General features: G+C 70.5%; 42 protein-coding genes, 7 tRNA genes and 1 pseudogene. 25 read left to right on the plus strand and 25 right to left on the minus strand.

Going from position 1 to position 47184, the window contains the following annotated elements; genetic code table 11:
- The 18 genes from KAK06_RS20930 to KAK06_RS21015 form a co-directional block, all read left to right on the plus strand.
- The coding region (locus KAK06_RS20930) for a motility hub landmark protein FimV (RefSeq protein ID WP_310741134.1) at positions 1–1372 on the plus strand (1372 nt) is incomplete at its 5' end.
- Entirely contained in the window at positions 1362–2201 is an 840-nt protein-coding gene (gene truA, locus KAK06_RS20935) for a tRNA pseudouridine(38-40) synthase TruA (protein WP_210804116.1), read from the plus strand. The genes KAK06_RS20930 and truA, both read left to right, overlap by 11 nt.
- On the plus strand, positions 2198–2863 hold the full coding sequence (locus KAK06_RS20940; protein ID WP_210804117.1) for a phosphoribosylanthranilate isomerase: 666 nt from the start codon (positions 2198–2200) through the stop codon (positions 2861–2863). Before truA ends, KAK06_RS20940 begins: the two co-directional genes overlap by 4 nt.
- A 26-nt stretch (positions 2864–2889) precedes the next feature.
- A complete protein-coding gene (trpB, locus tag KAK06_RS20945; protein WP_210804118.1) occupies positions 2890–4101 on the plus strand; it encodes a tryptophan synthase subunit beta in 1212 nt (403 codons plus the stop codon).
- Entirely contained in the window at positions 4098–4910 is an 813-nt protein-coding gene (trpA, locus tag KAK06_RS20950; RefSeq protein ID WP_210804119.1) for a tryptophan synthase subunit alpha, read from the plus strand. Before trpB ends, trpA begins: the two co-directional genes overlap by 4 nt.
- Before the next feature lie 48 nt (positions 4911–4958).
- Complete coding sequence (gene accD / locus KAK06_RS20955; RefSeq protein WP_210804120.1) at positions 4959–5831, plus strand: acetyl-CoA carboxylase, carboxyltransferase subunit beta; 873 nt, start codon at positions 4959–4961, stop codon at positions 5829–5831.
- 58 nt (positions 5832–5889) lie between these two features.
- A complete protein-coding gene (folC, locus tag KAK06_RS20960; protein WP_210804121.1) occupies positions 5890–7182 on the plus strand; it encodes a bifunctional tetrahydrofolate synthase/dihydrofolate synthase in 1293 nt (430 codons plus the stop codon).
- Positions 7183–7252: 70 nt separating this feature from the next.
- Positions 7253–8068 carry an SPOR domain-containing protein gene (locus tag KAK06_RS20965; RefSeq protein WP_210804122.1) on the plus strand — a complete coding sequence of 272 codons (816 nt, stop codon included), beginning with the start codon at positions 7253–7255 and terminating at the stop codon, positions 8066–8068.
- Between the two features lie 11 nt (positions 8069–8079).
- The gene (locus tag KAK06_RS20970) at positions 8080–8592 is read left to right on the plus strand and encodes a CvpA family protein (protein ID WP_210804123.1); all 513 of its coding nucleotides are present in this window, start codon (positions 8080–8082) and stop codon (positions 8590–8592) included.
- Between the two features lie 40 nt (positions 8593–8632).
- Positions 8633–10150, plus strand: a complete 1518-nt coding sequence (gene purF, locus KAK06_RS20975; RefSeq protein ID WP_210804124.1) for an amidophosphoribosyltransferase — start codon at positions 8633–8635, stop codon at positions 10148–10150.
- A 2-nt stretch (positions 10151–10152) separates the two neighbouring features.
- The gene (locus KAK06_RS20980; protein WP_375140907.1) at positions 10153–11394 is read left to right on the plus strand and encodes an O-succinylhomoserine sulfhydrylase; all 1242 of its coding nucleotides are present in this window, start codon (positions 10153–10155) and stop codon (positions 11392–11394) included.
- The gene (gltX, locus tag KAK06_RS20985) at positions 11391–12782 is read left to right on the plus strand and encodes a glutamate--tRNA ligase (protein ID WP_210804126.1); all 1392 of its coding nucleotides are present in this window, start codon (positions 11391–11393) and stop codon (positions 12780–12782) included. The genes KAK06_RS20980 and gltX overlap by 4 nt, the downstream gene beginning before the upstream one ends.
- A 57-nt stretch (positions 12783–12839) precedes the next feature.
- Positions 12840–12915: transfer RNA gene (locus KAK06_RS20990), tRNA-Ala, on the plus strand.
- A gap of 37 nt (positions 12916–12952) precedes the next feature.
- Positions 12953–13028, plus strand: a tRNA-Glu gene (locus KAK06_RS20995).
- A gap of 82 nt (positions 13029–13110) precedes the next feature.
- Positions 13111–13187, plus strand: a tRNA-Asp gene (locus KAK06_RS21000).
- Positions 13188–13272: 85 nt separating this feature from the next.
- Positions 13273–13348: transfer RNA gene (locus KAK06_RS21005), tRNA-Ala, on the plus strand.
- Between the two features lie 43 nt (positions 13349–13391).
- A tRNA-Glu gene (locus KAK06_RS21010) sits at positions 13392–13467 on the plus strand.
- Between the two features lie 88 nt (positions 13468–13555).
- A tRNA-Asp gene (locus KAK06_RS21015) sits at positions 13556–13632 on the plus strand.
- Between the two features lie 58 nt (positions 13633–13690).
- Here KAK06_RS21015 and KAK06_RS21020 read toward each other — a convergent pair.
- Genes KAK06_RS21020 through KAK06_RS21045 form a run of 6 tightly spaced genes read right to left on the minus strand, consistent with a single transcriptional unit; the run spans position 13691 to position 19119 of the window.
- Positions 13691–14275: an NnrU family protein gene (locus KAK06_RS21020; protein WP_210804127.1), complete on the minus strand. Its 585-nt coding sequence runs from the start codon at positions 14273–14275 to the stop codon at positions 13691–13693.
- A gap of 39 nt (positions 14276–14314) precedes the next feature.
- Entirely contained in the window at positions 14315–15208 is an 894-nt protein-coding gene (locus tag KAK06_RS21025) for a DMT family transporter (RefSeq protein WP_210804128.1), read from the minus strand.
- Complete coding sequence (locus KAK06_RS21030; protein WP_210804129.1) at positions 15205–15705, minus strand: methylated-DNA--[protein]-cysteine S-methyltransferase; 501 nt, start codon at positions 15703–15705, stop codon at positions 15205–15207. Before KAK06_RS21030 ends, KAK06_RS21025 begins: the two co-directional genes overlap by 4 nt.
- Positions 15702–17171: an Ada metal-binding domain-containing protein gene (locus KAK06_RS21035; RefSeq protein WP_210804130.1), complete on the minus strand. Its 1470-nt coding sequence runs from the start codon at positions 17169–17171 to the stop codon at positions 15702–15704. Before KAK06_RS21035 ends, KAK06_RS21030 begins: the two co-directional genes overlap by 4 nt.
- 60 nt (positions 17172–17231) lie before the next feature.
- Complete coding sequence (locus KAK06_RS21040) at positions 17232–17984, minus strand: LytR/AlgR family response regulator transcription factor (protein ID WP_210804131.1); 753 nt, start codon at positions 17982–17984, stop codon at positions 17232–17234.
- A gap of 4 nt (positions 17985–17988) precedes the next feature.
- Positions 17989–19119, minus strand: a complete 1131-nt coding sequence (locus KAK06_RS21045; protein WP_210804132.1) for a sensor histidine kinase — start codon at positions 19117–19119, stop codon at positions 17989–17991.
- Positions 19120–19292: 173 nt separating this feature from the next.
- On the opposite strand from KAK06_RS21045, the gene KAK06_RS21050 reads away from it, so the two are divergent.
- Positions 19293–20681, plus strand: a complete 1389-nt coding sequence (locus tag KAK06_RS21050; protein WP_210804133.1) for a phosphomannomutase/phosphoglucomutase — start codon at positions 19293–19295, stop codon at positions 20679–20681.
- On the plus strand, positions 20681–21991 hold the full coding sequence (locus KAK06_RS21055) for a 3-deoxy-D-manno-octulosonic acid transferase (protein ID WP_210804134.1): 1311 nt from the start codon (positions 20681–20683) through the stop codon (positions 21989–21991). The genes KAK06_RS21050 and KAK06_RS21055 overlap by 1 nt, the downstream gene beginning before the upstream one ends.
- On the opposite strand, the gene KAK06_RS21060 is transcribed toward KAK06_RS21055, so the two are convergent.
- The 6 genes from KAK06_RS21060 to KAK06_RS21085 are packed head-to-tail and all read right to left on the minus strand — an operon-like array spanning position 21969 to position 29386.
- A complete protein-coding gene (locus KAK06_RS21060; protein ID WP_210804135.1) occupies positions 21969–23330 on the minus strand; it encodes a TolC family outer membrane protein in 1362 nt (453 codons plus the stop codon). The genes KAK06_RS21055 and KAK06_RS21060 overlap by 23 nt on opposite strands.
- A gap of 37 nt (positions 23331–23367) precedes the next feature.
- Complete coding sequence (locus tag KAK06_RS21065; RefSeq protein WP_210804136.1) at positions 23368–23703, minus strand: rhodanese-like domain-containing protein; 336 nt, start codon at positions 23701–23703, stop codon at positions 23368–23370.
- A 10-nt stretch (positions 23704–23713) separates the two neighbouring features.
- Positions 23714–24367: a protein-L-isoaspartate O-methyltransferase family protein gene (locus KAK06_RS21070; RefSeq protein WP_210804137.1), complete on the minus strand. Its 654-nt coding sequence runs from the start codon at positions 24365–24367 to the stop codon at positions 23714–23716.
- A gap of 52 nt (positions 24368–24419) precedes the next feature.
- The gene (locus KAK06_RS21075; protein ID WP_210804138.1) at positions 24420–27566 is read right to left on the minus strand and encodes an efflux RND transporter permease subunit; all 3147 of its coding nucleotides are present in this window, start codon (positions 27564–27566) and stop codon (positions 24420–24422) included.
- 18 nt (positions 27567–27584) lie between these two features.
- Positions 27585–28739, minus strand: a complete 1155-nt coding sequence (locus KAK06_RS21080) for an efflux RND transporter periplasmic adaptor subunit (protein ID WP_210804139.1) — start codon at positions 28737–28739, stop codon at positions 27585–27587.
- Complete coding sequence (locus KAK06_RS21085) at positions 28736–29386, minus strand: TetR/AcrR family transcriptional regulator (protein WP_247653029.1); 651 nt, start codon at positions 29384–29386, stop codon at positions 28736–28738. The genes KAK06_RS21080 and KAK06_RS21085 overlap by 4 nt, the downstream gene beginning before the upstream one ends.
- 171 nt (positions 29387–29557) lie before the next feature.
- On the opposite strand from KAK06_RS21085, the gene KAK06_RS21090 reads away from it, so the two are divergent.
- Complete coding sequence (locus KAK06_RS21090; protein WP_210804153.1) at positions 29558–30382, plus strand: undecaprenyl-diphosphate phosphatase; 825 nt, start codon at positions 29558–29560, stop codon at positions 30380–30382.
- Between the two features lie 10 nt (positions 30383–30392).
- Here KAK06_RS21090 and trmB read toward each other — a convergent pair whose 3' ends face one another.
- Positions 30393–31106, minus strand: coding sequence for a tRNA (guanosine(46)-N7)-methyltransferase TrmB (gene trmB, locus KAK06_RS21095; RefSeq protein WP_210804154.1), 714 nt, complete (start codon positions 31104–31106; stop codon positions 30393–30395).
- 62 nt (positions 31107–31168) lie between these two features.
- Between trmB and KAK06_RS21100 the strand changes: the two genes are divergently transcribed.
- Positions 31169–31242 (plus strand) — tRNA-Gly (locus tag KAK06_RS21100).
- 212 nt (positions 31243–31454) lie between these two features.
- Here the strand turns inward: KAK06_RS21100 and KAK06_RS21105 are convergent.
- Positions 31455–32654 (minus strand): tetratricopeptide repeat protein, encoded by a 1200-nt coding sequence (locus KAK06_RS21105; protein ID WP_210804141.1) that lies wholly within the window; start codon positions 32652–32654, stop codon positions 31455–31457.
- Positions 32655–32804: 150 nt separating this feature from the next.
- Between KAK06_RS21105 and KAK06_RS21110 the strand changes: the two genes are divergently transcribed.
- Complete coding sequence (locus tag KAK06_RS21110; protein WP_247653030.1) at positions 32805–33698, plus strand: GGDEF domain-containing protein; 894 nt, start codon at positions 32805–32807, stop codon at positions 33696–33698.
- Between the two features lie 24 nt (positions 33699–33722).
- Here the strand turns inward: KAK06_RS21110 and KAK06_RS21115 are convergent, their stop codons facing one another.
- Together KAK06_RS21115 and gabT are read right to left on the minus strand one after the other, a co-directional pair.
- Positions 33723–35201 carry an NAD-dependent succinate-semialdehyde dehydrogenase gene (locus KAK06_RS21115; protein ID WP_210804142.1) on the minus strand — a complete coding sequence of 493 codons (1479 nt, stop codon included), beginning with the start codon at positions 35199–35201 and terminating at the stop codon, positions 33723–33725.
- A gap of 30 nt (positions 35202–35231) precedes the next feature.
- Positions 35232–36533 (minus strand): 4-aminobutyrate--2-oxoglutarate transaminase, encoded by a 1302-nt coding sequence (gene gabT / locus KAK06_RS21120; protein WP_210804143.1) that lies wholly within the window; start codon positions 36531–36533, stop codon positions 35232–35234.
- A 123-nt stretch (positions 36534–36656) separates the two neighbouring features.
- Between gabT and KAK06_RS21125 the strand changes: the two genes are divergently transcribed.
- Complete coding sequence (locus tag KAK06_RS21125; protein ID WP_210804144.1) at positions 36657–38048, plus strand: aminotransferase-like domain-containing protein; 1392 nt, start codon at positions 36657–36659, stop codon at positions 38046–38048.
- Between the two features lie 4 nt (positions 38049–38052).
- On the opposite strand, the gene KAK06_RS21130 is transcribed toward KAK06_RS21125, so the two are convergent.
- Both KAK06_RS21130 and KAK06_RS21135 read right to left on the minus strand, forming a co-directional pair.
- The gene (locus KAK06_RS21130; RefSeq protein WP_210804145.1) at positions 38053–38985 is read right to left on the minus strand and encodes a hypothetical protein; all 933 of its coding nucleotides are present in this window, start codon (positions 38983–38985) and stop codon (positions 38053–38055) included.
- 159 nt (positions 38986–39144) lie between these two features.
- On the minus strand, positions 39145–40086 hold the full coding sequence (locus KAK06_RS21135; protein ID WP_210804146.1) for a hypothetical protein: 942 nt from the start codon (positions 40084–40086) through the stop codon (positions 39145–39147).
- 146 nt (positions 40087–40232) lie between these two features.
- Between KAK06_RS21135 and KAK06_RS21140 the strand changes: the two genes are divergently transcribed.
- Positions 40233–42836 carry an ATP-binding protein gene (locus tag KAK06_RS21140; protein ID WP_210804147.1) on the plus strand — a complete coding sequence of 868 codons (2604 nt, stop codon included), beginning with the start codon at positions 40233–40235 and terminating at the stop codon, positions 42834–42836.
- Here the strand turns inward: KAK06_RS21140 and KAK06_RS21145 are convergent.
- The 7 genes and pseudogenes from KAK06_RS21145 to KAK06_RS21175 all read right to left on the minus strand — a co-directional run.
- Positions 42818–43204 (minus strand): PGDYG domain-containing protein, encoded by a 387-nt coding sequence (locus KAK06_RS21145; RefSeq protein ID WP_210804148.1) that lies wholly within the window; start codon positions 43202–43204, stop codon positions 42818–42820. The two genes, KAK06_RS21140 and KAK06_RS21145, sit on opposite strands and share 19 nt — an antisense overlap.
- 57 nt (positions 43205–43261) lie before the next feature.
- On the minus strand, positions 43262–44401 hold the full coding sequence (locus KAK06_RS21150) for an AgmX/PglI C-terminal domain-containing protein (RefSeq protein WP_247653032.1): 1140 nt from the start codon (positions 44399–44401) through the stop codon (positions 43262–43264).
- On the minus strand, positions 44398–44895 hold the full coding sequence (locus KAK06_RS21155) for an ExbD/TolR family protein (protein WP_210804149.1): 498 nt from the start codon (positions 44893–44895) through the stop codon (positions 44398–44400). Before KAK06_RS21155 ends, KAK06_RS21150 begins: the two co-directional genes overlap by 4 nt.
- A 1-nt stretch (position 44896) precedes the next feature.
- Positions 44897–45385 carry a biopolymer transporter ExbD gene (locus tag KAK06_RS21160; RefSeq protein ID WP_210804150.1) on the minus strand — a complete coding sequence of 163 codons (489 nt, stop codon included), beginning with the start codon at positions 45383–45385 and terminating at the stop codon, positions 44897–44899.
- 4 nt (positions 45386–45389) lie between these two features.
- Positions 45390–46031 (minus strand): MotA/TolQ/ExbB proton channel family protein, encoded by a 642-nt coding sequence (locus KAK06_RS21165; RefSeq protein ID WP_210804151.1) that lies wholly within the window; start codon positions 46029–46031, stop codon positions 45390–45392.
- Positions 46028–46318, minus strand: coding sequence for a hypothetical protein (locus KAK06_RS21170; RefSeq protein WP_210804152.1), 291 nt, complete (start codon positions 46316–46318; stop codon positions 46028–46030). Before KAK06_RS21170 ends, KAK06_RS21165 begins: the two co-directional genes overlap by 4 nt.
- Positions 46315–47184: pseudogene (locus KAK06_RS21175) on the minus strand (hypothetical protein); the annotation flags it as partial. The gene KAK06_RS21170 and the pseudogene KAK06_RS21175, both read right to left, overlap by 4 nt.

The following is a 47184-nucleotide window of genomic DNA, read 5'->3' on the forward strand; positions in this document are numbered from 1 at the left end:
GCCGCCTGCCGGGGTGGCCAGTGCGCCCGCTTCGGCCGCGCTGCCGGCCTCGGCGCCCGCGGCGGTGGCCTCGGCGCCCACGGCGGTGGCCTCGGCGGCTCCGGTGGTGGCCGAGCCGGCCTCGGCGGCCGCCTCGCGCCCGCCGCGCCCACCCGAGCCCGCACCGGTCGCCGAGCCGGGCGTGCTCGACTCGCTCAGCGAAAACCCCTTCGTGCTGCCGCTGGGCGTGGGTCTGGTGGCGCTGCTGGCCGGCTGGGGCGTGATGCGCCTGCGCCGCCGTGGCCAGGATGGGGCCGGCGAGACCTCGTTCATCGAAAGCAAGCTCCAGCCCGATTCCTTCTTCGGCGCCTCTGGCGGCCAGCGGGTCGACACCCGCGACGGTGCCACCAGCGCGGCCGCCTCCTCGTCGCTGAGCTACTCGCTGAGCCAGCTCGATGCGATCGGCGATGTTGACCCCGTGGCCGAGGCCGACGTCTACCTCGCCTATGGCCGCGATCTTCAGGCCGAGGAGATCCTCAAGGAAGCGCTGCGCACCGACCCGGCGCGCGCCGCGATCCGCACCAAGCTGCTTGAGGTCTACGCCAAGCGCGCCGACACCGACGCCTTCATGCAGCAAGCCCGTCAGCTCCACGAGATGACCGGCGGGCAGGGCGAAGACTGGGCCCGTGCCGCCGAGCTGGGCCGCCAGATCGACCCGAGCGAGTCGATGTTCGCCGCTGGTGAAGACATGCTGCCGGCCAGCGCCTCGCTGGTGGATGACCATGCACCAGCCGCCTCGGTCGAGCCTGATCCGCTGCCCGAACCCGACCCGGTGCCGGCCGCCGCAGCGGCGCCGGCCGGTCCGTCGTCCACCTATGACATCGACATTGACCTGGACTCTCCGTCGCAGCTCAGCGGGCTTGAAAACACCCGTCCGATGACCGCCTCCGAGCCCACCATGGACCTGGGCGAGCCCTCGGTGCACGGCATGCTCGACGACGATCCGGACACCACCCGGCGCGGCCGCCTGGACGAGCTGGACCTGGGCGAGCAGACCACGCCCAGCGCCTTTGACGCCCTGGCGCCCGAGTTGCCTGCGGTGTCCGCACCCGCGCCTGCGCCGCGCGACGCACAGCCGTCCGCCCCAGTCGACTTCGACTTCGGCGACCTGTCACTGGATCTGCCGGGCGAGCCCGCCTCGCCACCGCCGCCGCCCACCGGCGACGACCTGGATGCCGGCGCCGGTGACCCGCTGCAGCGCAAGATCGAATTGGCCGACGAATTCCGCCGCATTGGCGATGTCGAAGGTGCCCGCGATCTGCTGCAGGAAGTGATCGAGAAATCCGATGGCGCGCTCAAGGCGCGCGCGCAGAGCCTGCTGGATGAGCTCTGAGGCCGGGCCGTCGCCCACGGGCGACGATCCGGCCGGTCGCCCGCTGCAGCGCATCGCGCTGGGGGTGGCCTACCGCGGTGAGGCCTACCACGGCTGGCAGAGCCAGCCGGGCGGCCAGACCGTGCAGGACCACCTGGAGCAGGCGCTCGTCCAGTTCGCCGCGCAGCCGGTGCACACCGTGTGCGCCGGCCGCACCGACACCGGCGTGCATGCGCTGAACCAGGTCGTCCATTTCGATACCCCGCTGGCGCGCGACGCCTTTTCCTGGGTGCGCGGCACCAACCGCTACCTGCCGCCGGACATCGCGGTGCAGTGGTGCCGCGAGGTGCCCGCGCACTTCCACGCCCGCAAGCTGGCGCGCGGCCGGCGCTACCGCTACTGGCTGCTGGAGTCGCCGGTGCGCCCGGCGATCGAGCGCGGCGGCTGCGGCTGGAGCTTCCGGCCGCTGGATGCTCAGGCCATGCGGACGGCGGCCGCACACCTGGTGGGCGAGCACGATTTCAGCTCGTTTCGCTCGTCCGAATGCCAGGCCGCGTCGCCGGTGAAGCAGTTGCACGCGATCCACATCGAGCGCCGCGGCGCTTACTGGCGCTTCGAGTTCGACGGCGTCGCCTTCCTGCACCACATGGTGCGCAACATCATGGGCTGCCTGGTGGCGGTCGGGGCGGGCACCCGGGCGCCCGACTGGATGGCCGAGGTGCTGGCCGCGCGCTCGCGCGATGCCGCCGCGCCCACCTTCGCTCCCGATGGCCTGTATTTCCTGGGGCCCCGCTACGATGCCGAGTTCGGCCTGCCCACGCACACGGCGGCCATGGACTGGATGCCATGACTCCCCTGACCCTGCGCACCCGCATCAAGATCTGCGGTTTGACCCGCGAGACGGACATCGACGCCGCCGTGGCCGCTGGCGCTGACGCGATCGGTTTCGTGCTGTACCCCAAGAGCCCGCGGGCAGTCATCGCCGCGCGGGCCGGCGAGCTGGCGCGGCGCCTGCCGCCCTTCGTGACGCCGGTGCTGCTGTTCGTCAACGCCACGCCCGACGAGATCGCCACGGGCCTGGCGGCCGTGCCCCATGCGCTGCTGCAGTTCCACGGCGATGAGACGCCCGAGGCCTGCGCCGCCCCGGCAAGGCCCTACCTGCGGGCCGCCCGGATGGCGCCCGGGCTCGATTTGCTAGACTTGGCGGCTCGCCACCCCGGCGCCCAAGCGCTTCTGCTGGACGCACCCGTCGAGGGCTATGGGGGCGGTGGAAAGGTGTTCGATTGGTCTCTCATACCGTCAGTCGTTCCCTGTCCGGTCGTTTTGTCTGGTGGGTTGAATCCTGCAAACGTGATCGATGGGGTGATGCACGTCCGGCCCTGGGCCGTTGACGTGAGCTCCGGCGTGGAGAGCGCCAAAGGCATCAAGGACGCTGCGCTGATGCACCGCTTCTGCCAGGCGGTGCGCGAGGCTGACGCCCGGATCGCCGCCGCTGCCGACGCCGGCACCTGACCCCCCATCCCCAAGGATTCCCTGTCATGTTCGAGTACCACCAGCCCGATGCCTCGGGCCACTTCGGTCCGTACGGCGGCAGCTTCGTCTCCGAGACGCTGACCCATGCGCTCGAGGAACTGAAGGCCGCCTACGCCCACTACCGCAACGACCCCGAGTTCCGCCGCGAGTTCGAGAACGAGCTCAAGCACTTCGTCGGCCGTCCCAGCCCGATCTACCACGCGGCGCGCCTGTCGCGCGAGGTGGGCGGGGCGCAGATCTACCTCAAGCGCGAAGACCTCAACCACACCGGCGCGCACAAGGTGAACAACACCATCGGCCAGGCCCTGCTGGCCCGCCGCATGGGCAAGCCGCGCGTGATCGCCGAGACCGGCGCCGGCCAGCATGGCGTGGCCACCGCCACGATCTGCGCCCGCTACGGCCTGGAGTGCATCGTCTACATGGGCAGCGAAGACGTGAAACGCCAGAGCCCCAACGTCTACCGCATGCACCTGCTGGGCGCCAAGGTGGTGCCGGTGGAGAGCGGCTCCAAGACGCTGAAGGATGCGCTCAACGAAGCGCTGCGCGACTGGGTCACCAACGTCGAGAACACCTTCTACATCATCGGCACCGTGGCCGGCCCGGCGCCGTACCCCGAGATGGTGCGCGACTTCCAGCGCGTCATTGGCGACGAATGCCTGCAGCAGATGCCCGAGTTCCTGGGCGCCGGCCGCCAGCCCGACGCGGTGGTGGCCTGCGTGGGCGGCGGCAGCAATGCGATGGGCATCTTCTACCCCTACATCCCGCACGAGCAGGTGCGCCTGATCGGCGTGGAGGCCGCGGGCGATGGTCTGGATACCGGACGCCATGCCGCCAGCATCTCGGCCGGCAGCCCCGGCGTGCTGCACGGCAACCGCACCTACCTGCTGCAGGACGAGAACGGCCAGATCATCGAGACCCACTCGGTCTCGGCCGGCCTGGACTACCCTGGCGTCGGCCCCGAGCACGCCTACCTGCACGACATCGGCCGCGCCGAGTACGTGGGTTGCACCGATGACGAGGCCATGGCCGCCTTCCACCGCCTGTGCCGCACCGAAGGCATCATCCCTGCGCTGGAATCCAGCCATGCCGTGGCCTACGCCATGAAGCTGGCCGCCACCATGCGCCCCGACCAGCACGTGCTGGTCAACCTCAGCGGCCGCGGCGACAAGGACATCAACACCGTGGCCAAGCTTGCCGGCCTGGAGGGCATTGCATGAGCCGCATCGCTGCTACCTTTGCGGCCCTGAAGGCCGATGGCCGCCGGGCCTTGATTCCGTATGTCTGCGCCGGTGACCCGCATGCCGATGGCACCGTGGATGTGATGCTGGCGCTGGCCGACGGCGGCGCCGATGTGATCGAGCTGGGCGTGCCTTTCTCGGACCCGATGGCCGACGGCCCGGTGATCCAGAAGGCCGCCGAGCGCGCGCTGGCGCGCGGCATCGGCATGGCCCAGGTGCTGGCGATGGTGCGGGACTTCCGCGCCCGCAACGCCACGACGCCGGTGGTGCTGATGGGCTATGCCAACCCGGTGGAGCGCTACGATCAGAAGCACGGCGGCGGCGCCTTCGTGAAGGACGCGGCGGCCGCAGGGGTGGATGGCGTGCTGATCGTCGACTACCCGCCCGAGGAGTGCGGGGCCTTTGCCCAGGCGCTGCAGGCCCACGGGCTGGATCTGATCTTCCTGCTGGCCCCCACCTCCACCGAGCAGCGCATGCGCCAGGTCGGAGAGATCGCCACCGGCTATGTCTACTACGTCTCGCTCAAGGGCGTCACCGGGGCCGGGAACCTGGACACCGAGGCCGTGGCCGCCGCCGTGCCGCGCATCCGCCAGCATGTGAAGGTGCCGGTGGGCGTGGGTTTCGGCATCCGCGACGCGGCGTCTGCGCAGGCGGTGGGCCGGGTTTCGGACGGCGTGGTCATCGGTTCGCGCCTGATCCAGATCCTGGAAACCCAAACGCGCGACAATGCGCCCGCGGCGGCCCGGGCCTTCATGGCCGAGATCCGCACCGCCCTGGACAGCCTCTGAAGGCTTTCTGGCAGACTATGGGACTGAATCGTTGAGGAGCCTTGATCGATGAGCTGGCTTGAAAAACTGCTGCCACCGAAGATCCAGCACACCGACCCGAGCGAGCGCCGCTCGGTGCCGGAAGGCCTGTGGATCAAGTGCCCCTCCTGCGAGTCGGTGCTCTACAAGACTGATCTTGAGAGCAACCTCAACGTCTGCCCCAAGTGCGACCACCACCACCGCATCGGGGCGCGCGCGCGCCTCGATGCCTTCCTCGATGCCGAAGGCCGCTACGAGATCGGCCACGAGGTGCTGCCGGTCGACGCACTGAAGTTCAAGGACAGCAAGAAGTACCCCGAGCGCCTGAAGAGTGCGCTTGAGACCACCGGCGAGACCGATGCGCTGATCGTCATCGGCGGCGCCGTGATGAGCATGCCGGTGGTGGCCGCCTGCTTCGAGTTCGACTTCATGGGCGGCTCGATGGGTTCGGTGGTGGGCGAGCGCTTCGTGCGCGGCGTCGAGACCGCCGTCGAGCAGAAGGTGCCCTTCATCTGCTTCACCGCCACCGGCGGTGCGCGCATGCAGGAAGGCCTGTTCAGCCTGTTCCAGATGGCCAAGACCAACGCCTCGCTGACCCGCCTGGCCAAGGCCCGCCTGCCCTACATCAGCGTGCTGACCGACCCGACGATGGGTGGCGTCTCGGCCTCGTTTGCCTTTGTGGGTGATGTGGTGATTGCCGAGCCCAAGGCGCTGATCGGCTTTGCCGGTCCGCGCGTGATCGAGAACACCGTGCGCGAGAAGCTGCCTGAGGGCTTTCAGCGCGCCGAGTTCCTGGTCGAGAAGGGCGCGGTCGACATGATCCTGGACCGCCGCCACCTGCGCCAGGCCATCGCCCACCAGCTGGCCATGCTGCAGCGCCAGAGCGCTGACGCCGTCGCCTGACCCCGTTCACCCCCATTCCCGCCCCGGTGCGACACCGTCGCCCGGGGCGCTGTCTTTGATGAGCACGCTGCCCACCACGCTGGCAGGCTGGCTCGCCCACTGCGAGCGCCTGCACCCCACCGAGATCGAGATGACCCTGGACCGTGTCCGCACGGTCAAGGAGCGCCTGGGCCTGCGCTTCGACTGCCCGGTGATCAGCGTCGCCGGCACCAATGGCAAGGGCTCCACCTGCGCCATGCTCGACAGCATCGCCCGCGCCGCCGGCTACCGCGTGGGTCTGTTCAGCAAGCCGCACCTGGTGCACTTCGAGGAGCGCTGCCGGGTGGATGGCGAAATGGTCAGCGGCGACTCGCTGGTCGAGCACTTTGCCGCGGTCGAGGCCGCGCGCGGTGACGTCAGTCTGACCTATTTCGAGTTCACGCTGCTGGCCATCGCCCGGCGCCTGATCGCCGCCCAACCCGAGCTGGTGATCCTGGAGGTGGGTCTGGGCGGCCGGCTGGATGCGGTGAACGCCTTCGACGCCGATGTCAGCGTGATCACCTCGATTGACATCGACCACGTGGCCTTCCTGGGCCCCGACCGAGAGAGCATCGGCCGCGAGAAGGCCGGCATCCTGCGCGCCGGCCGGCCGGCCATCGTCTCCGACCCATTGCCGCCGGCCAGCGTGCTGCAGGCTGCTGAGGCGCTGGGCGCCGACCTGTGGTTGATGGGCCGTGACTACAACCAGCAAGGCGACCGCCAGCAGTGGTCGTGGAGTGGGCGAGGGCGCCGCTACCACGCGCTGGGTCACCCGGCGCTGCGCGGCGCCAACCAGTTGCTCAACGCCAGCGGCGCGATCGCCGCGCTGGAGGCGCTGCGCGAGCGCCTGCCGATCAACGCCCAGGCGCTGCGCGTGGGCCTGGCCACGGTGGAGCTGCCGGGGCGCTTCCAGATCGTGCCGGGCCAGCCGGCGCTGGTGCTGGACGTGGCCCACAACGACCAGAGCGTTGCGGCACTGGCGCTGAACCTCGACCAGATGGGCTTTTTCCCGCGCACCCGGGCCGTCTTCGGTGCGATGCACGACAAGGACCTGGCGGCGGCGGTGGCGCGGCTGGCGCCGCTGGTGGATGCCTGGCACCTGACCGACCTGCCGCTGCCCCGTGCCGCCCGTGCCGAGGACCTGGCGGCGGTGGTGCGCCAGGTCCGGCCCGACACCCCGGCCCAGACCCACGCCGACCCCGCCTCGGCCCTGGCCGCGGCCCTCGAAGCCTCGGACCCGGCTGATAGAATCGTGGTCTTCGGCTCCTTCCTGACCGTGGGCGGCGTGCTGAAGGACGGCGTGCCCCGGTTGAGCGCTCCCCACAAGGGCTGACCGGCGTCGCCGTGACGCCTGCGGATGGTCGGGGCGTTTGCCGCTTCGCCCACCTGCCCGACGCGCCCGCATGGCCCTGCCACCGTTCCTGACCTCCCTGTTCAAGAAGTCGCCCGCCGCGGCGCCCGCGTCGATGCTCGACGCCGCCGAGGTGGTGCGCGACGCCCGCAGCCGCGCCCGGCGCCGCCTGATCGGGGCCAGCGTGCTGCTGGGACTGGGCATCATCGGCCTGCCGCTGCTGTTCGAGAGCCGCCCGCGCCCCATCCCGGTGGACCTGCCGATCGAGATTCCTGCCCGCGAAGGAGCGCCGGCGCTGAACGCCCCGGTGGCCCGCGCGGATGCGCGCCGCCCTGAAGCCCGCCCCGCCGAGCCGATCGACGAGCCGGTGCTGCCGGCGTCGGCCGCGTCGGCCTCATCAAGCAACGCCAAGCCGGCGACCACCAAGCCGTCGGCGCCGGCTGAGGCCAAGCCGGTGCTGCCCGGCCCGGTGGCGTCGTCCCCACCCAAGCCGCCCGTCAAGCCTGACGCGAAGCCGGAGCCCAAGCCCGAGCCCAAACCGGACACCAAACCCGACGCCAAAGCGCCCGCCAAGCCGGAGGCCAAGGTCGAGCCCAAGCCCGCCGCCAAGCCCGACACCAAACCCGCCGCCGCCGACGACGGCCGCTATGTGGTCCAGATCGGCGCCTTCGCCGAGGTCGGCAGCGCCCGCGAGGCGCGCATGAAGGTTGAGGGCATGGGCCTGAAGACCTACACCCAGGTGATCGACTCGGCCACCGGTCGCCGCATCCGCGTGCGCGTGGGGCCCTACGCCACCAAGGCCGAGGCCGACAAGGCCGCGGCCCGCATCAAGGCGGGTGGCCTGCAGGCCGCCGTGCTGGTGCTCTGAGGCCACCTGTCGTGGGCTCTGAACACGCGGCCACCACTGTCTGGCTGGGTCTGGGCTGGGTCGACTGGACCCTGGCCCTGCTGGCCCTGTTCTCGGTGCTGGTGGGCCTGTGGCGGGGGCTGGTCTACGAACTGTTGTCGCTGGCCGCCTGGGTGATGGCCTGGCTGGTGGCGCTGAACTGGGGGCCGGAGCTGGCCGCCCGTTTGCCGCTCAACGATGCCGACACCGCGCCGCGCGTGGCGCTGGGCTATGCGCTGTGTTTCCTGGGTACGCTGCTGCTGGGCGCGCTGCTGGCGCGCCTGCTGCGCATGCTGGTGGCGGCCACGCCGCTGCGCTGGATCGATCGCCTGCTGGGCGCTGTCTTTGGTGCGGCGCGCGGCGCGCTGCTGCTGCTGGCCGTGGTCATTGTGGTGGGCTGGACGCCGCTGTCGCGCTCGGCGGCGTGGCAGTCCTCGCAGGTCGCCGCGTGGATGGGGCAGGCCGGGGCGCTGTGGCAGGCCTGGCGTCCCCAGAGCACCCGCTGACCACTCTCGGATTCTTTTCGCTTTTCAGGACGGACCTCCCATGTGCGGCATCGTCGGTGTCATCTCCAAGCAACCGGTCAATCAGCTGATCTATGACGCGCTGCTGCTGCTGCAGCACCGCGGTCAGGACGCGGCCGGCATCGTCACCATGCAGGGCACCAAGTGCTACATGCACAAGGCCCGCGGCATGGTGCGCGACGTCTTCCGCACCCGCAACATGCGGGCGCTGCCGGGCCATGTGGGCCTGGGCCAGGTGCGCTACCCCACAGCGGGCAATGCCTACAGCGAGGAAGAGGCGCAGCCCTTCTACGTCAACGCGCCCTTCGGCATCGTGCTGGTGCACAACGGCAACCTGACCAATGCGCTGGCGCTGAAGGACGAGTTGTTCGACATCGACCGCCGCCACATCAACACCGAGAGCGACACCGAGGTGCTGATCAACATCCTCGCGCACGAGTTGGAGCTGGCTGCGCGCGACCTGCCGCTGACGCCCGAGGAGATCTTCAAGGCCGTGGGCGCGGTGCACCAGCGCATCAAGGGCTCGTATGCGGTGGTGGCGCTGATCGCCGGCCATGGCCTGCTGGCCTTCCGTGATCCGCACGGCATGCGGCCGCTGTGCTACGGCGTCTCGGGTGACGGCACCGAGGTGATGCTGGCCAGCGAGTCGGTGGCGCTGGAGGGCACCGGCCACCGCTTCGTGCGCGATGTCGCGCCGGGCGAGGCGGTCTTCATCAGCACCGATGGCCAGCTGCACAGCCAGCAGTGCGCCAAGGACCCGCAGCTGCACCCCTGCATGTTCGAGTACGTCTACCTGGCGCGGCCCGACTCGGTGATCGACGGCATCTCGGTCTACCAGGCCCGGCTGAACATGGGCGAGACGCTGGCCCAGCGCCTGATCTCCACCATGCCGCCCAGCGAGATCGACGTGGTGATCCCGATCCCCGAGTCCAGCCGGCCCAGCGCCATGCAGTTGGCGCACAAGATCGGCAAGCCCTACCGCGAGGGCTTCGTGAAGAACCGCTATGTGGGCCGCACCTTCATCATGCCCGGCCAGAGCGTGCGCAAGAAGAGCGTGCGCCAGAAGCTCAATGCGATCGGTCTGGAGTTCAAGGGCCGCAACGTGCTGCTGGTGGACGACTCCATCGTGCGTGGCACCACCAGCAAGGAAATCGTGCAGATGGCCCGCGAGGCCGGTGCCAACAAGGTCTACATGGCCTCGGCCGCGCCGCCCGTGAAGTACCCCAATGTGTATGGCATCGACATGCCCACGCAGGAGGAGCTGATCGCCCACGACCGCACGATGGAGGAGATCCGCGCCTACATCGGCGCCGACGCGCTGATCTACCAGGATGTCGATGCGATGAAGCGTGTCGTGGGGGCGCTCAACCCGTCGATCAAGGGCTTCGAGGCCTCGTGCTTCGACGGCACCTATATCACCGGCGACGTCAGCGTGGCCGACTTCGCCGCCATGAAGGCGCAGCGCGCCGCGCAGCCGGGTGACGAGGAAGACGCCGAGTCGCGCAGCCGCCTGGCGCTGCAAAGCCGGAGCGATGCATGACGATGGGCAGCGACGAGGAGCGCCGCATCGCCCGCGCCCGCCTGCCCGAGGGCGTGCGCCCCGAGACGCTGGCCGTGCGCGCCGCGCTGGCGCCCAGCCAGCATGGCGAGAATTCCGAGGGCCTGTTCCTCACCAGCGCCTATGTCCAGCCCGACGCGGCCACCTCGGCGAAGCGTTTCGCCGACATGCTGGACTTCACCTACTCGCGCACCAGCAACCCCACGGTGCGCAGCCTGGAGATGCGCCTGGCCGCGATGGAGGGCGCCGAGGCGGCGATCGCCACCACCACCGGCATGAGCGCGATCCTGCTGCTGATCATGGGCCTGCTCAAGGCCGGTGACCATGTGGTGTGCTCGCGCTCGGTGTTTGGCTCGACCATTGGCCTCTTTGGCAAGGAGTTCGCCAAGTTCGGCGTCGAGACCAGCTTCGTCGCGCAGACCGATCTGGCCGAGTGGCGCGCCGCGATGCGGCCCACCACCAAGCTGCTGTTCGCCGAGACGCCCACCAACCCGCTGACCGATGTCTGCGACATCGCTGCGCTGGCCGACATCGCCCATGCCGGCGGTGCGCTGCTGGCGGTGGACAACACCTTCTGCACGCCCGCGCTTCAAAAGCCGCTGTCGCTGGGCGCGGATGTGGTGATGCACGCGGCCACCAAGTACCTGGATGGCCAGGGCCGCGTGATGGCCGGCGCGCTGTGCGGCAGCGACGCGCTGATCAACGGCATCATGGCGCCGGTGCTGCGCACCGTGGGCATGACGCTGTCGCCGTTCAACGCCTGGGTGGTGCTCAAGGGGCTGGAGACCCTGCACCTGCGCATGAAGGCGCAGAGCGAGCAGGCGCTGGCCGTGGCCCGCTGGCTGGCGGTGCGGCCCGAGGTGGCGCGCGTCTACTACCCCGGCCTGTCGTCGCACCCGCAGCATGAGCTGGCGATGCGCCAGCAGTCGGGCCTGGGCGGGGCAGTGCTGTCCTTCGACCTGCGCGCCGACAGCCCCGAGGCCGCCCGTGCCGCCGCCTTCCATGTGATCGACAGCACCCGCGTGCTGAGCATCGCCACCAACCTGGGCGACACCAAGTCCATCATCACCCACCCGGCCACCACCTCGCACGGCCGCCTCACCGAGGCCCAGCGCCAGGCCGCCGGCATCGGCCAGGGCATGGTCCGCCTGGCTGTGGGCCTGGAACACGTGGACGACATCACCGACGACTTGCTGCGCGGCCTAGCCACGCTTCCCACCGCATGACTTCCAAGATCCGCACCCGCATCGCCCCATCGCCCACCGGCTTCCTGCACCTGGGCACCGCGCGCACCGCGCTGTATTCGTGGGCCTATGCCCGCCACCACGGCGGCGAGTTCGTCCTGCGCATCGAGGACACCGATGTCGCCCGCTCCACCCAGGACTCGGTCGACCAGATCCTGCAGTCCATGCACTGGCTGGGCCTGGACTACGACGAGGGTCCGGTGTACCAGATGCAGCGCCTGGAGCGCTACCAGGCGGTGATCGAGCAGATGCTGGCCGCCGGCAGCGCCTACCGCTGCTACACCACGCCGGCCGAGCTCGATGCGCTGCGCGAGCAGCAGAAAGCGCGCGGCGAGAAGACCGGCTACGACGGCCGCTGGCGACCCGAGCCCGGCAAGACCCTGCCGCCGGTGCCCGAGGGTGTGCAGCCGGTGATCCGCTTCAAGAATCCGCGCGATGGCGAGGTGCGCTGGGACGACCTGGTCAAGGGCGAGATCGTCATCGCCAACAAGGAGTTCGACGACCTGATCATCCAGCGCGCCGATGGCGTGCCCACCTACAACTTCGCGGTGGTGGTGGACGACTGGGACATGGCCATCACCCATGTCTTCCGCGGCGACGAACACATCAACAACACGCCCTGGCAGATCAACATCTACCAGGCGCTGGGCGCGCCGCTGCCGCTGTTTGGCCATCTGCCGGTGATCCTGGGCGACGACGGCCTGAAGCTGTCCAAGCGACGCGGCGCGGTGGCGGTGTCCAACTACGAGGATGGCGGCTACTTGCCCGAGGCGATGCTGAACTACCTGGCCCGCCTGGGCTGGAGCCACGGCGATGACGAGCTGTTCAGCCGCGAGCAGCTGGTGTCCTGGTTCGACGGCTCGCACCTGAACAAGAGCCCGGCGCAATGGGATGCGGCCAAGCTCACCTGGGTCAATGCCCACTACATGAAGCAGGCCGACGACGCCCGCCTGGCCGGCCTGGTGGCGGCCCAGCTGGCGCGCCGCGGCCAGGCGGCCAGCGCCGAGCGCCTGGCGCCGATGTGCGCGCTGTTCAAGGACCGCTGCGCCACCACGCTGGAACTGGCCGACTGGCTGGCCATGTACTTTGCACCGGTGGCCCCGTCGGCTGAGGACGTGGCTCAGCATGTGACCGACGCGGTCAAACCCGCACTGGCCGCGCTGGCCGCGCGCCTGCAGACCTGCGAGTGGGACAAGGCCGCCATCAACCAGGCGATCAAGGACACGATCGGCGAACACACGCTGAAGATGCCGCAGCTGGCGATCCCGGTGCGGGTGCTGGTGTGCGGCCGCGCGCAGACGCCGTCGGTCGACGCGGTACTGTCGCTCTTCGCTCGCGAAGAAGTCGTCGCCCGCTTGGCAACTGCTTGATTTCCGGTATATACTGCTAGTCTTCGCTCAACGGCGTTAGCCCTGATCCAAGATCACGGGGGTATAGCTCAGCTGGGAGAGCGCTTGCATGGCATGCAAGAGGTCAGCGGTTCGATCCCGCTTACCTCCACCAACCGGCAGCGTTGTTGAGAGGATGGAAAAGGTTTTACGTCCCCTTCGTCTAGAGGCCTAGGACACGACCCTTTCACGGTTGTAACAGGGGTTCGAATCCCCTAGGGGATGCCAGCTTCGCTGTGGTGACACGCGGTTGAAGACGGCGCAGGCGGTTGATGCCTGGGTGCTTCGGCACCGAAGTTCAGCACCACGCGGAGTGGTAGTTCAGTTGGTTAGAATACCGGCCTGTCACGCCGGGGGTCGCGGGTTCGAGCCCCGTCCACTCCGCCACAGTTACAGCAGAAAGACCTGCTGGATGAAAGTCCCGCAGGTCTTTTCGTTGGAGCTCCGCTTCGGCGCGCTCGCCTCCTGACACGGGGGTATAGCTCAGCTGGGAGAGCGCTTGCATGGCATGCAAGAGGTCAGCGGTTCGATCCCGCTTACCTCCACCATCCGGCGGCGAACGCACAGAGGCGGCAGTCAGTGACGGATCAGGTCCCCTTCGTCTAGAGGCCTAGGACACGACCCTTTCACGGTTGTAACAGGGGTTCGAATCCCCTAGGGGATGCCAGAAACGCCGCGGTGATCAGCCGCAGCGAAGACGGCGCAGGCGGTTGATGCCTGGGTGGCTGCGATGCCACCGAAGTTCAGCACCACGCGGAGTGGTAGTTCAGTTGGTCAGAATACCGGCCTGTCACGCCGGGGGTCGCGGGTTCGAGCCCCGTCCACTCCGCCATCCCTTCATTGGGAAACTGTCCACGCCCACCCTTGGTGGGCGTTGTCGTTTCCGGGCGTCAGCGCGCCCCGAACGGCGCCACGCCCATCAGCATCGCATGGGCCCAGAAGGCGAACGCCGCCCAGGCCACGATGCCAAGCACCACCACCGCACCCGTCTTGCCCGCGCTGCCGGCGGGCCGCTGCACGCCTTGCGCCGCATCACGCTGCCGCGCCGCGCGGAAACACAGCACCGCCCAGACCAGGAAGCCGCCGAACAGCAGCACGTCGGCCAGCGTGTTGTTGGCCAGCAGGTGCGCCAGCGCCCACAGCTTGGTGCCCAGCAACATCGGGTGGCCCAGCCGCGCCTTGAGGCCATTGCCAGGCACATAGGCCGCCACCAACAGGATGAAGGCTGGCAGCGTCAGCGCCGCCGCCGCGTGGCTCAGTCCCCGCGGCGAGGCCCACAACACCACGGGTTCCTGCCGCGCCAGGCTGTAGCCCCAGCAGATCAGCACAAAACCCAGCAACGAGGCCAGCGAATACAGACCCTTGTAGCGGTTCTCGCCCAGCCGGGCCACCCAGGCCTGGCGTGAGGGCTCGGCGACGATGCGCAGCGAGTGCAGGCCGAGGAAGATCAGCAGTCCGAGAATCAGCAGGGTCATGGCGGGTGTCTGTGCAATGGATTCCGCGCTTGTACCTGATCAGCGTGATCCGCGCACACGTCCGGTCAACAGCCCGGTCACCAGCGCGGTGCCCACCAGGATCACGCCGCAGGCGGCCACCATCACCGGCGTGATCGCCTCGCCCAGGAACAGCGCACCCCACAGCACCGCAAAGGCCGGGATCAGGAAGGTCACGCTCATCGCCTGGCTGGCACCCACATGGGCGATCAACCGGAAGTACAGGATGTAGGCCACGCCAGTGCAGGCGAAGGCCAGCGCGGCCACTGCGATCCACGAGGACGTCGCCGGTGTCGCGGCCGGCCAGGCCCACAGCGCCAGCGGCACCAGCACCGCCGCGGCCGACAACTGGCTGCCCGCCGCCAGCGCCATCGATGGAATGCCTTGCAGATGCCGCTTGGTGTAGTTGGCCGAGAAGCCGTACATCAGCGTGGCCAGCAGACAGGCCGCCACCGCCAGCGCGGGGCTCACGCCATGCTCGCCTGGCTTGAAGCTGGCATGGCCACCGGCCAGCCACAGCACGCCGCCAAAGCCCAGCGCCAGACCCAGCGCCTTGTGCGCATTCGGCCGGTCGCCCAACCACCACCAGCCGATCAGCGCGCCCCACAGCGGCGTGGTGGCATTGAAGATCGACGACAGGCCACCGGTGATCGCCAGCGCCGCCACGCCATAGCAGACAAAGGGGATGGCCGAGTTGGTCAGCCCGACCAGCGCAATGCGCCGCCAGTGCGCGCGCAGCGCCGGCCACTCGCCGCGCGAGACCAGCACCGGCAGCAGCAGCAGTGACGCGCCCGCCACGCGCAGCCCGGCCAGCGCCAGCGGCCCGAACTCGTGCGCCCCCATGCGGATGAACAGAAAGCTGGCGCCCCACAGGGCGGCCAGCAGCAGCAGTTCGGCCAGGTGAGCTGGTTTCATGAAGGGCGCGATTCTCCGTCCAGCAGCGCCTGCTTGCGCGGCAGGCCACCGGCGTAGCCGGTCAAGGACCCGTCCTGGCCGGTCACCCGGTGGCAGGGCACCAGCACGCTGACCGGGTTGCGGCCCACCGCGGCGCCCACGGCCCGGGCCGCGCGGGGCCGGCCCAGCTGGGCGGCCAGTTCGCCGTAGCGGCGCCGGTGCCCGGGCGGAATGGCCAACAGGGCCTGCCACACCGCCTGCTGCCAGGGCGTGCCGCCCAGATCCAGCGGCGGCAGTGCCGGCAGCGGTGCGCCGGGGGCCGACCAGTACCGCGCCAGCGCCGCCTGCGCCTGCCGGATCCAGGGGTGGCTGGGCTGCAGGGGCGCTTCGATCGGGCCGGGGTGGTGGGCCTGGCCGTCGAACCACAGGCCGGCCAGCCCCTGGGTCGTGACCGCCACGGTCATCGGACCCAAAGGGGTGTCGATCCGGGCCTGGGCGGCAAAGCGGCGGGTGTTCATCGGTCGGTCTCCTCGGGGCGGTCGACCAGCGACTGCCACAGTTGCATCACGGCGTAGGAACGCCAGGGCCGCCAGGCCTCGGCCAGCGGCAGGGATTGCGCGGCTTTCAGGCCGCCGAGCGCCTTGACCACGCCAGCGTCGGTGGCCGGAAAGGCATCGGGCCAGGCCAGCACGCGCAGTGCGGCCAGCTCGGCGGTCCAGTCGCCCACGCCGGGCAGCTGGCGCAGCCGTGCCAACGTGTCCTCGACCGGCGCGGCCGGGTGCAGTGCCAGCGTGCCGCTGTCCACCGCGCGGGCCAGCGCCTGCAGCGCCCCCACGCGCACCCGCACGATGCCCAGCGTGCCGATCGCCTCGGGGCTGGCCTCGGCCAAGGCGCGGGGGCTGGGGAACAGCCGGTCCAGACCGGGCCAGGGTGTGGCCAGCGGTGCGCCGAAGCGCTCGACCAAGCGCGCTGCCAGCGTGCAGGCGGCGGCCACGCTGACCTGCTGGCCCAGCACGATGCGCACCATCGTCTCGAAGCCATCGATGCAACCGGGTACGCGCAGGCCGGGGCGCACAGCCACCGGCAGGCTGGCCAGCGCGGGGTCGATGCGCGCCGGGTCGGCGTCCAGGTCCAGCAGGTGGCGCACCCGCTCGATCACCGTGCCCAGGGCCGGCGCCAGCGTGGGCGCCACCTCCAGCGCGGCGGCGTCCTCGTCCAGGCGCAGCGCGATCCAGCCGTGCAGGGTCTGGCCGTGGTGGGTCACGGCCAGCGTGCGGCGCCACCAGCCGGCGTCGTCCGCGGCCTCGACCCGGGCCAATGGCCGCGCCGCCAGGAAGGCCATCATCGACGCGCGGTCGTAAGGCGGGCGCCAGGGCAGGCGCAGCGGACGCACGCCGGGGTCGGTGCCGGTTGCGCGCCGCAGCGCGCCGGGGGTGAGGCGGTAGCGCTCGGCAAAGGCGGCGTTGAAGCGGCGCAGGCTGCCAAAGCCGCTGGCCGCTGCCACCTGGGTGATCGGCAGCGTGGTGTCGGTCAGCAGGCGCTTGGCCAGCAGCAGGCGCTGGGTGGTTTGCCAGTCGATCGGGCTGACGCCCAGGTGGGCCTGGAAGATGCGGCGCAGGTGGCGCTCGGTGATGCCCAGGCGCTGGGCGATCGCCGGCAGCGAGGGCTGCTCGCCAGCCGCCACCGCATGCGTGATCAGCCGGGCACCGGCCTCGGCCAGGCTGCGCGCCGCATCGGCGCCCGACAGGCCCGGCGCCTGCTCGGGCCGGCAGCGCAGGCAGGGCCGAAAGCCCGCCTGCTCGGCTGCGGCGGCATGGCCGAAGAAACGGCAGTTCTCGCGCCGCGGCAGGCGCACGCGACACACTGGCCGGCAATAGATGCCGGTGCTGGTGACGCCGACGAAGAAGCGGCCATCAAAGCGCGCATCGTGGGTTTGCAGCGCGCGGTAGGCGCTGTCGTCGTCGAGTGGGCGCAGCGGTGACATGGGCCCATGCTAGCCCCGCCGCGGCAACGCGCTGGCCGTTTTCGGACCTGTGCCTGGCCCTCACATGGCCTTGAACAGGTGCACATACGCGCGCGACACCGGCAGCTCGGCCTCGAAGCCGCGCAGCCGCACCCGCACGCGGCTGAGCTCGTCGCGCCGGCTGCCCTCCAGAAAGCGCAGGTTGATCAGCGTGGAGCGGTGGATCTGCCAAAACTGCTGCGGGTCGAGCTGCTGGGCCAGTTCGGCGATCGGGGTGCGGATCAGGTACTCCCGCTCGGCGGTCTGGACACAGGTGTACTTTTCGTCGGCGCGGAAAAACAGCACCTCGTCCACCGCGATCTGCTGCGTCCAGTCGCCCTGGCTGGCGCGCACCCAGCGCAGCGGTGCGGCGGGCACAGTCGGGGCCTGCAGCTGTCCCAGCGCCTGGGCCAGGCGCGGGTTCTCGGGCTCGCTGCGGCCGACCGCGTCCTTCAGTCGCGCCACGCTGCGCGCCAGGCGCTCCTGCGTCACCGGCTTGACCAGGTAGTCCAGCGCCGCGGCGTCAAAGGCCTGCAGCGCGAACTCGTCATAGGCGGTGACGAAGACCACGCGGGTCGCGCACTCAATGCCCTGCGCCACCTCCAGCCCGGTCAGCCCGGGCATGCGGATGTCGAGGAAGGCCAGGTCGGGCTGCAGGGCCTCGATCTGCTGGGCGGCCTCGGGGCCGTTGCGGCACTGGGCGACGATCTGCAACTCGGGCCATGCGCCGGCCAGCATGGTCGCCAGGTGGCGCAGCAGGTGGGGTTCGTCGTCGGCAATGAGGGCGGTGGGCATGGGCTCAGGGCTGGACGGTGGGGCAGGGCAGGCGGATCTCGGCGCGCACGCCGCCGGTCGGCTCAGGCAGCAACTGCAGGCTGGCCTGGTCGCCCCAGGCCTGCTGCAGCCGCTCGCGCAGATTCTGCAGCGCGCTGCGCTGGCCGGGGCGGCGTGGGGCCGGGTGGTTCAGGCCCAGGCCATCGTCGCTGACGCTGAGCACCAGGGTGTCGTGTTGACGCTGGGCACGCACACCCACCGTGCCGCCCTCCACCTTGGGCTCCAGGCCGTGGTGGATGGCGTTCTCGACCAGCGGCTGCAGCAGCAGCGGCGGCAGCGGCAGCGCGGCCAGCTCGGCGGGAATGTCGATCTGCCAGCGCAGCCGCTCATCCATGCGCAGGCCCAGCACGCGCAGGTAGGCTTCCAGCAGCCGTTGTTCGTCGGCCAGCGTGTGCTGCTCGGCGCGCAGGCCGCCGAAGGACGAGCGCAGGTAGTCGACAAAGGCCTCCAGCATGCCGCGGGCGCGCGGCGGGTCGGCCTCCAGCAGGCTCAACACATTGGCCAGGGTATTGAACAGAAAGTGCGGCTCGATCTGGCCCTGCAGCAACTTCAGCCGGGCCTCGGCGGCGTGGCGTTCGGCGGCCTCGATGCGGCGGCGGTTTTCCAGGTACAGCCAGTGCAGGCCCGAGACCAGCACCAGCACGATGAGCCAGCTGATGCTGACATTGGTGGGCGAGCCGCCACCGTCGAACCAGGTCAGCCGGTAGCCGGCCAGCCACACGCCCAATGGCCAGGACCAGGCCGTGCCACCCATGGCGATCGCGGTGGCCACCCAGGCGCGGCGGCGGTCGGACCAGCTCTTCCAGCGCGCCGGGCCGATCAGCCCGGTCATGACGTCGAAGCTGAGGTGGATGCCCGTGGCCACCACCGCCGACACCAGCAGGTTCAGGAAGTAGGTCCGCCGCCAGGCGCTGCCGCTGGTCCACCGCCCGGGGTCGGGGCTGGTGGCGAAGGCGATCAGCGTGAAGACCAGGGCCACCAGCATTGCGAACAGCAGTGACCACACCCATTGCAGCCAGACGGGGCCGGCCTGGGTCATGCCGCTGTCGGTCCAGGCGCGCCAGGAGCGGCGCAGAAGGTTCTTGTCGATCACCATGGTGCGCAGTCTAGGCAGTCCGGGCGCCCCCTCGGCGGCGGCCGTCGACGAATCGACAGCCGGGCCGACGGATCGACAGCCAGCGGCCCTGGCACCCAACTTGCTGATCCCGAGCCCGGGCAGCCTCTCTACAATGGCCGCCACCCCCTCACCACCGTCCCGATCCCCACACCATGCAAGTCCACGCCTCCGTCTTCAAGGCCTATGACATCCGCGGCATCGTCGGCCAGACGATCGATGACGCCTTCGCCGAGCACCTGGGCCGGGCTTTCGGCACCGAGGCCAAGGCCGCCGGCGAAAAGGCGGTGGTGGTGGGTCGCGACGGCCGCGTCTCAGGCCCCGGCCTGGCCGCAGCGCTGATCCGCGGCATCGCCTCGACCGGCCTGGACGTGGTGGACATCGGCGCCGTCACCACGCCGATGACCTACTACGTGGCCGCCACCCGCAGCGCGCACGGCTGCAGCAGCGGCATCCAGGTCACCGGCAGCCACAACCCCAAGGACTGGAACGGCTTCAAGATGGTGCTGGCCGGTCGTGCCATCTACGGCGACGAGATCCAGGGCCTGCGCCGCCGCATCGAGGCCGAGGACTACGCCCAGGGCCCCGGCCGCATCGGCGCGATGGACATCGTGCCCGAGTACGCCCACCGCATCACCAGCGACTGCCAACTGGCACGGCCGATGAAGATCGTTGTCGATTCGGGCAACGGCATCCCCGGCGCCAGCGCGCCGGCCATCCTGCGCGCGCTGGGCTGCGAGGTGATTGACCTGTACTCCAAGGTCGATGGCGACTTCCCCAACCACCACCCCGATCCGTCCAAGCCCGAGAACCTGGCCGACCTGGTCAAGGTGGTGCACGCCACCGATGCCGAACTGGGCCTGGCCTTCGATGGCGATGGCGACCGCCTGGGTGTGGTCACCAAGGATGGCCAGATCATCTACCCGGATCGTCAGCTGATCCTGTTCGCGCGCGACATCCTCAGTCGCGTCAAGGGCGGCACCATCATTTTTGACGTCAAGTGCACCCAGCGCCTGGCGCCCGCCATCCGCGAGGCTGGCGGCGTGCCGCTGATGTGGAAGACCGGCCACTCGCTGGTCAAGGCCAAGCTCAAGGAAACCGGCGCGCCGATCGCTGGCGAGATGAGCGGTCACATGTTCTTCAAGGAGCGCTGGTACGGCTTTGACGACGGCATGTACACGGCGGCCCGCCTGCTGGAGATCCTGTCGCGCCACGACGACCCCAGCGCCGTGCTGAACGCCCTGCCCACCAGCTACAACACGCCCGAGCTGAACGTGGCCTGCGCCGAGGGCGAGCCGCACCGCCTGATCGCCGAGCTGCAGGCCAGCGCCCAGTTCCCCGGGGCCGAGGTCTCCACCACCGACGGCCTGCGCGCCGACTACCCGGATGGCTTCGGCCTGGTGCGCGCCTCCAACACCACGCCGGTGCTGGTGATGCGTTTCGAGGGCCACACACCCGAGGCGCTGCACCGCATCCAGGACGAGTTCATGGCGGTGCTGCGCAGCGTCAAGCCCGACGCGCAGGTGGGCGCCGCGGCCCACTGATGCTGGCCACCGGCTGGCGCACGGCCCTGGCCGGCGCCGCCTACAGCACGCTGTTGCGGCTGGCCACGCCGCTGTACCTGGCGCGCCTGTGGTGGCGCGGCGCGCGAGAGCCGGGCTACCGCGTGGCGCTGGCCGAGCGGCTGGCGCTGGGCGGTCCCGCGCAGACGCCCGGGGCGCTGTGGCTGCATGCGGTGTCGCTGGGCGAAACCAAGGCCGCGGCGGTGCTGATCGACGCACTGCGTGCCCGGCAGCCGGACTTGCGCCTGCTGCTGACCCACGGCACCGCCACCGGCCGTGCAGCCGGCCGGGCACTGCTGCGCGAGGGCGATCGGCAGACCTGGCTGCCCCTCGACACCCCCGGCGCGGTGCGCCGCTTCCTGCAGCAGCACCGGCCCGCACTGGGCGTGCTGATGGAAACCGAGGTCTGGCCCAACCTGCTGCAGGCGGCCGAGACCGCCGGCGTGCCGATCGTGCTGGCCAACGCCCGCCTGTCCGAGCGCAGTGCCCGTCGCGGCGAACGCTTCGCGGCCTTGCTGCGCCCGGCGGCGCAGCGCATCACGCTGGCGCTGGCCCAAACCGAGGACGACGCCCGGCGCCTGCGCCAGGCCGGCGTGCCGCAGGTGGAAGTGGCTGGCAACCTGAAGTACGACCTGCGCGCCGACGCGGCGCTGCTGGCTCGCGGCCAGGCCTGGCGGGCCCGGCCGGGCCGGCCGGTGCTGGCGATGACCAACACCCGTGATGGCGAGGAGGCGCGCCTGCTGGCAGCCTGGCGCCAGACCGCCTGGCGCGGTCCGGCGCCGCTGCTGCTGATCGTGCCGCGCCATCCGCAGCGCTTTGATGCGGTGGCGGCGCTGGTGGCGCAGGCCGGGCTGAGCCTGTCACGCCGCAGCGCCTGGGGCGAGGCCGGTCCTGACGGGGCTGCTTGCGGGGCCGAGGTCTGGCTGGGCGACAGCCTGGGCGAGATGTCGGCCTACTACGGTGCGGCCGACCTGGCGCTGCTGGGCGGCAGCTTCGAGCCGCTGGGCGGCCACAACCTGATCGAGTCAGCGGCCTGCGGCTGCCCGATCGTGCTGGGGCCCTCGACCTTCAACTTCGCCGACGCCGCCGAGCGCGCCTTGGCCGAGGGCGCCGCCTGGCGCGCCGCAGACCTGCCGCAGGCGCTGGCATGGGCAGCCGAGCTGTTGGCCGACGCACCGCGCCTGACCGGGGCCGCCCGGGCGGCGCAGGCTTTCAGCGCCCGGCACCGCGGTGCGGCCGAACGCATGGCCGGCCGCATCGAGGCGCTGTTTACTTCGCCAGCAGCGCGTTGACGTTGGCCACGTCGGAAGGCTGCAGCGTGCCGGCCGCCTGGCGCAGCTTGAGGCCGCCGACGATCACGTCGTAGCGGGCCTTGGCCAGGTCGCGCTGGGTCTGGAACAGCTGGGTCTGGGCATTGAGCACGTCCAGGTTGACGCGCACGCCCACCTTGTAACCCAGCTGGGTGGCCTCCAAGGCCAGCTTGCTGGACGACTCGGCCGCTTCCAGCGCCTTGACCTGCGCCTGGCCGGCCTGCACGCCGAAGAAGGCGCTGCGGGTGCCCTGGGCCACGCCGCGGCGGGCGGCCTCGTGGTCATTGCGCGCCTTCTCTTCCAGCGACAGGGCTTCCTTGACGCGGTTCTGCACCGCGAAGCCGGCAAACAGCGGCACGCTCAGGCTCACACCAATGGCGGCATTCGTGCCCGTGCCGGCAGCGCTGTAGCCAACGATGCCGCCCTGGGCCACCGCGTCACCACTGACGTTGACATGGGTCTTGCCGTAGCTGCCGGTCAGGGCGACGGTGGGCAGGTGGCCGGCCTGCGCCTTCTCGGTCTCAAGCTTGGCCACTTCCAGGCCCAGGCGGGCCTGTTCGATCGTGGCGTTGCGGGACTCCGACTCGCCCACCCAGGCATTGACCTCAGCCGGCTGCAGCGGCGGCAGGGCCACTGGCTGGGCCAGCGGGCGCGGCGCCAGGCCGGTCTTGCCGACCAGTTGCTCCAGCGCCAGGCGCTTGACCCGCAGGTCGTTGTCCGCCGCGAGCTCCTGGGCCAGGATCAGGTCGTACTTGGCCTGGGCCTCGCGGGTGTCGGTGATGGTGGCGGTGCCCACCTCGAAATTGCGCTTGGCCGAGGCCAGTTGCTCGGCATTGGCCTTCTTGTTGGACTGCACCGTGGTCAGCGTGTCCTGGGCGCCCAGCACGTCGAAATAGGCCTGGGCAACGCGCACCACCAGGTCCTGTTCGGCCGCACGCAATTGCGTCTGGGCCAGCTCCACACCCCGCTTGGCCTGCTCGATGCTCACGCTGTTGGCGCGGTTGAACAGGTTTTGCTGCGCCTGCAGCGCCACATTGGTGGCGTTGGTGTTGGTGCTGCGCGTGCTGGAGTAGGGCGTGTCGGCCTCGGTGCGCGATGCGCCGGCACTCAGGCCCACCGAGGGCAGCCACAGCGCATTCGCCTGGTCCGCCCGGTACTGCGCGGCACTGGCGGCGGCCTGCGCGCCCAGGTAGGTGGCGTCGTAGCCGCGTGCCGCGTCGTACAGCTCCTGCAGGCTCTGCGCCTGCGCGCTCAGGCCCGCCAGACCCAGGGCGAGGAGGGCGGCGGTGCGGTGCAGGGCGAAACGGCGCGGTGGCGTCATGGTGGCTTTCCTTGGAGCGATGAAGGCAGGAACGGGATCAGTAGCGAGGCACGGCGGGATCAACCAGGCGCGACCAGGCGTCGGTGCCGCCGTCCAGGTTGTACACCTCGTCGAAACCGTGGTTCGAGAGGTATGCGACGACCTGCGCGCTGCGGGCCCCGTGATGACAGAAAACGACGACAGGCCGCGCCGGGTCCAGCTCGCTGTGGCGCAGCGGCACCAGGTGCATCGGCATATGCAGCGTGGGCACACCGGGCAGGTTCAGCGGGGCGATGGCCAGCTCCTGCGCCTCGCGCACGTCCAGCAGCAACGGCTGGCGATCGGCATGCTCGGCCAGAAAGGCGTGCAACTGCTGGACGGCGACGGCGTTCATCGGATCAGGCTCAGAAGCGGAAACGGCTGGGCTCGGCAAAGCCCTCCAGGCGCTGGGCCACGGTGTCGAACAGCTCGGTCTTGGCGAAGGCGGCCTCGCCCTGGCGGGTGACCAGCACCGCGCGCATCACCGGCTCCTGGCCCTCGATGGCCAGCAGCCGACCGCCCGGCTTGAGTTGTGCCAGCAGGGCCTGCGGCACCTCGGCCACCGAGCCCGACAGCAGGATCACGTCAAACGGCGCCTCGGCGGCCAGGCCAGCGCTGCCGTCGGCCTCACGGACCTCGACGTTCGCCAGGCCGGCGCGCTGCAGGTTCTCGCGCGCAGTGCGGGCCAGCGCCGGGCGCTTCTCCAGCGTGATCACGCGCAGCGCGCGGTGGCCCAGCAGCGCGGCCTGGAAGCCCGAGCCGGTGCCGATCTCCAGCACGGTCTCGTGGCGCTGCACCTTGGCTTCCTGCAGCAGGCGGGCCTCGACGCGCGGGGCCAGCATCACCTGGCCTTCGGCCAGCGGCACCTCGGTGTCGACAAAGGCCAGGGCCTTGCAGGCGGCGGGCACGAAATCCTCGCGGCGCACGGCGCCCAGCAGGGCCAGCACGGCGGGGTCGAGCACATCCCAGGGGCGGATCTGCTGCTCGATCATGTTGAAGCGGGCTTGTTCGATGTTCATGGCGATGTCCTCGGGTGGGCGTCGACGGTCAGATGCGGGTCAACCCTTGATTTTAGGCTGTGCCGCCTGACGCGGGGCTGCCCGTGCCGCGCCGACGGCGCGCCCAGGCCGAGAGGTCATCCAGGTAGGCGTAGATCACCGGCACCACCACCAGGGTCAGCACCGAGGAGGTGATCACACCGCCGATCACCGCCTGACCCATCGGCGAGCGCTGCTCCGAGCCCTCCGAGAGCGCAAACGCCAGCGGCACCATGCCGAAGATCATCGCCAGCGTGGTCATCAGGATCGGGCGCAGCCGCACGCGGGCGGCTTCCAGCAGCGCCTCGCGCCGGGCCAGGCCCTGCTCGCGCAGGCGGATCGCGAAGTCCACCAGCAGGATCGCGTTCTTGGTGACCAGGCCCATCAGCATCACCACGCCGATGATCGAGAAGATGTTCAGCGTCGAGCGCCACAGCAGCAGCGCCCCGACCACCCCGATCAGCGTCAGCGGCAGCGAGCTCATCAGCGCCAGCGGCTGCAGGAAGCTGCGGAACTGGCTGGCCAGGATCATGTAGATGAAGATCACGCCCATGGCCAGCGCGCTCACGGCGTAGACGAAGGACTCCTGCATGTCCTTGGTGGACCCGCCAAAGCGGAACTGGTAGCCCGGTGGCAGCGCGGTGCTGTCCAGCACGGCGCGGATGTCGGCCGAGACCTCGCCCAGCGCGCGGCCCTCGGTGCCGGCAGTGAACTCCACCTCGCGGTTCAGGTCGCGCCGGTTGATCTGGTTGGCCAGGCCGGCGGGCACCAGCTCGGCGGCCTGGTCCAGGCGCGCCATGCGCGGGCTGCCATCCAGGTTCTGGCCGGCCGACAGCACCAGCCGGCCCAAGTCGCTGCGGTCTTCCCGCGCATCGGGGTGCAGGCGCACCTTGACGTCGTAGTTGTTGCCGTCCGGCGCGCGCCAGGTGCCCACGGTGGTGCCGGCCACCAGCTGGCGCAGCTGGGTGGTGATGCTGCCCAGGCTCAGGCCCAGGTCGGAGGCGGCGTCGCGGCGCACCTGCACCGCCAGCGTGGGCGTGTCCTCCTTCATGCTGGTGTCCAGATCCACCAGGCCGGGGATGGCGGCCAGGCGCTGGCGCAGGCCCTCGGTCAGGCGCTTGAGCTCGGACAGGTCGGGGCCCTGCAGCGACAGCGAGATGGGCTTGGCGCCGCCCACCGGGTCGGTCAGGCCGACCAGCGTGACGGTGATGCCCGGCACCGAGGCCAGTTGCTCGCGCAGCACGGCCGACATCTGGTCCACCGAGCGCGAGCGTTGCTTGCGGTCGACCAGGCGCACATAGATGCTCACCTGGTTGTGGCCCAGCGCGACGCCGGTGTTGATGGTGGCCAGTGTGTACTTCACCTCAGGCATCTGGCGCAGGATGCGGTCGACCTGGCGGGTGCGCTCCTCGGTCAGCGCCAGGCTGGAGCCCACCGGGGTGTAGAAGGCCACCGTGGTTTCGGAGAAGTCGGCCTTGGGCACGAACTCGGTGCCCAGCACGCGGGTCAGGCCCAGCGCCAGCACCAGACTGGCCAGCGCGATGCCCAGCGTCGACTTGGGATGGTCCAGCGACCAGCCCAGCGCCCGGTGGTAGCCCTCGCCCAGGCGGTGCGAGGCGCGGTCGACCCAGTGCGTCAGCCGGCCCAGGGTGCGGTCATAGAGATTGCGCGGCACGAAAGGCTGGCCTTCGCGGTCGATGGCCGGGTCGTGCCAGACCGAGCTGAGCATCGGGTCGAGCGTGAAGCTGACGAACATCGAGATCAGCACCGCCGAGACGATGGTGATGCCGAACTCGTGGAAGAACTTGCCGATGATGCCGCCCATGAAGCCGATCGGCGCGAACACCGCGACGATCGACAGCGTGGTGGCCAGCACCGCCAGGCCGATCTCGTCGGTGCCTTCCAGCGCCGCCTGGCGCGCCGGCTTGCCCATCTGCACATGGCGCACGATGTTCTCTCGCACCACGATCGCGTCGTCGATCAGCAAACCCACGCACAGGCTCAGCGCCATCAGCGTGATCATGTTGATCGTGAAGCCGAAGGCCTGCATGAACAAAAAGGTACCGATCAGCGCGATCGGCAGCGTCAGGCCGGTGATGACGGTGGATCGCCACGAATTCAGGAACAGGAAGACGATGCCGATCGTCAGCAGCGCGCCTTCGATCAGCGTGCGGCGCACGTTCTCGACCGACACGCGGATCGGCCGCGAGTTGTCGCGCACCACGTCCAGCGCCATGCCGGGCGGCAACTGGCTGCGCAGCGTCTCGACCACGCGGTTCAGGCCGTCGACCACCTCGATGGTGTTCTCGCCTTGCGCCTTGACCACATCCAGCGCCAGCATGCGCTGGCCATTGCGCAGCGCCAGGCTGTCGGTCTCCTCGGGGCCGTCGACCACCTGCGCCACCTGATCCAGGCGCACCGGCTGGCCGTTGCGGCGGGCGATGACGATCTGGCCCATGTCGGCCGGCCGGGCCACCCGGCCATCGACCTGCACCACGTCCTCGCGCGCGCCTTGGCGCAGCGTACCGGCGGGCAGGTTGCGGGTTTCGTTGCGCACCGCGCTGGTCACCGCGTCGGCGCCGATCGAAAAGGCCTCCAGCGCCTGCGGCCGCAGGTAGACGTTGAGCTCGCGCTTTTGCGCGCCCACCAGCGCCACCGAGCCCACGCCACGCACGTTCTCCAGGCGCTTCTTCAGCACCTGGTCGCCGTAGGTGCTGAGCTCGCTGGCGCTGCGGCTGTTGTCGGGCGAGGTGAGGGCCACGGTCCAGATCGGGCGCGAGGCGGGATCAAAGCGCTGCACGCGGGGTTCTTCCACCTCGTCGGCGAAAGCGGCCTTGACCTGCGAGACCTTCTCGCGCACGTCATCGGCGGCGCGGCGGCCATCGACATCCAGATTGAACTTGACGATGACGACCGAGGTGCCCTGGTAGCTGCGGCTGAACAGCTCATTGATGCCGGCGATCGTGTTGACCGCTTCCTCGACCTTGATCGTCACCTCGTTCTCGACCACCTCGGCCGAGGCGCCGGGGTAGGCGACCGTGACCACCACGAAGGGGAACTCGATGTTCGGGAACTGATCGACCTTCAGGCGCTGCACCGCAAACCCGCCCAGCACCACAAAGGCCAGCATGACCATCACGGCCATGACCGGGTTGCTGATCGAGACGCGGGTGAACCACATGGCGCGGGCTGGCCCTGCTCAGCGGGACGCCGCCGAGGCCGCAGTGGCCAGGCGTACCGCGGTGCCGTCGCGCACCGTGCCCACGCGCTCGCGCAGCAGCTGGTCACCGGCGGCGGCGCCGGACAGCAGCTCCACCAGCGGCTCACCCTGCGGCGAGCGGCCGCGCTGGCCGATCTGCACGCTGCGCGCACGGGCCTGGCCAGCCTGCACCACCAGCACATAGGGCTGCGGCTGGTCCTGGCGCAGCGCGTCGAGTGGCACGGCCAGGCGGTCGCTGCGGGCCAGCGCCGCCGCGCCCTGGGCGAACAGACCCTGGCGCAGCGCCGGGTGCGGCGCCAGGCTCAGGTAGGCGGTGACAGTGCGGGCACCGGCGGTGGTCGCGGGGTTGATGCGCGCCACGCGGGCGGTGACCGGCTCGGTGATGCCATCCACACGCAGGCTGGCCGAGGCGCCCACCGAGAGCCGGGCCACCGCCTGCGGCGCCAGCGCTGCTTCGAGCTCCAGTTGCGACAGGTCGACGATCTCCAGGATGCGCCCGTCCAGCGCCACCCGCTCGCCCGGCTGCGCCAGCCGCGCCGACACCAGGCCGTTGATGGGGGCCACCAGCAGGGTGTCGCCCTGCGTCTTGCGGGCCAGCTCCACCGCCGACTGTGCGGCCGCCCAGCTGGCTCGGTTGGCTTGGGCGGTGGATTGGGCGGTGTCCAAGGCAGTCGGTGAGATGAAGCCCTGCGCTACCAGGGCCTGGCTGTTGGCCAGCGCGCGCTCGGCGATGTCGAGCTGGGCCTTGGCCGCGTCGGCCTGCTGCTGCGCCTGCTTCAGGCGCCAGCCGGCCTCGGTGTCGTCGAGTCGGCCCAGCACCTGACCGGCACGCACGGCGTCGCCCTCGCGCACCGACAGCTCACGCAGTTCGGCCGCCACCTTGGCCTTGACCAGGGCGCTGCGCACCGCTTTCACACTGCCGGTCAGCTCGATCTCCTCGATCAGCGGCTGCGTGGCCACCACGGCCAGGTCGTCGGGCAGCAATTCGAGCGCGGCGCGGACCGGCGCGCTGGCCGCCACCGAGGCCGATGCGGCGTTGCCGGCCGCCGCAGCACCCGGGCGCAGCTTCCAGCCGCCCACGGCCAGCCCGGCCACGGCCAGCAGAATCAGGACGCGACGCAGAGCAGGGGTCATGATGAAGACGAATGGGCCTGCAGGCCGCGAAGGACCAGCTGCAGGTGGCTGCGGATGATGCGGCGCGGGTCGGCCACCATGGCCTCGGCCAGCGCGCAGGCGCCCACCGAATGCTTGTGCAGACACAGCATGATGATCGGCAGCACCAGGGAGTGGGCGGCGGCCTCCACGTCGACCGGCCGGAACTCGCCGCGGTCGATGCCGCGCTGCAGCAGGGCCTGGATCACCGCCAGGCCGGGCTGGATCACTTCCTGCGCGTAGAACTCGGCGATGTCGGGGAAGTTGCGCACCTCGGTGATCACCAGCTTGAACAGCGCCGAGCTGGGGCTGTCATACACCTCTTCCCACCAGGTGGGCAGCAACTCGGTCAGCGCCTCGGTGGCGCTGCCGTGGTGCTCCAGCAGGCGCTGGCGGCCGTCGGCCACCGCGCTGGACAGGGTGTGGCGGATCACCGCCTTGAGCAGCTCTTCCTTGCTGTTGAAGTACAGGTAGAGCGTGCCCTTGGCCACGCCGGCACGCTGCGCCACTTCCTCGGCCCGGGTGGCGGAGAAGCCTTTTTCGGTGAACAGGGCCAGCGCGGCATCCAGCAGTTCGCTGGGGCGGGCTTCCTTGCGACGTTGGCGGTGGGGTGTGGCGGACTCGGACATGATTACTGACTGACCGGTCATTAATCCTAACAGGCCGGCGCCAGCCGTCAATACCCCATAATGTATGCGGGGTCATGCTGCGTTGCAGCATCCTGCGGCGCTGCCAGCGCCTGGTCTGTAAGATGGCGCCCCTGAATGGGCAGGGTCGGGCAGACCCGGATGGACGACGCGATGGACATGCTGGTGTTGCTGAAGGCCGCGGTGATGGGCGTGGTGGAGGGACTGACCGAGTTCCTGCCGATCTCGTCCACCGGCCACCTGATCCTCGCGGGCTCGCTGCTGGGATTTGTGGGCGAAAAGATGAAGGTCTTCGAGATCGCGATCCAGACCGGCGCCATCTTCGCCGTGGTGCTGGTCTACTGGCAGCGCGTGCGCGACACCGTCACCGGTCTGGCCGCGCAGCCGCAGGCGCGCCGCTTTGCGATGAACGTGCTGATCGGCTTCCTCCCGGCGGTGGTGCTGGGCCTGCTGGTGGGCAAGTGGATCAAGGCCCACCTGTTCCTGCCCACCGTGGTGGCGTCCACCTTCATCCTGGGCGGCTTCGTGATTCTGTGGGCCGAGCGCCGCCAGGCCGCGCACACCCGCGTGCCCACGGTGGACGACATGGGGCCGATGGATGCGCTGAAGGTGGGTCTGGTGCAGTGCTTCGCGATGGTGCCGGGCACCAGCCGATCGGGCGCCACCATCATCGGCGGCATGCTGATGGGCCTGTCGCGCCAGGCGGCCACCGACTTCAGCTTCTTCCTGGGCATTCCCACGTTGATCGGCGCCGGCCTGTACAGCCTGTACAAGGCGCGCGCCGACCTGGACTGGGCCGACGCGCCGCTGTTCGGCGTGGGCCTGCTGTTCAGCTTCCTGTCGGCCTGGCTGTGCGTGCGCTGGCTGCTGCGCTACGTGGCCACGCACGACTTCAAGCCCTTCGCGTGGTATCGCATCGCCTTCGGGGTGCTGATCCTGGTCACCGCCCACTTCGGCTGGGTGACCTGGGCCGATTGAGGTACAGCGCTCAGCGGCGCCTGAAGACCAGGTCCCAGACACCGTGGCCCAGCTTGATGCCGCGGGCCTCGAACTTGGTCAGCGGGCGGTAGTCCGGCCGCGGTGCATAGCCGTCGGCGGTGTTGGCCAGCAGCGGCTCGGCGGACAGCACCTCCAGCATCTGCTCGGCATAGGGCTGCCAGTCGGTGGCGCAGTGCAGCACGCCGCCGGGCGCCAGACGCGAGGCCAGCAGCGCCACCAGCGGCGGCTGGATCAGGCGCCGCTTGTGGTGCTTCTTCTTGTGCCAGGGGTCGGGGAAAAAGATGTGCACGCCGGCCAGCGAGCCCGGCGCCACCATGTGCTCCAGCACCTGCACAGCGTCGTGCTGCAGGATGCGCAGATTGCCGAGCTGTTCTTCGCCGATGCGCTTGAGCAGCGCGCCCACGCCCGGCGTGTGGACCTCGATGCCGATGAAGTCGGTGTCCGGCCGCGTCGCCGCGATCTGCGCGGTGGCAGCGCCCATGCCGAAGCCGATTTCCAACACCCGCGGCGCTTCGCGGCCAAAGGCTGCCGCCCAGTCGGCCGGCTGGCCGGTGTAGGGCAGCACAAAGCGCGGCCCCAGGTCTTCCAGGGCCCGCTGCTGCCCGGTGCCCATGCGGCCGGCGCGCAGCACATAGCTGCGGATGGCACGGCGCTGGGGTTCAGTGGGCTCGGGCGACGGGGCGGACGGATCGGCGTCGGTCATGCGGTGCTGGCGTGGTATCGGCAAGGGGCCGGTATTGTCGCCGAGCTAGAATGCGTGCCGACGCGGGTGTAGTTCAATGGTAGAACGGCAGCTTCCCAAGCTTCATACGAGGGTTCGATTCCCTTCACCCGCTCCACGCTTTCCGACGCCGGCCGCAAGCCGGCGTTGTTTCTTCCGTGACCGGTGAAGGGGAGCGAACCCGGGTTCGGTCGGGCGCCCGTGGCGCCCGGACGCCGCGCAGCGGCGGGCCCGCAGGGCCGAGGCGGCTTGGCCGCCGAGCATGCCCTTCACCCGCTCCACATCCCTGAGGCCGATGCCAGCCTCGCGCTGGCATCGTCGTTTCAGGCCTCAGTGCACGCCCAGTGCCCGCAGGTGCTCGGCCTTGGCGGCGTAGAGCGAGCGCAGCTCGGGCCGCGGGCTCTCGGCGCCGGCCCGCTGCAGGTGGACCAGGGCCTGCGCCGGGTGGCCCAGCTGCAGCTCGGCCTGGGCCAGCGCAAAGTGGATCTCGTGGTAATCGGGATCGCGCGCCAATTCCTTCAGCAGCCAATCGCGCGCGCCGGCCGGATCGCCGGCGCGCAGCGCCGCCGTGCCGCGTGCGAGGTAGGTGAACGGGGCGGTGCCCTCGACGCGTGCGAGCACAGCGTCCAGTGGCTGCGCCTCGGTCAGGCGGCCCTGGGCGCGCAAGGCGGCGGCCAGGTTGGCCAGCAGCGTGGCGTGCTCGGGGGCCCGGGCCAGGCCGTCACGCCAGGCGCGCTCGGCCAGGTCGGCGCGGCCGTGGCGCTGAAACACCACGCCCAGGGTGTTGTAAGCGGCAGGGTAAGTGGCGTCCTGGGAAAGGGCGGCCAGGCTGAAGGCGTGGGCGGTGGCCAGGTCGCCCTGGGTGAGCCATTCGGCGGCGCGGTTGTTCAGGTACATCGCCAGCACGCGCTGGCGGCTGATGCGGCGCGCAGGCAGCTTGCCGGCGGCCTCGGGCGGCAGGAAGTCGATCACCATGGGCGGCGGGGCCAGCAGCACGCTGGCGAACGGCGAGGGGCGTGGCCCCAGCGCCAGGTTCACATGGGTGTTGCCCACATGCAGGCCGGCCAGGCGGCTCCACTGCGTGTCGGTCAGCACCTCGCGGAACTCCACCGACAGCCCCAGCCCGTCGGCCAGCGCAGCGGTGAGCAGCACCAGTGACAGGCAGTTGCCGCTGCGTGCGTCGAAGGTTTCAGCGGCGGTGCGGGTGGTGCTGGCGTCATAGACGACGTGGATGTCGCTGGCGCGCAGGGCCTCGTACAGCGCCAGCAGGCCACCCTGGCGGCGCGCGGCCGGGCGCAGGGTTTGGTCCAGGTAGGCCTGCAGGGCCGGGTCCAGGCGCAGTGCGGCCTCGGTGTCGGGGCGCTGCGTCGGCTGGCCCAGCGTGGTGTCGGCCCACAACACCGCATCTGCGGTGGGCGTGCGGGGCGCCTGGGCGCAGGCCGCCAGCAGCAGCACGGCCAGCGGCAGCAGGGTGCGGCGCCAGGCCGGACCCGTGAAGCGGCCGGCCAGGGCGGTGAGGGACGCAGGCATGCGGGCTCCTTGGATGACCCGCCCCGATCACGGCGTGTCACCTGGACATGCTACGCCGACACGGACCTGACAGCCAGTCTCGGTGTTTCCGCGCTGCCGGCGAGCGGCGCTGCTCAGGCATCATCGGGGCAAAGAACCCCAGCGCCCGTCATGTCACCCACGCCCTTGCAGGTCCTGGTGCTCAGCCAGCGACCCCTGGATCTCGTCACTTCTGCCCACGGCCCCTTCATCGCACACCAGGCCAGCACGCTGGCCGAGGTGGACGACATGCTCAACCAGCACGCCTGGCATGCGCTGGTCGTCGAGTTCGGGGTGGGTCTGTCCACCGAGCAACTGCTGCACTGGAACGGCCTGGCCCGTGCGCTGCTGGAAACGGCCCTGGTGCTGGTGGCGCCCGAACCCACGCTGGCCGAGTGCCAGCGCTGGCTGCAGGCCGGTGTGCGCGAGGTGGCCTCCAGCCGCGAGATGCACGGCGATGCCGCCGGCCGCGTGCTGCGCATGGCGATCGAGCGCAAGCGCCAGGACGACGCCGCGCGCCGCGCCTACAGCATCGACCTGGCCACCGGTCTGCCCAACCACCAGCAGTTGCTGGAGCACATGACCCACCTGCTGGCGCTGCGCGAGCGCGAGCCCGCGCCGATGGCGGTGGTGGTGCTGCAGCTCGAGGGCCTGCAGTCGGTCGAGGCCAGCCAGGGCGCCGAAGCCGCCAATGTGCTGCGCCGCAAGGCCGCGGTGCGCTTGCGCTCGGCACTGCGCGCGTCGGACGTGGTGGCCTCGCTGGGGCGCGACATGTTCGCGGTGCTGCTGGCCTGGATGGATGCCGACGAGGACGCCGAGCCGGTGGCCCGCAAGCTGCTGGCCACGGCCAGCGTGCCGATGCAGGTGTCGGGCCAGGCCGTGCCGCTGGGCATGCGCTACGGTCTGGCGCAGTTCCCGGCCCATGGCCGTGATGCCCAGAGCCTGCTCAAGCGCGCCACTGCCCAGGCGGCCGGGGGTGACGGGCGCCTGGTGCGCCTGGGCGAAGCCGCCAACGACGGGGCCTGATCGCCCCGCCGCTGGCCGGGCGCGTCACTTCAGGATGTCGCCCAGGCAGAGGTACTTGACCTCGACATAGTCGTCCATGCCGTGGTGCGAGCCCTCGCGCCCCAGGCCCGACTGCTTGACGCCGCCGAAGGGCACCTCGGCCACGCTGATCAGGCCGGTGTTGATGCCCACCATGCCGTACTCCAGCGCCTCGCCCACGCGGAAGATGCGGCCGATGTCGCGGCTGTAGAAGTAGCTGGCCAGACCGAACTCGGTGGCATTGGCCAGCTCGATCGCCTCGGCCTCGGTGCTGAAACGGAACACCGGTGCCACCGGGCCGAAGGTCTCTTCCTTCGAGACCTTCATCTCGGGCGTGACATCGGCCAGCACCGTGGGCGTGTAGAAGCGATCACCGATGCGCTGCCCGCCCACCACCACCTTGGCACCCTTGGCCAGCGCGTCGGCCACATGGTCCTCGACCTTGGCAATCGCCTGGTCGTCGATCATCGGGCCCTGGTTGATGCCGGCCTCGAAACCATTGCCCACCTTGATGGCCGCGGCCTTGGCGGCCAGCTTCTCGATGAAGGTGTCGTAGACGCTGTCCTGCACATAGAAGCGGTTGGTGCAGACGCAGGTCTGGCCCGAGTTGCGGTACTTGCTGATCGCGGCGCCCTCGGCGGCCGAGTCCAGGTCGGCGTCGTCGAAGACGATGAAGGGCGCATTCCCGCCCAGCTCCAGCGAGAGCTTCTTCACCGTGGGCGCGCACTGCTGCATCAGGATGCGGCCCACCTCGGTGGAGCCGGTGAAGCTGAGGTGGCGCACCACGTCGGAGCTGCACAACACCTTGCCCACCTCGATCGACTGCGCGGCATCGGCCGTCACCACGTTGAGCACACCCGCCGGCATGCCGGCACGCTGCGCCAGTTCGGCCACCGCCAGCGCCGACAGCGGCGTGGCCTCGGCCGGCTTGATCACCACCGGGCAGCCGGCGGCCAGGGCCGGCGCCACCTTGCGGGTGATCATGGCGATCGGGAAGTTCCACGGCGTGATCGCCGCGCAGACGCCGATCGGCTGCTTGATGATGACGTAGCGCTTGTTGCCGTCGGTGGTGGGGATGGTCTCGCCGTAGACGCGCTTGGCTTCTTCAGCGAACCACTCCAGGAAGCTGGCGCCGTAGCCGACCTCGCCCTTGGCCTCGGCCAGCGGCTTGCCCTGCTCGGCGGTCATGATGCGCGCCAGGTCGTCGGCGTGGGCGTGCATCAGCGCGAACCACTTCATCAGGATCGCGGCGCGCTCCTTGGCGGTCTTGGCGCGCCAGGCCGGCCAGGCCTTGTTGGCGGCGACGATGGCGTGGTGGGTGTGCTCGGCACCCAGGTTGGCCACGTCGGCCAGCTTCAGGCCGGTGGCGGGGTCGTTGACGTCGAAGCGGCTGCTGCCGGCGACCCATTCGCCGTTGATCAGCGCATCGGTCTTCAGCAGGCTGGGCTCGGCCAGCAGGGCCAGGGGGGAAGAGGGCATGTCCATGGAGGTCTCCTTGATCAGGACTCTACCAACTCAGGCCTGGCACGCTGTCAGGCAATCGGCCAGGAGGGCCATGCCTTCGTCGATCACCGCGTCGCTGGCGGTCAGCGGCACCAGGATGCGGATCACATTGCCGTAGGTGCCGCAGGACAGCAGGATCAGGCCGCGCTGGATGGCGTCGGCGCAGATGCGCTTGGTCAGGTCGGCATCGGGCTGCGACAGGTCGCCGCCCTTGAACAGCTCGATCGCCACCATCGCGCCCAGGCCGCGCACGTCCTGCACGCTCGGGTGCTGGGCAGCCAGCCGGGTCAGGCCGTCTTTCAGGCGCTGGCCCACGGCCTTGGAGCGCTCCAGCAGCTTCTCCTCGTCGAAGACCTGCAGCACCGCCAGTGCCGCGGCGCAGGCCAGCGGGTTGCCGGCATAGGTGCCACCCAGGCCGCCGGGCAGCGGCTTGTCCATCAGCTCGGCCTTGCCGATCACCGCCGAGATCGGGAAGCCCCCGGCCATGGACTTGGCCATCGTGACCATGTCAGGCGCCACGCCCCACTGCTCGCAGGCCAGCCAGGTGCCGGTGCGGCCGGCGCCGGTCTGCACCTCGTCGGCGATCAGCACGATGCCGTGCTGGTCGCACAGCGCGCGCAGCGCCTGCGCGAATTCGGGCGGCGCCACATAGAAACCGCCTTCGCCTTGCACCGGCTCGAGGATGATGGCGGCGACACGCTCAGCCTCGACGTCGTACTTGAAGATGTGTTCCAGCGAGCGCAGCGAATCGGCCACCGTTACGCCGTGCAGCGGGTTGGGGAACTCGGCGTGGTAGATCTCGGCCGGGAAGGGGCCGAAGCCGGCCTTGTAGGGCGCGACCTTGCCGGTCAGCGCCATGCCCAGCAGCGTGCGGCCATGGAAGCCACCGCCGAAGGCGATCACCGCCTGGCGCTTGGTGGCGGCGCGGGCGATCTTGACGGCGTTCTCCACGGCTTCGGCGCCGGTGGACAGGAAGTAGGCCTTCTTGGCGAAGTTCCCCGGCGTGCGGGCGATCAGCTGCTCGGCCAGCTCCACGTAGGGCTCGTAGGCCACGACCTGGAAGCAGGTGTGGTGGACCTGGTCGAGCTGGGCCTTCACGGCCTCGACGATCTTCGGGTGGCGGTGGCCGGTGTTGAGCACCGCGATGCCGCCGGCGAAGTCGATGTAGCGCTTGCCCTCGACGTCCCAGACCTCGGCGTTCTCGGCGCGGTCGACAAAGACTTCGTAGGTCTGGCCCAGGCCGGTGGGCAGGGCGGCACGGCGGCGGGCCATCAAGGCCTGGTTGGTGGCGGTGGTCTTGGCGTCGAGCGGCATGATGAGGGCCTCGTCTGTGAATGGGCGATGGGCGCATCCTAGGCCAGCGGCCGGGCGGCTACCATGCACAGCCACACCGGACAGCGGACACACTGTGCTGGTCCGGCGCCCTGTACAGATGCCATGCTGAACCTGCAGCCCACCTCCGCCACCCCGCTGGTCACGCAGATCGTCGACGGCCTGGCCGCCCAGATCGACGAGGGCGCGCTGCGCGCCGGCACCAAGGTGCCCTCGATCCGCCAGTTCGCCCATGCCCACCAGGTCAGCGTGTTCACCGTGGTCGAGGCCTATGACCGGCTGGTGGCCCAGGGCTACCTGGTGTCGCGGCCGCATTCGGGCTTCTTTGTGCGCAAGCGCGCCACACCGGGCACGTCGGTGGCCGCTGCGGCCAGCGGGCCGCAGGGCTTCGACTCGATGTGGTACCTGCGCAAGATCTTCGAGCACCGCCACCTGGGCATCAAGGCTGGTTGCGGCTGGCTGCCGGGCGACTGGCTGTTCGAGGACGGGCTGCGCCGCGCGCTGCGCCACCTGGCCGCCGATGACGCCGACCTGGGCGGCTATGGCGACCCCAAGGGCTACCCGCCGCTGCGCCAGCACATCGCCGAGGCTTTTGCCGAGCAGGAAGTGCAGGTCCACCCCGGCCAGGTGCTGCTGACCCAGGGCAGCAGCCAGGCGCTGGACCTGGCGGTGCGCCGCCTGGTGCGCCCGGGCGACGCGGTGCTGGTGGACGACCCCGGCTACGCCAACCTGCTGTTCGCGCTGCGCTACCAGGGTGCGCAGCTGCTGGGCGTGCCGCGCACACCGCAGGGCTGGGACCTGGCCGCGCTGGAGTCGCTGATCGCCACCCACCGCCCCAAGGTCTTTTTCACGCAGCCGCGCCTGCACAGCCCGACCGGCTCGGTGGCATCGCTGGCCCAGCTGCACCGGGTGCTGCAGCTGGCCGAGCGGCACGACCTGACGATTGTCGAGAACGACATCTACGCCGACCTGGACCCCGAGCCGCGCCCCTCGCTGGCCAGCCTGGACCAGCTCAACCGGGTGCTGACCATCGGCAGCTACAGCAAGACCATCTCGCCCAACATCCGCGTGGGTTTCTTGCTGGGCCACCCCGACCTGGTCGAGGACCTGGCGCAGCTGAAGATGATCTCGGGCCTGACCAGCGCCGAGTTTGGCGAGCGCCTGGCCCATGGCGCACTGGTGGAGGGCCGCTGGCGCAAGCACCTGAAGGCGCTGCGCGAGCGCCTGGCCGGCGCCCACCAGCAGGTGGCGCAGCGCCTGGTGGACCAGGGCTTCGAGCTGTTCCATGAGCCCAAGGCCGGCATGTTCCTGTGGGCGCGCCACCCGGCGCTGCCCGACGCGGTGGCGCTGTCCAACGAAGCTGCCGAGCAGGACATCATGCTCGGCCCCGGCCACCTGTTCATGGCCGACCTGCAGCCTACGCCCTGGATGCGCTTCAACGTGGCCTTCTGCGGCGACGAGCGGCTGTTTGCTTTTCTGAAGCGCTCGCTGACCTGAGAGCTCAGCCCCGGACGATCTCGGCGTCGATGCCGTCCAGCGTGTCGTGCAGCGGCTGGAGCATCTCGCTCAGCTCGTCGTTCCACTTCGCGGCCACCTTCTTGTAGCGCTTCTCGACCTGCTCGATGTCGGATCGGTAGGCCTTGATGGACAGGCCCACCTCGGCGCGCAGCTTGGACAGGCTGTCCTTGCTGCTGGTGATGTTCTTGAACCCGCGCAGCGCGTCGCCCAGGCCGCGGTTGAACTTCAGCGGGTAGGCGTCGTACTTCTCGGCCTTCAGGAACATCACGGCCTCCTTGGGCAAGGCCTTGTGCCGCTTCTGCGACAGCTTCTTGGCGTCTTCCCACCTGGTGATCCAGCGGTTGCAGTCTTCCCAGACCGCCCGGTCGGCCGCTGGCGCACTCTGCCGGGACCAGTTGCGCGTCAGGGTCTCGATCTCATGCAGGGCGTCCTTCAGCAGGTCCACGATGGCCGGGTCGCCCTTGTCCAGCTCGGCCTTCTTGTCGGTGATGAAGCTGCGGTAGCGGGCCATGACCACCAGCGCGCGCTCTGCGGTCTTGTCGCGCTGCTCGCCGGACTGGCCTTTCTTGAAGTCGGACATCACCTGGTCCAGCAGCTTGCCCAGGCCGTCGTCGAATCGGACTGGAAAGGCCGCCTCTGCCTTGATCTGGCTCTGCACCTGCGTGGCGCGCTGTTTGACCTGCTCCTTGAGCACCGCCACGAACTGGTCGCCCGTCATGTTCTGGGGCGCATTGGGCGCCACCTCGCGCAGCTTGGCGGGCGTCCTGCCGGCGTACACCAAGGCACGCTCCTTGAACTGCTCCAGGTCCCTCTTCAGCTCGGATTCCAGCTGGATCTGCCGCTTCTTGACGCCGCTGGCATACAGTTTCTCGGCCAGGGTCTTCTTCGCCTTCCAGCGATCGTGCAGGTCCAGCATGTCCAGGGTCTCCGTGTGTGAGGGTCAGGGGACCGCCGCCCTGACCGATGTCGAGCGGCGTCTGGCCTGAGTGTGCTGTGGGCCGGTGCTAAGCGCTGCTAAAAGGCGCGCAGCGGCGTCGCAACAGGTGCGGGCGCGGTGTTCGGCGGTGGGCGGCGCTCAGTGCAGGCCCAGGCGGGCGAGCTGGCCGCGGGCCTGCTCGCCCAGCTTGGACAGCTCGGCCACCTGCAGCAGCACCTGCTCGGGTGGCAGCTCGTCCAGGAAGCCGCCCTGCGCGTCATCGGCATAGCGGGCCAGGCGGGTACACAGGGCGGTCGCTGCGTGGCGGTCCAGGTGCGGCAGCACCGCGTCGGACTGCTCGCACCATGCCAGCAGCCGGCGCAGTCGCGTGGCCAGCGCCTGAGCATAGGCGTGCATGTGCCGGGCCAGCGCCTGTCGCGTGGCCTCGCCGGGATCCTGCGCGAAGTGCCGGTAGGCCGGCACGATGTGGTCGGACATGCTGGCGTAAGTCCCCGAGTCCATCGACCGCAGCCGCTCGATGAGGCTGTGGATCAGCGCCTGCAGCTCGCGTGATCGCCGCACCGTGTCCGAGGCTGACCATTGCCGCTCGGCCCGCGCCAGGGCCTGACGCAGGGCCGTGGACTCAATCTGAGAGTGCAGCAGGTGGGCGGTGCTGGCCATGTGTTCCAGGGCCCGCACGCTGGGCCGGGTCAGCAAGGAGCTGTCGTAATGCTGAGCCACCGCGAGCGCCTGGCGGCGCAGCACCCGCAGGCGAGAGCGCAGGCGGCACAGGCCGGCCGAGTCGATCAGCGCCACGGCACGGGCAATGCAATGGTCGATGGCAGCGGGATCGCCTTCCAGGCGGATCCAGTCGATGGCCGCGAGCTCGCTGTCCAGCGCCCGCAGCTGGTGGGCGAGGCCGGTGGGCCGACGCCGCAACAGCCAGGGCTTGTTCGCCTGCCACCAGCCCACGGTCAGGGCATCGGGCAGGCGCGGCGCGGCGGCATCCGGCCGGAACAGCCCATGCCAGCCGCATTCGGCCAGCGCCAGGCTGGGCGACAGGCCCACGGGCACGGAGATCGAAGCAACAGAACCACTCATGCTGGCTGGAAGGTCGGTGTGAGCTGCACTGTAGGCCGGGACGGCGCTAAATGGCGCTAACTGCGGGGCGCCAACTGCGGGGCGCCAACTGCGGGGCGCCAACTGCGAACCGACACCGCCGGCGCAGGGCGTCTAACATCCGGGACATGTCCGACCCAACCGCGCGCAGCGTCCCCCGCTCCCGCCCCAGCGGCGGTCTGTCTGCCGGCGTGTTGCGCTGTGGTGATTTCGTGGTCGATCTGTCCACTCGGCGACTGCGTTCTGCGGATGGGGCCGCGGTGGCGATCGGCTCGCGAGCCTTTGACCTGCTGCTGGCGCTGATCGAGGGCCACGGCCAGCCGGTACCGGGCGAGCAGCTGCGCGCGCGTGTCTGGCCCCGCCGCGTCGTGGCGGACAACAACCTGCGTGTGCAACTCACGCTGCTGCGGCGGCTGCTGGGCCGCGAGGCCGTGGCCTACCTGCCCGGCCTGGGATACCGGCTGACGGTGCCGATCGAGTGGCCCGCGGCCGCCGACGACGAGCCGACGCCAGCGCCGGGGCATCTGCCCGAGATCCTGTGGCCGCTGCTGGGCCGCGAGGGCTGGATGCAGCGGCTCGATGCCGAGCTGCGACCGGGCGCCCGCCTCAGCCTGGTGGCGGCGGGTGGCATAGGCAAGACCTCGCTGGCGCTGGCCCTGGCCCACCAGGGCGCGCGGCGCTTTGCCGATGGCGCCTGGTGGGTGGACCTGACCCCGCTGCGCGATCCGCAGGAGCTGCCTCGGCAGGTGGCCGCCGCGTTGGGTTTGCCGGTGATGCGCGAGCGCGCGCTGGATCAGCTGGGCCATGCGCTGTCGTCCTGGTCGGCGCTGCTGGTGCTCGACAACTGCGAGCACCTGAGAGCCGCCGCCTGCGAGCTGGCCGATCGGCTGCTGCGCGTGGCCTCCGGGGTGGGCCTGCTGGTGACCAGCCGGGTGGCGCTGGGCTGTGCGGGTGAGCAGTTGTGCCACCTGCCGCCACTGGATCTGCCGGGAGCCGATGCGCCCTGGTCGGCGCTGCAGCGCAGCGGCGCCGTGCAGCTGTTCGAGACGCGGACCCGCGCTGCCGATCAGCGATTTCGCCTGCGACCCGAAAATGCACAGCGCGTGGCCGAGATCTGCCGGCAACTCGACGGCAATGCCTTTGCCATCACGCTGGCCGCTGCCCAGGTGCCGGTACTGGGCCTGCAATGGGTACACGACAGCCTGGAAGATCGACTGAACTGGAGGCACCGGCAGCCAGCGGCCGATGACGACGCGCCGCACCACCGTTCGTTGGCGGCCACGCTGGACTGGTCCTGTGCACTGCTGCGCGAGCCGGCCCAGCGGCTGCTGCGTCGGCTGGGCGTGACCACGGGCAGCGTGGCCGTCGGACTGGTCGAGGCGCTGGCCGCTGCGGCGGAGCCGCTGCGCGCCAGCGACGGGCGCCAGGCGATCGAGGCCCTGGTGGCCCACGGCCTGCTGGCGCTGGAGGTCCGCGCACTGGATGGCACCAGTGAGCCGGCCTACGTGATGCACGGGTCGGTGCGTCTGTACGCCCGCGAGCAACTGCAAACCTCAGGCGAGTGGGACGCTGCGCACGAGGCGCTGGCCCGCTGGTTGTCAGGCCAACTGGGCGGCGACGGGCCGCTCGACGCCGAGCCGCCACCCCCGCCGCAACGCGTGCAGCAGCTGTCGGCCGATGTGCAGGTGGCCGTGGCCTGGGCGGCCCGGACCCAGCCGGACCTGGGGGTGGCGCTGGTGCGCCGCTGCATCGTGGGGTGGCGCCGCCATGGACAGCATGCGCTGGCGATGCGGCTGTCTGCAGAACTGCTGGCGAATGTGGACCAGCATGCGCTGGCGCTGCGATTCCTGTTGCTGGAAGGGCTCTGCGGGATCCAGTGGGAGCTGGAGCACCACGACCAGGTGTTCCAGCACGCCCGCGAGATGCAGGCGCTGCTGCAGGCTGACCAGGGCCTGGAGCGGCCCATCTGGCTGCGACGCTGGGCCCAGGCGCTCGCCTGGCAGGCCCATGTGCTGTGCTACCAGCAGGGGTCGGCTGCCGCGGTGCCGCTGCTGTACGAGGCCCTGGCGGCCAGCCGCGAGGGGCATGACGGGCGCGGCCTTCGCCAGTCGCTGGCCAACCTGGGCTGGTATCTGCAGGACCTGGGGCAATTCGATGAGGCGCATCCCTTGCTCGTCGAGTCCCTGCAGCTGAGCCTGGAGGCCGGCGACGACTGGGGCGTTCTGGTGGCGCTTGAGAACCTGGGCGAGCTGGAGCTGCACCGTGGCCGGCCGCTGCTGGCGATCGAGCACTTTGCGCGCGAGGCCGAACTGGCCCGTCGCGTACCTGACCTGTTCCGCCGCTGCCAGGCGCTGGTGTCGCTGGTGCAATCCCAGCTGGCCCTTTCTGGCGAACCCGCCGACCGTGCCGCGCTGCTGGAGGCCCTGGTTCTGGCCCGGCAGCATGGATTCCTGCGCCCGATGTGCCACGGCGTGTCGGTGCTGGCGCTGCTGCAGGCCCGCAGTGGCCAACCGGCCGAAGCGCTGGCGACCCTGGTCTTCAGCGAGCACCTGCATCGTCGACTGGCCTTGCCCATCTGCCAGAGCAGCCAGCGTGCCGAGGTAGAAGCCCGCACCCTGTGCGCTGACACGCTGTCAGCAGCGACGCGCCGCGCTGCTCAGGCGCGCGGCGAGCTGCTGGAACTGGCCGAGCTGATCAGCGGTCTGCAGACACCTCAGTCGTCCGGCTCGTAGAGCTGCGCAAAGCGCTCGGCGCTGACCGCGTAGGCGTCGCCGCCGTCAGGCTGGTTGGACACCAGCCAGTCGCCAACGGCGTGGTGGGTGCGGCCTTCCTGGGTGGCCACACTGCCGGCGCGAGTGGCCTGCTCGGCCCACACCGGCGCGCTCTTCACGAAGCGGCCGGGCGAGACCTCTCGGTAGGTGGCGGCAAAGCTCTCGGCCGAGACGGTGTAGACCTCGCCGCCGTTGTCGACCAGCCAGTCGCCCGCCTGGGCGCGCTGCAGGTCGCCCCACTTGCGGTAGACCAGGCCCTCGGTGTCCAGCCGCAGTTGCACGGCGGTGACGGCCTGGTCGGGGCGGCGGCGAAAGCGCTGGCGGGTCATGGGCAGAGGGCAAGGAGCGAGGCAACAGCCTGCATTGTCGCCGCCCGCTGTACCCCGTCAGGACGGCAGAAAGTCCAGCGGCCAGCTCACCACCATCTCGTCCACGTCCTTGGCGCCGAAGTCGAACTGGCGGATGCGTGCCAGCAGCTTGGCCTCCAGCTCGGGTGTCTTCAGCTCACTGCTGACTAGGCGCAACCCGCTGACGTTGCCGGTCGGAGCGATGCGCAGCTCCACCACCACCTTGCCCTGCAGCGATGCATCGTCGCGCAGCGCGCGGTTGTAGATCGCGTAGATCGCGCCCTTGTGGCGCTCGAAGACCAGCCGGATCTCCTCCAGCGAGCGCGAGGCCTTGCCGCTGTGGCCACGCTGTACCGCACCGCCCTTGCTGGCGCTGCCGCCGCCCACGCCGGTGCCGTTGCCCTTGCCGCCGGTGGCCGAGCCACCGCCGCCGCCCGGTCCACCCCCACCGCCGCCCCCGGCCACGCCCTCGACCAGCGTGGTGCTGCGGCCGGCCAGGCCGCCGCCGCCGCTGTCGCGGCTGAGCGCGGCGGTGTTGATGCCGCCGCTGCCGCCGGTGGCGTTGCTGGTGATCAGCGCGCGGTCGGGCAGGCCCGGCTGGGTGCCGGCGCCCACGCCGGGTCCGGTGGCCACGCCGACGCCCGGGCCGGGGTGGATCTTCTCCTGCAACTGCACCGCGGTGGGCGCGCCGTGGATGGCCGCCAGCTGGTCCTTCATGGCCAGCAGGCCGACGCCGGCGGCGCGCTGTCGGGCGCCCACCTCGCCCGGCGCGCGGCCAGGAATGGGGCGGCGCGCTTCGGGCACCGGCGGCTGGTCGGCGTTGGGCGTCTCATTGCGGGGCCGAGGCTCCTTGCGGGCCGGGATGTCCTTTTCGGCGGGCGGGCGCTCAGCCGCCTTGTCGGGCGCCGGCTTCTCTGCGGCCGGCGCCGGGCGGGGTGCGGGCGGCGGCGCCAGGCGCTGCTCCTCCAGCAGCTTGGCCATCGGTGCGCTCAGACCCGGCCGGGCCTCGGGCGGGCGCTCGGGCCGCGGCAGCCAGCCGGCCACCAGTGCCCCCAGCAGGCTGGCCGCCAGCAGGCCGCGCCACAGGCGGCGAAAGCGCGCCTCGTCGATCGCTGAGACCGACCAGGCCAGCACCGGCTGGCGAAAGCTCACCGCCGGCATCGTCATCGCGGCATTCATGGCGCCACCGCCTTCTGCCGCACTGCGAAGCGCACGTCCTCCAGGCCCGCGCGGGCGCAGGAGACCATGACCTTGCGCAGCAGCTGGTAGGGCAGCTCCTGGTCGGCCATCAGCGTGACGCTCTTGCGGTCGTTCTCGGCGCGCACCGCCTGGCGCTCGGCCAGCAGGCGCTGCAGCTCAAGCTGCAGCGGCGCGATCAGGTCCTCGGGCTGGGCCAGGGCCTCGGGCGTGGCGGCCACGCGGCGGCCCTCGACCACGATGTCCTCGGCACTGACAGTCACCACCAACGTGGCCTGCGGGGCGGTCTCGGCCACCGACTCGGGCAGGCGCACCGCCTTGCTCGAGGGCAGCAGCTCCACCTCGCTGGCGTTGGACAGCAGGAAGAAGATCAGGATGGTGAACACGTCGATCAGCGAGACCAGGTTCATGTCCACCATGTCGTGGTCGCGCGACTTGCGCGCGGCGCGTTTTTGCAGCGGGGTCAGCTTGGCCATGTCACTTGCCTTGGGGTGCGTCGCCCAGCGAGATCACCGGGAACAGCTCGGCCTTGACCACCTCGGTGCCGCGGCTGGTGCGGCCCTCGCGGGTGGCATCCATCAGCGCCACCAGGGTGCGGTAGGGCGTGTCGGGGCGGGCCAGCAGCGTGGCGGCCTTCTCGTCCGGGAACTTGGCCTTGACCTGGTGCAGCAGCGCGTTCAGGGCGCGCACATCCGGGCCCTCGGCGGTGTGCGGCAGGTGCGCGATCAGGCCGCCGATGCGGTCGCCCACGTCCACTGCGTCGGCGCGCAGCACCAGCTCCAGCTGCAGCTTGTCCACCTGCAGCTTCTCCACCCCGGCGTTCTGCGCCGGCAGGTTCAGCTCCAGCACCGCCAGCCGGGTGAACACCGCGGTGGACAGCAGAAAGGGCACCAGCACCACGATCAGGTTGATGAACGCGGTGACCTCCAGCGCCGCTGGCGCCTTGCGCAAGCGTCGGATCGCCATGATCTCAGTGCGTGCCGGCCAGGCGCTGCACGGTGTTCAGGAAGCTGATCTTGGCGGCCTCCAGCCCGTCGACGATCTCCGCCGTGCGCGCCTGCAGGAAGGCGTGCACCAGCAGGAAGGGGATGGCCACCATCAGCGCGAAGGCGGTGTTGTTCATCGCGATCGAGATGGACGCCGACAGCAGCTCGGCCTTCTCCGCCGGGTTGACCTGGGCCACCGCGGTGAAGGCCTTGATCAGGCCCATGATCGTGCCCAGCAGGCCGACCAGCGTGATCACGTTGGCGAAGGTGGCGATGTAGTGGGTGCGCTTTTCCAGGCGCGGGACGATCTCCATCATCCCTTCCTCCATCGCGGCATCGATGTCCTCGCGCTTCTTCGAGGTCTGCAGCCGATCCAGGCCATTGGCCACCAGCTTGCCCAGCGCGGCGTCCGAGGCGCTGGCCAGCGACTGCACCTGCTTGAGTTGGCCCTGGCCCAGCAGCGGCTGCACCTGCTCCCACAGCGCGCGGTTGTCGCTGCGCGCGCGGCGCAGGAAGACGAAGCGCTCGATGGCAATGGCCAGGCCCAGCGACATGATCAGCAGGCTGGGGTAGATGAACAGGCCGCAATCCTGGAAGAACTTGACAGCGGTATCGAAGGCATTCATCGGGGGCTCTCGTTGGCGGTGGGTTGGGCGGTGGGGGTGGATTCGTTGGCAAAGCGCAGCCGGCGCTTGTGCACGTCGCGGTCGAGCGGGGCCAGCACCTCGTCGACCAGGCTGGTGGGCGGCTTGCCCTGCAGCGCGTCGGGCAGCGGCTTCTTCCAGGGCACGATGTAGATGACCTTGGGCAGCTCGCGGTTGCCGACGATGCGGCTGGGGTCCATGTCGGCGCGGTCCTGGGCGCTGGCCACACTGGCGGCCATCAGCAGCAGGGAAGGGGCGAGGGCTCTCATGTGGCCTCCTTGCGGGCGGGGGCGGCGCCCTTGGCGGCGCGCGGCTTGAGTTCGGCCACCCATTTGCCGACCTGGGCGTCACCGCCCGGGGTCAGCTCAAGGTAGCGCTGGTACTGGGCGAGTGCCGCCACCGGCTCGTCCAGGTACAGGTCCAGCAGCACGCCCAGGTTCAGCACCGAGGCGGCATGGCCCGGCTCGGCGGCCAGGGCCTGCTGCCAGCGCGCGCGGGCTTCGGGCAGCTTGCCTTGCTCGCGCAGCGCGATGGCTTCGCGGTTGAGCTGCGCGGCCGGGCCGGTGGCCTCGTCGCGGCGCTCGGCCTTGGCCCAGCGCGCCGGGCGCAGCGTGCGCAAGGCGGCCAGGCTCTGGCGCACCGGCTCGTCCCACTGGCCCTGGCGCACGCGCGCCGCGTTGGCTTCGTGCAGCGCGATCGCCTTTTCCTCGAACGGGTAGGCCTGCTCCTCCAGCAGCACGTCGTACTGTTCGCGCTCGGCCTTGCTGAGCTTCTTCGGCCGCTGCGACTTCAGCAGCGCCTGGCCGAACTCCTGGTACAGCGACGCGCTGGCAAAGGTGGCGGCGGTGACACCTTCGGCCACGCCGTCCTCGGCGGCCACGCCCCAGGCCTGCAGCGCGGCCTCGAGCCGGGTCTTCTTCAGCGCCAAGGACTTGGCCAGCGGCTCGGTCAGCGCCACCGCGCGGCAGGCCTCGTCGGCCGGCCGGGCCAGCGCCAGCGCGGCCTGGGCCGACAGCAGCTTGCTGCGCGCACTGCGGGCAGCGCCACCGGCGCGCTCGGTGGCCAGCAGCTCGCGCTGCCAGGCCAGCGCCTGCGCCGACGTGCGCGCGTGGCGGGCCAGCGCGGCGCGGGCCTC

The sequence above is a fragment of the Ideonella aquatica genome, assembly GCF_018069755.1.
GTDB classification, from domain to species: Bacteria; Pseudomonadota; Gammaproteobacteria; order Burkholderiales; family Burkholderiaceae_C; genus Ideonella; species Ideonella aquatica.

What these genes read in the sequence shown, in the direction of transcription:
- truA (WP_210804116.1), top strand. Translation starts at nt 1,362, where the DNA reads ATGAGCTCTGAGGCCGGGCCGTCGCCCACGGGCGACGATCCGGCCGGT.
- KAK06_RS20940 (WP_210804117.1), top strand. Translation starts at nt 2,198, where the DNA reads ATGACTCCCCTGACCCTGCGCACCCGCATCAAGATCTGCGGTTTGACC.
- trpB (WP_210804118.1), top strand. Translation starts at nt 2,890, where the DNA reads ATGTTCGAGTACCACCAGCCCGATGCCTCGGGCCACTTCGGTCCGTAC.
- trpA (WP_210804119.1), top strand. Translation starts at nt 4,098, where the DNA reads ATGAGCCGCATCGCTGCTACCTTTGCGGCCCTGAAGGCCGATGGCCGC.
- accD (WP_210804120.1), top strand. Translation starts at nt 4,959, where the DNA reads ATGAGCTGGCTTGAAAAACTGCTGCCACCGAAGATCCAGCACACCGAC.
- folC (WP_210804121.1), top strand. Translation starts at nt 5,890, where the DNA reads ATGAGCACGCTGCCCACCACGCTGGCAGGCTGGCTCGCCCACTGCGAG.
- KAK06_RS20965 (WP_210804122.1), top strand. Translation starts at nt 7,253, where the DNA reads ATGGCCCTGCCACCGTTCCTGACCTCCCTGTTCAAGAAGTCGCCCGCC.
- purF (WP_210804124.1), top strand. Translation starts at nt 8,633, where the DNA reads ATGTGCGGCATCGTCGGTGTCATCTCCAAGCAACCGGTCAATCAGCTG.
- KAK06_RS20980 (WP_375140907.1), top strand. Translation starts at nt 10,153, where the DNA reads ATGGGCAGCGACGAGGAGCGCCGCATCGCCCGCGCCCGCCTGCCCGAG.
- gltX (WP_210804126.1), top strand. Translation starts at nt 11,391, where the DNA reads ATGACTTCCAAGATCCGCACCCGCATCGCCCCATCGCCCACCGGCTTC.
- KAK06_RS21020 (WP_210804127.1), bottom strand. Translation starts at nt 14,275, where the DNA reads ATGACCCTGCTGATTCTCGGACTGCTGATCTTCCTCGGCCTGCACTCG.
- KAK06_RS21025 (WP_210804128.1), bottom strand. Translation starts at nt 15,208, where the DNA reads ATGAAACCAGCTCACCTGGCCGAACTGCTGCTGCTGGCCGCCCTGTGG.
- KAK06_RS21030 (WP_210804129.1), bottom strand. Translation starts at nt 15,705, where the DNA reads ATGAACACCCGCCGCTTTGCCGCCCAGGCCCGGATCGACACCCCTTTG.
- KAK06_RS21035 (WP_210804130.1), bottom strand. Translation starts at nt 17,171, where the DNA reads ATGTCACCGCTGCGCCCACTCGACGACGACAGCGCCTACCGCGCGCTG.
- KAK06_RS21040 (WP_210804131.1), bottom strand. Translation starts at nt 17,984, where the DNA reads ATGCCCACCGCCCTCATTGCCGACGACGAACCCCACCTGCTGCGCCAC.
- KAK06_RS21045 (WP_210804132.1), bottom strand. Translation starts at nt 19,119, where the DNA reads ATGGTGATCGACAAGAACCTTCTGCGCCGCTCCTGGCGCGCCTGGACC.
- KAK06_RS21050 (WP_210804133.1), top strand. Translation starts at nt 19,293, where the DNA reads ATGCAAGTCCACGCCTCCGTCTTCAAGGCCTATGACATCCGCGGCATC.
- KAK06_RS21055 (WP_210804134.1), top strand. Translation starts at nt 20,681, where the DNA reads ATGCTGGCCACCGGCTGGCGCACGGCCCTGGCCGGCGCCGCCTACAGC.
- KAK06_RS21060 (WP_210804135.1), bottom strand. Translation starts at nt 23,330, where the DNA reads ATGACGCCACCGCGCCGTTTCGCCCTGCACCGCACCGCCGCCCTCCTC.
- KAK06_RS21065 (WP_210804136.1), bottom strand. Translation starts at nt 23,703, where the DNA reads ATGAACGCCGTCGCCGTCCAGCAGTTGCACGCCTTTCTGGCCGAGCAT.
- KAK06_RS21070 (WP_210804137.1), bottom strand. Translation starts at nt 24,367, where the DNA reads ATGAACATCGAACAAGCCCGCTTCAACATGATCGAGCAGCAGATCCGC.
- KAK06_RS21075 (WP_210804138.1), bottom strand. Translation starts at nt 27,566, where the DNA reads ATGTGGTTCACCCGCGTCTCGATCAGCAACCCGGTCATGGCCGTGATG.
- KAK06_RS21080 (WP_210804139.1), bottom strand. Translation starts at nt 28,739, where the DNA reads ATGACCCCTGCTCTGCGTCGCGTCCTGATTCTGCTGGCCGTGGCCGGG.
- KAK06_RS21085 (WP_247653029.1), bottom strand. Translation starts at nt 29,386, where the DNA reads ATGTCCGAGTCCGCCACACCCCACCGCCAACGTCGCAAGGAAGCCCGC.
- KAK06_RS21090 (WP_210804153.1), top strand. Translation starts at nt 29,558, where the DNA reads ATGGACATGCTGGTGTTGCTGAAGGCCGCGGTGATGGGCGTGGTGGAG.
- trmB (WP_210804154.1), bottom strand. Translation starts at nt 31,106, where the DNA reads ATGACCGACGCCGATCCGTCCGCCCCGTCGCCCGAGCCCACTGAACCC.
- KAK06_RS21105 (WP_210804141.1), bottom strand. Translation starts at nt 32,654, where the DNA reads ATGCCTGCGTCCCTCACCGCCCTGGCCGGCCGCTTCACGGGTCCGGCC.
- KAK06_RS21110 (WP_247653030.1), top strand. Translation starts at nt 32,805, where the DNA reads ATGTCACCCACGCCCTTGCAGGTCCTGGTGCTCAGCCAGCGACCCCTG.
- KAK06_RS21115 (WP_210804142.1), bottom strand. Translation starts at nt 35,201, where the DNA reads ATGGACATGCCCTCTTCCCCCCTGGCCCTGCTGGCCGAGCCCAGCCTG.
- gabT (WP_210804143.1), bottom strand. Translation starts at nt 36,533, where the DNA reads ATGCCGCTCGACGCCAAGACCACCGCCACCAACCAGGCCTTGATGGCC.
- KAK06_RS21125 (WP_210804144.1), top strand. Translation starts at nt 36,657, where the DNA reads ATGCTGAACCTGCAGCCCACCTCCGCCACCCCGCTGGTCACGCAGATC.
- KAK06_RS21130 (WP_210804145.1), bottom strand. Translation starts at nt 38,985, where the DNA reads ATGCTGGACCTGCACGATCGCTGGAAGGCGAAGAAGACCCTGGCCGAG.
- KAK06_RS21135 (WP_210804146.1), bottom strand. Translation starts at nt 40,086, where the DNA reads ATGAGTGGTTCTGTTGCTTCGATCTCCGTGCCCGTGGGCCTGTCGCCC.
- KAK06_RS21140 (WP_210804147.1), top strand. Translation starts at nt 40,233, where the DNA reads ATGTCCGACCCAACCGCGCGCAGCGTCCCCCGCTCCCGCCCCAGCGGC.
- KAK06_RS21145 (WP_210804148.1), bottom strand. Translation starts at nt 43,204, where the DNA reads ATGACCCGCCAGCGCTTTCGCCGCCGCCCCGACCAGGCCGTCACCGCC.
- KAK06_RS21150 (WP_247653032.1), bottom strand. Translation starts at nt 44,401, where the DNA reads ATGAATGCCGCGATGACGATGCCGGCGGTGAGCTTTCGCCAGCCGGTG.
- KAK06_RS21155 (WP_210804149.1), bottom strand. Translation starts at nt 44,895, where the DNA reads ATGGCCAAGCTGACCCCGCTGCAAAAACGCGCCGCGCGCAAGTCGCGC.
- KAK06_RS21160 (WP_210804150.1), bottom strand. Translation starts at nt 45,385, where the DNA reads ATGGCGATCCGACGCTTGCGCAAGGCGCCAGCGGCGCTGGAGGTCACC.
- KAK06_RS21165 (WP_210804151.1), bottom strand. Translation starts at nt 46,031, where the DNA reads ATGAATGCCTTCGATACCGCTGTCAAGTTCTTCCAGGATTGCGGCCTG.
- KAK06_RS21170 (WP_210804152.1), bottom strand. Translation starts at nt 46,318, where the DNA reads ATGAGAGCCCTCGCCCCTTCCCTGCTGCTGATGGCCGCCAGTGTGGCC.